We start from the raw sequence: 57,671 nt of genomic DNA, 5'->3' as shown, positions 1-57,671 counted from the left end.
AGCTTACTCTTAATTTGATTAAACATTTAAATTACGTGATCACTGAGTTGAATGCAATTTAGCTAAATTGTTACCCTATTACGAAGTATTGCCAATAAACCTAAAAGATTAACACAAAGGGTTGTTTAAACAGGTCGTGTGTTCTATATTCTCGCAATCGGATTTATAGACGTCTAAACATCCACAACAAGATTATCTCATACAGAGGAAGCGCAATGACAACTCACACCTTAACTTTACTTGATGGCGGCATGAGCCGAGAGCTCACCCGCATTGGCGCTCCCTTTCAACAGCCGGAGTGGTCTGCGCTTGCCATAATAGAGGCGCCTGAAAAAGTAACCCAAGCACACAATAGCTTTATTCAAAGTGGTGCCAATATTATTACCACAAATAGCTATGCGTTAGTACCTTTTCACATTGGTGAAGAGCGCTTTGCACAATCAGCCAAATCACTTGCTGCAACAGCTGGCCAAGCCGCAAAAGACGCTGTGATACAAAATAATATAGGAACTAAAATAGCAGCCAGTTTACCACCTATGTTTGGCTCTTATCGTCCAGATTTATACCAAGCAGATCAACTTAGTCGTATCGCAACGCCTTTAATCGAAGGTTTAGCGCCTTATGCTGATTTATGGCTAATAGAAACGCAAAGCCTTATTCAAGAAGCGCTAGATATAAACACGTTAATTAACCAGATCTGCAACAACCAAAAACCGGTATGGGTTGCTTTTACCCTTGAAGATGAACAACCAAGTAATCAAGCAACTCTGCGCTCAGGAGAATCTGTAAAAGATGCAGTAACTGCCATGCTAAATGCAAAGGTAACGGGCATTTTATTTAACTGCTGCCAACCAGAGGTTATTGAGCATGCTTTAACCGTAACCTTAGATGTTTTAAAAGACCTGCAGGCAGAGCACGTACAAATAGGTGCGTATGCGAATGCATTTGCACCACAAACTAAAGAAGCTACGGCTAACGAAGGTTTAGATGAAGTACGAGAAGATCTAACCCCTCTTTCATATCTAGAGTGGGCTAAAAAGTGGCATAAACAAGGCGCCACCCTAATTGGAGGTTGCTGTGGTATTGGACCTGAGCATATAGCCCAATTAAACCATCACTTTGCGCCTTTAAAAGGTTAGTAATTAACACAGTATAAGCAGTCAAATGAAAGAAAATAAAATTGGATTAGTAGCGCTAACCGCGCTGGTATTTAGCGCCATGGTGGGTGCGGGTATATTTAGTTTGCCACAAAATATGGCTGAAGTTGCGGGCGTAAATGCAGTGTTAGTTGGCTGGCTTATTACTGGTGTTGGTATTTTGCTACTTGCTGGATGTTTTTTGCAACTCTCTCGCGCTAAACCTGAACTTGATGGCGGTATTTATATTTATGCCCGAGAAGGTTTTGGCGAGCTTGCTGGATTTTTATCTGCATGGGGCTATTGGCTGTGTGCCACCATTGGTGTTGTTGGTTATTTAGTTGTGGCGTTTGCTGCTTTAGGTGCATTTATTGATACCCCAGAACGCACTCTATTTGGCGATGGTAATACTTTTGCAGCCTTTATCGGTGAATCTATTATTTTATGGGCTGTGCATTTCATTATTGTTAGAGGCATTAAGCAAGCCTCTTTTGTAAACCTACTTGGCACCATAGCTAAAGTGATACCCTTATTATTATTTATAGGCTTTGCTTACGCGTACTTTGACCCTGCAATATTTAAAGCAAATCAAAGTAATGTCAGCGTGAAAACTGATTTTATTGAACAAGTAAAAAACACTATGCTAATTACTTTATGGGTGTTTACTGGCATTGAAGGTGCGGCAGTCCTTTCCGCTCGAGCTAAAAACCGTAAAGACATAGGCCTTGCCACATTTATAGGCGTGATTGCTGCGCTAATTTTATATATAGCCATCACTATGTTGGCATTTGGGTTAATGAGTCAGGCCAATATTACTGAGCTTAGTAACCCTTCAATGGCAGGTATTATGGCAATGATAACAGGGACCAGTGGTAAAGTTATTATTAGCGCGGGACTTATTGTGTCTGTATTAGCCTCTTATTTAAGTTGGATTATTTATGCTGCAGAAGTACCTAACAGCGCAGCCAAATATGGCGCATTTCCTAACATATTTAAGCAACAAAATAGCAATGGGACATCTATTGCATCACTGACCTTAACCAGCCTAACTGTGCAACTTTGCTTAGTGCTTATTTTATTTACCGGTAAAAGCTATAACACTTTAGTTCTTGTTTCTACGTCCATGATATTAGTGCCTTACTTTTTAGTGGCCGCTTACATGGTAAAAGTAGCCTTTGCAAAAAAGCTTTCTGTTGCTATTAAGCTGATGGGCTTTGGTGCCAGTATTTATGGACTATGGCTAGTATATGCTGCGGGGCTAAACACGCTGCTGCTATCTGTTATTTTATACATTCCTGGCATCATGCTATTTATGTATAGCCGTAAACAATTTAAGTTAAATAAAAATCTTTAAAATCAGTGCATTAAAAACATTCACCCGAGTTCAAGTTAAGCCTTTTAATGCAATTTTAAATAAGTAGGCACTAAAAAAGCCGAGCATACAGGGTTATGCTCAGCTTAAGCCTAGGAAAATATAATCACTACTGTTTAGTAATAAGTAGGTTCATATTGTCCTTATCTGGGCCAATCACTTTAAACGTGTAATTACCTGATTCGGTAATACTCAGCGCTATATTGCCACCTATCACTTCAAGCAACATTATCTCGTTAATATTAACTATTGGTGCATCGCCTACCCCGCCGTAGTCCACAGTGTTCCAATCTTCAGAGGCTATTTTAAACTCATAATCACCGGCATCTAAATCAAGTGATGTACTATAAATAGCATTCCCTTGATAGATTAGGGGGTTGTCGGTACCCCAGCCATTTAAGCTGCCACGTAAGTAAACTTGAGTGTCTGCAAACATTTGCGCATTAAATACACTCAGCGTGGGTGCATTCAAATCACTGGCATCAAAAATGAACTGATATTCGCCCTCGGTTGCAACATCCATCGTCATATTAGCGCCTTTAACAGCTAATAACTTATCTTCGGCAACGGTTACGATTGCATCCGCTTCACCGGAACCATAATCAACGGTATCCCAATCTTCAGAAGCAATTTTAAATTCATAACTGCCTACACTGAGTATTTTAGTAAAGGTATAAACGCCTTTACCTTGATAGATTAACTCATCACTGGTGCCCCATTCATTTAAGCTGCCACGAACAAATACAGGCGTGCCAACGAATCGTTCTTCGTTATAAATTCTCAGCGTTGGATTGTCTTTATCGCTGGCATCAAACGAGAATACATAAGTTGCATCAATTGCGGCATTAAAGGTCATATTCGCGCCACTGCGCATTAAAGGCTCGGTTTGATTTTCCAACACTGCTTTATCAGCATCAGACAGCGCGCCAAAATCCACACTCGACCAATCTTCAGAGGCAATTTTAAATTCATAATCTCCCGCAGTTAAAGTAATAGCGATACGGTATTCACCATTGCCCATATACTCAAAGCTGTCAGCTGTGCCCCAATCATTTAAACTACCTCGCACATATACTGTGGTGCTGCCAAAAGGCACTACGTCTGGCGCGCCCACTGTTGCATTCGCACTTAAGCCTACACCTTGGTTCTCGCCTTGTGGTTTTACAAATACCGCGATTGTATAAGCTGGGACTGTAAATGTACCGTCGGTTTCACTGGCAGTAAAACTCACTCCAAACATACTGCTATCGGTGCTGTTTTTAAGTATTGGATGTAATTCAAACCCAGCAGCGGTTGGTACTGTATGTGAAAGCGCTTGCTCAGTTGCATTAATTACTACTACGAGCGCGTCAACTTGGTTATCTAAATCTGCAAAACCTTGACCGTCATCAATGCTCATTACAATCAAACCATGTTGCTGGTTTTTACCAACATTGTGAAAACCTACACGGTCAATAACATCTTGCTCTGTGGTTAATCTAAATAATGGGCTGCTACTACGAATAGCTAAAAACTCTTGGAACACATCCCCTGCGTAAGCGATATCTTGCGGCTGTGCAGCAGCTTGTGGATTACCTGAGACCTTAATGATTTCAGGCCATTTCTGTTGGTTTTTCTCAGTATTAGGTAAACCAATATTCCAATTATTATTTTCTTTCGTTAAATCTACCGCATTAAACCAATCCCCTGCATTGTAGCTATCACGATCCATTGATTTTGAGCGTAGTAAATCAGCCCCAAGTTGCATAAACGGGATACCTTGGCTTACTAATGGAATTGCTAATGCCATATTATGCGCACGCACTCGTTGCTCAATACTCATACTTGTTGCATGTTTATATTGCAGTTGATCCCATAAGGTTTCGTTATCGTGCTTTGATACGTAGTTAATGCTGTCAGCAGGGTCTAAAGCATAAGCCGTCGGCTGAGTATTCCAGCTAAAGCTATTACCTTTTGCCGAATTACCTTTAAAGTCTTTCAGGATATAGTTTTGTAAATTACCCGCCAGTGATAAACGCAGAGTATCTTGGTCTGCTAAATTACCATCGGTCGGGTTATTGCTAAACATAGCCCCACCGCGCACAGCTTCACGGATGCGGTCATTGAATGTGCCAACTTCAGAGCCTGCCATATCAGCTTGCTTAGCTTGAGTGAACAATCGGTTATTAGCGACTTCACCAAAATCCCAGCCTTCGCCATAAAAGTAGTTGTCAGGGTCAACAGCTTGCACCGCTTCACGCGCTGCTAAAATTGATGATTTAGGCATGTGCCCCATAACATCAAAGCGAAAGCTATCGTAGCCAAAGTCGCGAGCAAGTATGACTAGTGAATCGCTAACAAATTTATCCATCATTACATGTTCAGTCGCGGTGTTTTCACAACAGGTTGAACGCTCGATATCGCCCGTTACTTCGCTGTATCTGTGGTAATAACCCGGTACGAGTTTATCAAACACTGACTTTTCCCAAATGCCTGATGAGGTTGTGTGGTTGTATACCACATCAAGAACCACGCGAAGGCCGATCTCTTGAAGTGACTGTACCATGGCGCGTGTCTCTTTAACCCGGGCAACCCCTTCACTGCTTGATGCATACGAACCTTCTGGGGCAATAAAGTGATGCGGGTCGTAACCCCAGTTAAAACCGTCTAAATCACGCATCGCGCTGGCAAGTGCTTGAGCATCATCAGAACCCGGAAAGTAGCTTTGCATTAAATTAGCAATGATGCTGTTTTTATTTTCGATTTTACAAGCATCGGCGGCATCGTCTATTCGCTCACATAACTTACCTAGGGTGTCAATGATTTCAACGCGCTTATCCGCATCTTCTTCAATGGTGCCAATGTCTGTTACAGGGAGTAAGTGAAAATGCGTTAAACCTTTGTCAGCTAGTTGCTTAAGGTGCTGCATAGGGATGCTTTCAAGCTCAGTAAATGCTAAATATTTACCTTGGTTTGCTGCGCTTACTGACGTATCGCGAATACTAAAATCACGTACATGACCTTCATAGATAATGGCATCTTCCGGGTTGGTAATTGTTGGTACACTGCGCTCATCCCAGCCTTGTGGTTTGGTATCGTCATCATTTAAGTTGATCAACTGCGAATACAGGCCATTGCTTGATACATTCAGTGAGTAAGGATCGGTACTCCATAAACTTTCAATCGCTTGAGTAGTAGGGTGGTAAACATCAAACGCATAGCGGTAATAATGACGGTCGTATTTGCTGTCTAAACTCACTGACCAAATACCTGTATTGCTGTCTAACGTCATGGCAGTGCTATGTACTTGTGCTTTATCGGCGTCAAATACATTAAGCATCATATTGCTAGCGGTTGGTGCCCATACTGAAACATCAATTGCATTGTTATTATAATGCACGCCTAGCATGGCTTCATTTGCGTCGTTTTCACCTTGGGTGTAAAGTGCATCAAGGGCTTTGGCGGTTTGCACAAAACTTGCTTCAAGTAGCTTGCCTTCTGCATCGTAGCCCGCTACAACGAGCTGTTGTTTTATAAGTTGTTTTGCAGTAGCGGCATCCCAATTACCTTGATAGGCAGTCCAATCTGTTAAGTGCGGTACTTTCGCTGCTTGTGCATCGGTTAAACTCGTTGCCATTAATTCAACGGTTTCACCATTTAAGCCAGTATCAACATCAACAACCAAATCGGCAGCAGCTGATGAATGCAGCTTAATAATCTGCGTAAGCTCATTGCTTGGCTTATACAGCACAGTATTTAAATCAATCCAGTGTGCTGATGCACCGTCAATTGCAACCGGGCGTTCGCCAAGCGCTTCTACTGGGTATTCAAATACTGTTGGCTCACCATCAAAGGTAAAGTTCATACGTACAAAACGCTCGTCGTCCTGCATCAGTGGCATGGTTAAATCCACATCACCATGGGCTTTACCTGAACCTTCTGTGCCAATATGAATAATAAAATTAGCGCACTCGGTATAACCGTCTTTTAGCGCGACAATCCAATAAGCTCCATAGTTTGGATCGACACCATTATATTCATGGCCATTAGCCCAATCGGTGGCATCAAACGGCGGCGCGTAAGCATCACAGCCGTCGGTATTCCAAGAGTGTAAACGATAGCCTTCGTACCCTTCATTCTTATCACGTTTATAAAATAATACGGCTTCATTTTCCCCGGCGAATACCACTGGGTCTGGTAAGTCGGGGTTATAGCCACTGGTACAGCTTTCATTATTTGCATCTGGAAACAGCGGTGCGTCACAAGAGATAGGCTCAGGAGCAACACATTGAGTGCCTGCTGCATTAGGGACTTGCGGTACATCACAAGTCAATAAGGCTTGGCCTGCTTTTACATCGCTACTGCCTGAGCCTCCACAGCCAAACAGTAGTGTTAAGCTCACTGCTAATAGCAAATGAGTCAATTTAGTTATTTTATTCATTATTTATGCTCCAATTTGCTATTAGTGGCTATAGGTAAAACCTAAATAAACCTGACGACCAAAGTACTGGGTAGTACCGGTGATGTTTTCATTGCCAAAGTAACTTTGGGTTGGTTCATCAGTAAGATTATTAACCTGTAGCAACATGCCAAATGAGTCTGTAAATTGATAAGAGGTTTGAAAATCGACCACGGTCTCGGCATCAAAATTAACCACTTGCTCATTGATCGCCACTTGCTCTGAAACAAAGTCTGAGCGGTAACGCACATTAAGGCGGGTTTCAAAATTATCTAAGCTGTAAAATAAAGTGCCGTTTAACACGTTTTTAGACAAACCAGGTAAACCTTGTGTAACCGTTTCACCACCTAAGCTGGTGATAGATTCAACTTCGCTCTCGGTGTATGAATAGCTACCGTTAAACCCAAGGCCATCAAAAGGGGCGGGTAAAAACGAAAATACTTGCGTGTAGGCAAGTTCAATACCGCGAATATAACCGCCATTGGCGTTATTTACCGCCGTTGTGTAAGTGCCGTTAGTTGTGGCAACTTGCTCACCACTGACTGGATTTTCTATATAGTCAGGGACGTTAAAACCATTACCTTTAAAGTCAAACCCTTCAATGGCGATGGTATCGATAAACGAATCGATGTTTTTATAAAAACCTGCGATCACTAGCGCACCATCTGACTCATCAAAATAATGCTCGTAAGAGATATCGTATTGGTCGGCATAAAATGGTTTTAAGAATGGATTATTGGTACTTGAGCCGTTAATTTTGCCGCTGGTTTTATCAGCCTGCGCACTGGCGTCCCCCGCTAGGCGATTAATCGGTGGACGCGACATTACTTTAGCCGCCGCAAAGCGTAATTGCGTGTTATCCGTTAGCTGAAAGTTTAAATTAAGGGATGGCAGATAATCGGTATAAGTTGTGCCAAGTACATTAGGTAAATAATTTTGATTTATGATGCCGATACTGTCGGTAATGTTTTGTGCACCGAGTGATAAATCACCATTAACATTTTCTAAAATAGTGGCCGATTGGTCGGTATCAACACGGCGAATACCAATATTACCCAGTACCGGCATAGTACCAATTTCAGTATTAATATTAAGCATGACGTAGGCTGAAAGCACTTCCTCATATACTGAGCCACTTTGTAACATGGTCCATGAGTAGTTAGTGGTATAGCCTTGTGTATCAGGTATTTTATCACCATCAAGATCGACAACGCCATCTGCATTACCCCAAGTTTTAACTGGCTCTGGTGCGCCTTCAGGAAACCAAGCATTAAGCGCTTTGTCTAAATCAATCGCCAAATATGATGGGAAATAACTAAAGTCACCTTCCCAGTCAACAACATTTACCATGTCATTGGTTAAACGCAGTGGCGGCTCACTCACTGAAAAATCACCATCATTACCGTATTCAAACACTGAGCGGTTATTGCTGTATTCGCGATCTGAATAACGCGCGCCAAATTCAACAGAGCTAAACCAGCTGTTATTCAGCTCGTATTTAAAATCAAGGCGATAAGCGCTTACTTCATCTTCATTTTGATAAGGGTAAATACCGTATTTACTAACCATTACTCGGTCGATATCGCTAAATGCAGCCGCTTGATTAAAGCCTACATCAGGTAAATTTAAACCATTAAGTTGGTAGTTTATTGATACGTTTTTATCTAACACAGGTTCTTCGGCTGAGGCGTCTTCGGCAACCAACGCCCACAATAAGCCATTGCGAAAGTTACTTTTAGCCCGTGACAGCGACACATCAACATTAACGTTTAAACGTTCTGTCACTTGCCAATCGGCGTTAACACCGTAGCTATCTACTTCATCAAAGTCTTGGTTATCATCATTCACAATTTCAACGCGAGTGTAGCCTTTTGAAGTACGATTAACAGAGGCACCAACTACTGAATTTCCCTCTAGCTGAGCGTTTGTATAAGTGGCCGTTGGGCCACCTAATTTCACTCGTAACCCACGGGCAAATGACTCAGTATCAAAGCGTGATAAAAACACGTCCCCTTTTAATTTAAAATTATCCACCGGTGCCCATTCAATCGCCGCCATATAACCGTTACGAGTTTCTTCTCCACCTAAATGCTGAAGCTCAAAACCTTCGCTGATATACTCATTTTCAGGTTTAAGTTCGGGGCCATTAGTATCATTTGCAACACCATCAACGTCTTTATTATCGTTATAGGCAAGGCCAATAAACTGTGTTGCTACGCTGGGTTGAAATAACCGAGCATAACCAAGTGCGACACCTAAAGTATCGTCAAGATATTTACCTTGATAGGAAAAACTAATGCGGTCGCCAAACTCAGTGGCATCGTTCACCTCTGACGCTCGGTCGTTGTACATACCTCTGGCGTTAACCACAAACTTATGTTGCTGATCATTATCAAGCGGGCTAGCTGTTTGCAGTTCTACCGTACCTGCAACACCACCTTCGATAAGCGATGATTTTGGTGATTTATACACGGCTGCTGAGCTGATCAATTCAGACGGATATTGGTCAAACTCAATACTACGGCTGCCACTAGTTGATACCTGTTCACGGCCATTTAAAGTTGAAAATACAAATCCACCGGACATACCGCGAATGTTGATTTCTGCCGCTTGCCCGCCGGTTCGTACCGCTGAGATCCCCGGTAACCGAGTGAGCGCATCAGCCATAGATACATCAGGCAAAGCACCTAAGTCATCCGCCGATAACTGCTCAGATACCGTATCAGTAAAGCGTTTTTGATTAAGTGATTGGATTAAACTACGACTAAAGCCACGCACTTCAATGACTTCAAGATCTTCTTCTAGTTGTGGTTTTTTTACGGTACTTTGCGCGTCACTTTCAACCGCAGCTAATACACTGCTGGCTGCAAACATTGCGAGCATTAACGCACTTAGTTTGAATTTCCCCATGAGCTTTCTACCCTATTGATTTTATAATTGTGTGCTGTTTGTTTTGAAATTGTGGATAAAATAAAACCAATAAAGTGTAACTAAAAAGTAAAATAAGTGTGATGAATACGTATGCAGCAGTAAGGGCAATAGCTAGCAAGGTGAGGAACTTAGTTTAGAAGTGCTGCGATCATGTAGATAACGTAAAATAAATCGACTGACTAACGGAATAACTCAGTCATAAGCCACTATTACACAGGTGAATTAGAAATTGCTAAGAGCAACTTTAAGATAAATAGTAAGGATTGGTAAAATTTAATAAACTACACCATTAGCACCACCCTTATTGCTAGACCAATAAAAATCACCGCTAATATTTTATCAAACCATGGGGATGATTTAGTAAAAGCAAAGCGCTTCTTTGAAAGCTCTGTCAATGCTGCAACAATCAGATACCAGCCAGTATCAATAGTAAAAACCGTTAAGCACATAATCAAACCGATCTTAAAACTGAGATTGGCAGGATCTATAAACTGTGAAAACAGGGCTAAAAAGAATACCGCTAATTTAGGATTTAGAAACGCAATAGCAAAGCCGTCTTGCAAGGCTTGTTTTGCGCTGCCACTTTGCTGAGCCACTTTTAACTCACTATTACTTGGTTTGGCTAATAAGATTTTAACCCCTAAATATGCCAAGTACGCTGCACCTAAGTAAACTAACACTTGATACACAGTAGGAAATTGCAACATTAGTGCACCGAGGCCAAGTAACGATGCTGCAGCATAAAAACCGACGCCAACACCATGGCTCAGCGCTGCCAACATGCCATTCTTCATACTGCCATGAATGCTATGTTTTAACACCACAGCCAAACTTGGCCCAGGAGACATTGCACCCATCATACAAATGGCGACTAAGCTTAGCCACAGTGATAACGTCATTTATATTCCTTATAGTTCTTCATTTTCAATAAGTAAGATGTATGAATAAACTTGGCCGTATAATCCTGTAGAGGCGCTAACATTTATTACTTTCCAGCCATCTTGGTTTAATTGATAAATTCGCTCATTAAGTGCGTCAATATCAATACCGCCTCTAAAAAAGCCACGCTGCTTTTTAAACTCAATTATTTTCTGCATGGCTGTATCGCTTATAATTGATACTCAAAATCATAAATGTGTATACCGGCTTCGATGCGAATTGCCATTTTTCCGCTAAGGCCTGCAAGTTCATTACTACCAGAATCTGGCACCACGTTTAAAATTAATGAATCTTGGCCTTTATCCATAGTGCCAAAATGTTGCAGCACAAAGCTGCCTTGAAGACCTGCAAGTGTGCCAACTACTTGTTCAATTGCCACATAACCGGCACTGCCTTGAGTTGCGGTCATGGCACTGAGCATTTCGCCAGTGCTGGTTGCATCAAGCTCACCTGTAAACGTTTTATCAATCGACATACGACCCAGGTTTACGCCATCAATGCCCTTTGCATAACCTTCAATAGGATTGAGTTTAACGTTAAATTCGCCCGTTACTTTTTCAGTTGTCATGGTTAGTCCCTTAGTTAGTTATTGAAATTATGATTTAAGTAACCATATCTATACCCTATTCATCTAAAAGAATCCACTATGAGCAATAGTAAAACCGAGCAAAAAGACAAAGCTGCTTTTAGTAGTTTAATTCCTATTTTTCAGTTTATTAAGCCGTATAAATGGGTGGTTTTTGCAGCTCTTGCAGCATTACTTGTTACTGCCGGGGTTAATTTATCATTGGGCCAAGGAGTTAAATTTGTTATTGATCACGGCTTTATTGCGGGCTCTCAAGAACAATTAAAACAAGCTATAATCGTGCTAATTGGCTTGATCAGCTTATTAGCCATAGGAACATTCAGCCGTTTTTATTTAATGTCATGGATTGGTGAGCGCGTCAGTAATGATATTCGTAAAGCGGTATTTGATCGCATAGTCACCCTGCACCCGAGTTACTTTGAAGAAAACCGCAGTGGCGAATTAATGTCGCGCTTAACAACCGACACCACTTTGTTGCAATCAATCATTGGCTCGTCATTTTCAATGGCACTGCGCAGCGCTCTGATGCTAGTCGGTGGTTTAGCCATGTTGTTATTTACTAACTTAAAACTCACTTTAGTTGTAGTTGCCTGTGTGCCGCTGGTGTTAGTACCCATGATGATTTTTGGTAAAAAAGTACGCAAACTTGCCAGCTCCAGCCAAGATGCGATTGCCGATATCAGCACTTATGCGGGAGAAATAATTCAAAATATTAAAGTAGTGCAAAGCTATAGCCACGAACAACGCGAACAACACGCTTTTGCACTAGAGACCGAAAAAGCCTTTAACGTTGCGAAAAGCCGTATTAAACAGCGCTCATTTTTAATTGCTGCAGTAATATTTTTGACCTTTAGCGCAATTAGCGTGATGCTGTGGATAGGTGGTAGTGATGTACTGGCAGGCACAATGACTGGCGGTGAGTTAGGTGCATTTGTGTTTTACGCCATTATGGTAGCGATGTCGGTAGCAACCGTTGCTGAAGTATATGGCGAGCTACAACGTGCAGCGGGCGCTGCCGCGCGGTTACTTGAACTGCTCGCGGTTAAAAGTGAGATCACGAACCCTACAGCACCACAAGATCAGTTATTACATAACAACTCTAACGCTCCAGCCATTAGTCTTGATAAAGTAACCTTTAATTATCCATCGCGTCCTGATGTGAGCGCCTTAAAAACTATTTCATTAACGATTGAACAAGGCCAAACAGTAGCAATCGTTGGTCCGTCAGGTGCTGGTAAAACCACGTTATTTGAATTACTACAACGCTTTTATGACCCTGCCGGTGGCGACATTAAGTTTCATAATATTAATATCAAAGATCTATCCCTTAATACGCTCAGAAACAGCATGGGCATGGTGGCACAAAACCCGATTTTATTTAGCTCTGATGTGATGCATAACATTCGTTATGGCAACCCTGATGCAAGCGACGAACAAGTATATGCTGCAGCTAAACATGCTCACGCGGATGAATTTATTGCACAATTACCTAACGGCTACGAGAGCTTTTTAGGCGAGCAAGGGGTGCGCTTATCAGGCGGCCAAAAACAACGAATTGTATTAGCAAGAGCGATATTAAAAGACCCAGAAATACTGTTACTCGATGAAGCAACCAGCGCTTTAGATGCGCAAAGTGAGCATCATGTACAAGCTGCGCTTGAACATTTAATGCAAAACCGTACTACGCTTATCATTGCCCACCGCCTCGCCACAGTAAAACATGCTGATATGATAGTGGTAATGGAGCACGGAGAGATAATCGCAACAGGTACTCATCAACAATTGCTAGCGAGTAATCCACTTTATCAAAAATTATGTGAGCTGCAGTTTAATAGGGATTGAAGCGGTAAGCGGTAAGCGGTAAGCGGTAAATAATCTCAATCATTTGCTTAGGTAGCAAATGATTGAGATAAAACATTAACCTTTAGTATTTGGTACAATTTGAACTTCCACGCGGCGGTTTTGCGCGCGGCCGTTGGCGCTGTCATTGCTGGCAATTGGGCGAGTTTCGCCGTAACCACGTGTACTAATACGCCCAGCTAGAATTTGCTGATTCACTAAGTAACCTTTCACACTCTGCGCACGCTGTTGCGATAACGTCATGTTGTAGCTATCTTTACCTGTGCTATCGGTATGGCCTTCAATACTTAAATAAGTTTTTTCGTACTTATTCATCACTTTAGCAATAGCATCAAGGGTGTTATGAAAGCCAGATGAAATATACGATTGATCGGTGGCAAAAGTTATATTAGCTGGCATCACTAAACGTAAGTTATCGCCTTCACGCACAACTTCAACACCGGAGCCGGCTAACTCATCACGAAAAGCCGCTTCTTGTTTATCCATATAGTCACCAACCGCAGCGCCGGCTAGCGCGCCAATAGCGGCACCAATGAAGATACGTTTATCATCATGATCTCCGGTTGCCTTACCAAGTACTGCGCCTGTAGCTGCACCAATACCAGCTCCCATTCCTGTGTTGGTGGTCTCACAACCCGTTAATAATAATCCAACAATAGTCGCTGTTAGTAATGGTTTGGTTAAAGTCATGGTATTTCCTTGGTTATTAATTCTTTCATTAACAGCTAGTATGCAAACATTGTAATGAACGAAATATGAAGAAGATGTTAAAAGCTCAGCGCTTGCTCGTTAAGAGGAGGAAGTTCATAGGGAGCAATTAATGTATTTAGCTGACCAGTGGCAGCCATTGTTTTCATTAGCGCATCAACCTGCTGCGCTAATGGGGTTACTGAAAACTGTTTACTTAAAGCGAGATAACCATAGATTGTATCATTAAAACGATACTGCATTTTAACCAGTTTATTGGCTGGCTGATTCAGCACACTCATAGCATGATCCGCGGTATCTTCAACGGCAATAACTAAATCTGCACGCCCTTTCAATAATAGGTTAATAGCTGTGCTTTCTGTTAAAACAGCTATTTTAGTCAGTTCATCGTCTTCATCAAAACGTTTAAAATGTACGGCACCTCGCATAATCGCAATTTTTTTACCATATAAATCGTCATAGTTGTTGATTTGTAATTGGCTATCTTCGCGTGCATAAAATACAAATGACGAGGTTAAAACCATATAAGGTGGGGTTACAAATTGCATTACTTGCTGACGCATAGGTGTGAGGATCAAACCTCCCATCGCATTAACTTCGCCTTGCTCTAACATTCTTACACAGCGTGAAAATGGGCAACCAACCAGCTCTAACTTAAAAGGAAGTTGCTTTTTCATCTCCCGAAAAATATCAACAATCGCGCCTGATACTTCACCATTTTGATTAATTTGGCTATACGGTGGTGCATGATCCACGGCTAACGATATTTTTTGCACAGCCGCATTAGGTTCATTTGCAGCATAGGCATAGTTTATAAAGGCAAAAATTATAAAAATATAAACAATAAATCGCATAACTACTTAACTTTAACAAAGCCTTTTTTACATTGTAGACAGGTACAAAGATTAAAAACCATAAAATTGTCACGAAATTTTGTCATACTAAGCTGTTACGGCAATAAGAAACGAGAGAATTCATGTTACTAGCTATTTTTAAGCAGTTTTTTTTACTTGGTTGCATGAGCTTTGGCGGGCCAGCTGCACATTTAGGTTATTTTAAACGTCATTTTGTTGATAACTTGCAATGGCTCAATGCTCAACGTTATGCACAACTAATCAGTCTTAGTCAGGCTCTGCCTGGACCTGGGTCTAGCCAAGTGGGTTTTGCCATTGGTGTGGAGCGAGCAGGCGTATTAGGCGGTATTGCTGCTTTTGTTGGCTTTACCTTACCTTCCTTTTTGATCATGGCTTTATTAGCGATTAGCGCCCACCAATTTGATGCTATTTACTTTGCAATAGTTGCCGGTTTAAAACTATTTGCCGTAGTAATTGTGGCCGATGCTACGCTGAGTATGGCAAAAAGCTTTTGTACTAGCTGGGTACTCAAAGCGCTTGCTATGTTAAGTACCTTAGTGCTGATCTTATTACCGAGCCTGAGCAGTCAAATATTGGTTCTATTAGCAGCCGCTGCTATTGGCGCAATATGGCCATTGCTTAATCTAGCTCAAAGTAATCAAACAGCAACTAAGCAGCGCACAGTTAACTGGCCTGCATTCATTCTATTTGCACTATTATTGCTAGTGAGCTTTGTCCCACTAGGTTCTCAATTTGCAGATTTTGCACCCTTTTATCAAGCTGGGGCTATGGTTTTTGGCGGCGGTCATGTGGTATTGCCGATACTTCAAGCTGGCTTACCAAGTTTAAACACTGAGCAATTTTTATCAGCTTACGCCAGCGCACAAGCGGTGCCTGGGCCAATGTTCACCATTGCTAGTTATTTAGGCGCAGAGCTTAATAGCGAGCAGCCGCTTGTTGGTGCGGTGATTGCAACCTTACTGATTTTTACTCCTGGTTTTTTATTAATGTTAGCATTTCAAAAAAGCTGGCTGCAATTATCCGAACGCCCCCGCTTTGCCAGCTGTATTGCCGCGCTTAATGCCGCTGTGGTGGGTTTTTTAGCGGCTGCATTGTATTCACCAATTTGGACATCCGCAGTTCACAACATTTGGCATATTGTGATTGTTGTTGCAGCTTTTGCATGGCTAAGGTTAGCAAAGCCACCTATTTGGTGGCTATTAATCGTATTTGTTAGCCTTGGCCTACTTCAGTATTATTTGCCACTTTAATGGTAGGTTTAATAGCGGTTGGGGTGATTGCTGCAGGACTAAATTGCCCCGAGACACTTTGATAAGCGCGTAGGTCAAAAATAGGTAATACCGCAAGTAGATGATCCATGATCTCTGCTTGCAGATGCTCGTACGATATCCAGCGCTTATCTTCACTAAAACAATAAAACTCTATCGGTAAGCCATGATTTAACGGTTGTAACTCCCGCACCATTAATGTCAGTGACGTGTTTATTTTACTGTGCTGCTTTAAATATCCTTCAGCATAACGACGAAATAACCCTAAATTTGATACCGGATCAGGTAAGGTATTCATCTTAATATATTCTTTTAACGCGATAGTTTGAGAAATCGTTTTAGTCAGCTCGTCATCAGCTAAACGAATGCTATTCATATCTATATTGAGTGAGCGCTTGATCCGACGACCTCCAGATTCTTGCATACCACGCCAGTTTTTAAATGAGCCGGCCACCAGCATATAAGTGGGGATAGTGGTGATAGTGTTATCCCAGTTTCGTACTTTTACGGTATTTAACCCAAGGTCAATTACTTCGCCGTCAGCACCATAGTTATCTACTTGGATCCAATCACCATAGGTTACTAAACGATTTGCTGCAATTTGAATGCTGGCTACAAAGCCTAATATAGTGTCTTTGAATACTAACAAGGTCACCGCTGCAATTGCCCCGAAGCCTGAAAGAATATAGGTTGGCGATTTTTCCAGTACGATACTGACAATCAAAATCACACAAATCATAAAGGTAATAAGTTTTACTACTTGGATCAGCCCTTGAATCGGCACTTCGCGAGCAAACTCTAGTTGGTTATAAATGCCACCTGCAATACTTACTATGCTGCTGATGATAAAGCCAACATGAATAATTAATAAAGTTTGGCCAATCGTCTTCAGCACTTCAGCAGCAAATTCAGTAACTGGATAAACACTATCAAATGTTGCTAAGAATAATACACAGCACAACATCCCGGCAAAACGACGATTAAGTTTTGTCAGCATAGGCGCCAATAGCCCAATTCGCTCAGGAGAAAGTTTAGTCACCACCTTTTGAATACCTGGTAGCATTAAACGGCGGGTAAATAAATACACTACTAACAGCGAGAACACTCCAATTGCAGTGGCTGTAAGAGAACTGAATAATACTGTGTCAGGCATACCCTGAAACCAAGGCTGCACAAATTGCTGTAAATGAGTTGGAGTCGTCATGATAATTCTAATTCCTTGCTGCGGGAGGCTCAATAACAGTCATTTTAGCTATATTGATTGTTGCTTAACACTGTAACAAACCCAAAACCAATACAAGCTTAACAGTACTGATTTGGGCCGTTACCTATTAGCATTTGCGACTATGACTTAAGTTTTTACTCAAACTCGCTAAGCTGTTGTTCTTTCTCTTGCCATAAGCGATTTAATTCTGATTGAAAACGTACTCTAAATTCAGAATCTCCCGTGTAATCACCTATCAACTCTTGGCTTACCGGCATCACTTCTACATGAATATTAATTTGTTTTACTCGTCCACTGGCAAAATCCATAAAGGTAGGAATGCCCTCAGGATACTGAATAGTGACATTTACCACTTTAGAGATTTGCTCACCCATAGCTTGCATCACAAACGCCACCCCACCCGCTTTAGGTTTGAGTAAATGAGGAAACGGGCTATTTTGACGCGAATGTTTTTGCGCTGTAAAGCGAGTACCTTCAACGAAGTTAACCACACTCACCGGCATTTCTTTGAACTTTTCACAGGCTTTACGGGTTGTTTCTAAATCTTTACCACGTAATTTAGGATTCTTTTTTAATTGGCTTTTGCTGGTACGAGTCATAAAAGGGAAGTCGAGCGCCCACCAACATAGCCCCAGAACAGGAACGTATATCAATTCTTTTTTCAAAAAGAAGTTTAAAAATGGAATTTTACGATTAAACACACGCTGTAAAACTAAAATGTCCACCCAGCTCTGATGATTGGCAATCACTAAGTACCAGTCTTTTAGTTTGAGCTCTTCAAGGCCGGTAACACTTAGCTTGGTTGGTGTTAATAACTTTTGATTTAACGTATTAAACGTAACCCAAATAGAGGCGCATTGCTTAGCTGTCCAACTCATTAACTTTTGTAACGGTTTGATAGGGATAAGTTTAATTAGGCCACAAATAAAAATGGGAACAAACCAAATTAGTGTATTTATGGTGTAAAAGAAAATACTAAAAACACAACGGATCCAAGACATTACTACTTAATTCCTTTCATTAAAACTGTTCGGCAATTTAGAATGCAATACAAGAGTATCGCAATTAATCTTCAAAATATGTATACCCTTCAAGGCCCGCATTTAGCTCAGCTAAATACTGCTGCTTAATAGAGTCACTAATGTCGAGTTGCTGTACTGTGGTAGCAAAGTTATCCGAGAAAATATCGCTATCATAATCAACAAACTTTAATACATCCTTAACGCTATCACCCTTGATCGCATTGGTTAGTTGATAACCTTGTTCGGTGAGCTCTACATGGACTGAATCAGTATCACCAAATAAGTTATGTAGATCACCTAAAATCTCCTGGTAAGCTCCCACCATAAACATCGCAATGTGGTATTGTTGCCCAGGTACATATTGTGGAATAGGTAAGCTTGTTTCGATCCCTGCTCCCTCAACATATTCACGAATTTGCCCATCTGAGTCACAGGTAATATCTTGAATGATAGCGCGTTGCGTTAACGGCTTATCAAGGTTTTCAATCGGCATTACCGGGAATAATTGCTGGATCCCCCAGACATCAGGCAATGACTGAAACAATGAAAAATTCACAAATAATTTGTCGGCTAATTTTTCGTTTAAATCATCCAGTACTTCACGGTGAGCACGCGCATTGCTTAATGACGCTCGCACGCGATGCAAAATAGTAAAATACAGCTGCTCTATTTTCGCCCACTCCAACATACTTACTAAACCATGTACGTATTGGTCGTGCGCTTCACTAAATAAGTGCATTGCATCATGATAAATTTCTAATGCCATACGCGGGTTTAAACGCTGTAAACATTGCCACATTTCATCTAACACTAACGCACTATTTGGCTCAGGTGCACTAGGGTTGCTGTGATTTGGTGCTTGCTCAACATCAATCACATCGGTGATCAACACTGCGTGGTGAGCAGTTAACGCACGGCCTGATTCAGTAATAATAGCCGGATGCGCTAAGTCATGCTGTTCGCACACTTCAGCAAACGCATTCACCACATTACGAGCATATTCCTCTACTGTGTAGTTCATTGAACAGGCACTGCGCGAGCCAGAACCTTCGTAATCAACGCCTAAACCACCACCTACATCAACGGTATTTAATGGCACACCTAGCTGGCTTAATTCTGCAAAGTGGCGTGAACATTCACGTAAAGCACGATGAATATCGCGAATATTGGCAATTTGTGAGCCTATATGAAAATGCACCATTTGCATTAAATGCAACTTATTGTGTTTTTTGAGTACTTCAACGGCCGTTAATACTTGCCCAGCTGTTAAGCCAAATTTACCTTTTTCGCCACCGGTATTTTGCCACTTCCCTTTACCCACTGAGTTTAAACGGATGCGAATACCAATGGCAGGCTCGATGCCTAGATCTTCAATCTCGGCTAATAACGTTGTTAACTCAGATAGCTTTTCAACTACGATTTTAACTTTATGGCCCATCGCTTGGCCAATACATGCTAAACGTAAAAACTCACTGTCTTTGTATCCATTACAAACAATAGTGATCGGTTGTTTTGCCACACCTAAAATCGCCATTAACTCAGGTTTTGAACCGGCTTCTAAACCGACTAAGCCGCTCGGGTGCGCCAATAACTTACTTACTACTGAACGCTGCTGATTTACTTTGATCGGATATACGCAAGTATATTGACCTTGGTAGGCACGGGCATTGCGCGCGCTACTAAATGCGCTGGTCATAGTATCTACACGATTTTGCAAGATATCGGTAAAGCGTACTAATACTGGTAACGTTAAACCCTGCTTTTTAAATTGTTCCGTTAACTCGGTTAATGAAATAGCGGCTTTCGTTTGATCGCCATCTGGGAAAGCAACCAGCTCACCTTGGCTATTAATATCAAAGTAACCATCGCTCCAATGAGCAACGTTATATGTAGAGCGTGCTGTATCTAAACCCCAAGTCATGGCAAATTCTTCTATAGTTAACAAGTTTCGCGGAATCACGCATTTTAGTACGTCATAACTCTCTACGCTAACAAAAAATGACCTTTAAGCCAAAGCTAAGATAAAATATATTCGCTATACTGATAAAATTTCATTGAGCAAAACGCCAAGCACTGGCAGAATTGCCCCTTTTTCATACTCAACTCAAAAGTGTAACTAGCGACATGGCAAATTTAGATCAAAGTAAATGGTTTACAGAAATCAGTGAACGTGACGGCAGTGCGTTTTCTATGCGCATCAACAAAAAGCTAGAAGAACAGCAATCGCCTTTTCAAAAAGTCGAAATGTACGAGACAACAGACTTCGGTAATCTAATGATTATTGACGGTTGTACTATGGTAACTAGCCGTGAAAACTTTTTTTACCATGAAATGATCAGCCACCCTGCACTACTTGCACACCCAAACCCAAAAAATGTAGTTATTATTGGTGGTGGTGACTGCGGCACTTTACGTGAGGTACTCAAGCACCCGGGCGTTGAGTCTGTTACACAAATCGATATCGATGAAGTAGTGACGCAAATGTCACTTAAATACTTCCCTGAGTTATGTGAAGCAAACCAAGATCCTCGCGCTACAGTAATGTTTGACGACGGTATTAAATACATGCGTGAAGCTGCAGCAGAATCAATCGATATCGTGATTGTTGATGGCACTGATCCAGTCGGTCCAGGTGAAGGTTTGTTTAACCATGCCTTTTACACGAGCTGTTTAAATGCACTACGCCCTGGCGGCATTATGGTACAACAAAGTGAATCACCGCTTATGCATATGCCATTACTGGTTGAAATGCGCGATGCGATGACTGATGTAGGCTTTAACGACTTACAAACACTGCCATTCCCACAACCTATTTACCCAAGTGGCTTATGGTCAGTAACACTTGCTCGTAAAGATGAAGCATTCGCTGGTTTTAGAGAAGACGCAGCAGCAGAGCTTGCGCAAACTACAGAGTATTACAATAATGGTATTCACCATGGCGCATTAGCAACACCAAACTTTATGAAGCGCGCTTTCGGAAAAAAGTAAACGTTATACCAATCGTTTTAAGTTACTGACCATTTATAGCGACAGAAAAATACAGTGGTAACAAGGCAGAGATTTTGACATGTAGTTGTTCTCGGCAATTGCTCCTGCATTGCTCTACCTCTTGCATCCATGCAGTCGTACATGAAAAATTACTAACGCAGTTAGCGCTTTATTTAGCGCGCTAGAATGGTTAAATATTTAAGTCGATTGGTATTAGATACTAACAACGCAAAAAAGGGTTCTATCGAACCCTTTTTTATTGCCTACAGCAAACAATTAAACTTTAAAGCGCTGCAATAGGCGGTTTAATTCATCGGTTAATTGATTCATTCTTACCGCGACTTCTTCGGTTGAACGTGCCAGCTCGCCACCTTGCATGGTTTGCTCGTTCAATGACGATAAATTATGACTTATTTCTTCCGCTACTGCGGTTTGCTCATCGGTAGCTTGGGCTGTTTGCATAGCCATATCATTCACTTTTACTGATGACTCTTGCATCGCATTAAGCACATCATTGGTTTGCGTAAACGAGGCTACGGCTTCATCTGCAAAGCGTTTGCCACCATTAATTGCCGTTAAAGACTGCTCGACACTATTGGCAAACTGCTCAACCATTTTTTGAATATCGTTGGTACTTTCTTGAGTGCGCGTTGCCAAGGTGCGTACTTCATCGGCAACCACCGCAAACCCCCGCCCTTGTTCGCCAGCTCGCGCCGCTTCGATAGCAGCATTAAGCGCAAGTAAATTAGTTTGCTCCGCAATCGCGCGGATCACCTCTAGCACTTTAGCTATATTATCAGAGCTTTGTTGCAGTTCGGTTGATTTGTTACTGGCATGTTCCATATTTTCAGATAGCGCGACTATTTTATCACTCGAATTAGCCACAGCCGTTAAACCTTGCTTAGCCAGGTGCTGTGAGTTATCGGCTTCTTTTGATGACTGCTGCGCCACATTAGCTACTTCGCGACTAGCAACACTCATTTGATGAACCGCACTGACAATTGATTCAGATGCTTGGCTGAGTTTTTGAGTGATCTGATTATTTTGATTTGCGAACTGGCTTAAATCAGTTCCTAAATGGTTAAGCTCATTAGATTGGCCTAAAATATCACGGATCAATTGCTGCAAATTATCTAAAAAGCGATTAAATGCCGTTGCCAGCTCGGCAAATTCATCTTGGCTTTTTACCACAATACGCTCTGTTAAATTACCATCACCAGAGGCAATATCATTAATTCTCGCAGTCACGTAATGCATTTGCTTCGTTAACTGACGTGGGATCATATAACTGAACCAAGCTGAAATGGCTAACAGCACCACCACCATAGTCAGTAAAAACAGTTTCGTTGTGGTTATCTTCTCTAGCAGCTTTTGTTTTTCTTGTTTAGACGTCAACTCAGCTTGTTCACCTGCTTTATCTAAAATATCGCGCAGCGCTGCAAACTCAGTATTGGCCTGCTGATTTTTTTGCTTGTTTTGTGGGTCATTGATATACGCGTTTGATGCTGATAACCATTTTTTAAAGGCACTATCAAAGCCAGTAAACTGCGCCGTTACTTGCGGGTAGGCTGATAAAAAATGTAAATATTGATTAAAACGATCGGTCACTTGCTGTGCGTTTTCTTGATGATCTTGCAACTCTTCGGCATTACCTATCTTATTGGTTACTAAGTGCAATTCAGCTACTTTGGCTTGATAGAGATCACGGTCACCATTAACCACTACTGAAATAGCATTTAGAAATCGCTCAGATTGCGCTTCTAATGCATCTTTTTGTAAGTTAATTAAGTGGGTATAGCCTGCTATCAGTACTATTATCGCAATCCCAAGTAACACAATTGGCAGCGAGCTCTTGATTCGAATACTCTGTAAGTTCATTTTTCACCTTTGCATAAAATACAACATCAGCCACAACTTAATATAGTTCAAACTATCTGAATTACCATTAAAAGCGCCACTGAACATTTAAGCTAATTTGTTGCTGTGATAGGTTTTTGGGATTATTCATCGCCATGCGATTATCTGCTTGGCTATGTAATGCTGAGCCCTCAATCCCTAGTTGCCACTGCGGCGTTAATTGATAGCGCCAGGTCGCGGTTATACCTTCACCTTCACTGGCATTAGGATCAAATTGCCAGTCGTCATGATCGGTTACCTCAAAATAATCATAACGCATTGAAATACGATGCTTGGCCATTTTATGACTTACTAATATAAAGTGACTATAGAAGCTATTATTTACACCGCGTTTAGCACCCATAGCGGTAGTGCCCGACATCATTTGCGCAATTAAGCGCGTATTCGCAGTAAATTTATATAGCCACGCGACGCTGCTAAAACGAGTATCCCATGCATATTGCCCAGTACTTCTATTTAGTGCTGCAGGGTCGCCATTATTATCGTAATAATAAAAACGAAATTGTGATTTTTTTAAATAATCCCAGTGAATTCCTGCATAATAACCAAAGCGCCCATCAACCTCCTCAAAGGGCAAGACCTGATTTGCCTGATACTGAAGTTCGGTGCTATTAAATGAAGCGATTGGCGCAAACGCAATACTTTCATTAAAGGTCGTTTGGCGGTCATGCACTGCAAAGCCACGCCAAGCTAATAATGTGCCTGCAGGATCATTACCTTTAAATGTAGCGCCAACCAATGCAAAGCTATGGGTACTGTTAAAGCTGCGCCCTGGCCGCTTGATAGTGGCCTCAACCCCAACGGTACGTACCTCTTCACCTATCCATGAATTTATTGCTGAGTTAGTGTAATTATATGGTGAAAGCCAGCCCATATCTGGATTTTCTAATGATAATAACGGGTAAAAACCACCTACCCGCAGATGCCATTTATAGTTACTCGCTGTTAGCGGCTTATATTGCAAATATGCTTGGCTAAAACCTAAAGTCGGCTGCGGATCTTGATAAGCATTAATAACCCCATGTGCTGACCAAGCGGTGGTTAAATCAGTCCTAAAATCAACGACTCCCTGAGAAAGCACAATGCCATCATTGTCACTATCGTATCGGTATAGCCCTACGCTACCTTGTTGCCAACTTACGTATTGATCACCCTGAACTGCACTTAGTTGCACTAAGCCCTTTACTTGTGCAAAAGCATTGCACGTTAATGTTAGCCCCACTACACCTAGGTAAAAGCAAGCTTTATTCATAGTCGTCAAATTCATCAACACCCACCGCAACACGAGAAATAATCGCCTGTTTTATTTGATAAACAACCGGCGCACTAGTTAGTGCAATGGCTTTGCTTTCAGTTTTGCTGATGTCACTAAATTCGGAGTGCCAAATATTGAGTGTAAAATCTCCGGCCTCAAGCGCCAGCTCAATTTGTCCTTTATCATTGGTCATTGCGTAATACGGACTATCAACCACCACAATATACCCCAACATCCAATCATGAATATTACAGCCTAATTCAACTACGCCCGTTTGCTCAAAACTGATCGGATCCTGTGGTTGCTCTCGGTATAGCTTTAGCTCAAACGATTTAGCTTTGGAAAACGAATACACGTGGTGCATGATTGAATCTGCATTTGGAAACTCAACTTGAGCATTTTGCGGTACCACCAACACATGGGGAATAAACTGCCGGTCTTTTTGAGTCATTATAAAGGGTGTAGTTGGCGCGGGGAATTCAACACTTTTATCCGCAGGCGTTAACCAGACGACGGCATTAGCGAGCGGTTTTTGCTGTTGATCATTAATGGTGATAATACCAGCGTAACTATTAAAAACCATTAAACACAATGAAAGAATGAAGGTCTGCTTTAACATTTTAATATCTTCTTATTTAACTTCATTCATTATAAACCAATTAGATTAATCTTTTGTTAATTATATTCTGTTAAAAATATCTCGTTAATTATTTTTCAATATTTAACCTAAGCTAACTAATGAGCTGAATACGTATGCAGTCATCTCGTAATCTAGGCCCTTGCGCTTTATGCTAAATGCTTCAATTAGGTTACACCTCAAGGAACAGCTATGCGATTACCTTTGCTACTTCTGCTTGGACTTTCAAGTGCTTGTTTTGCTAAAGACGCGACGATTCAATCCCCGAACGGAAATATAACAATAACCATTTCGGATCAGCAAGCTACACCAAGTTATAAAATCAGCTTTAACGGCAAAGATGTTATTGAAAATTCAGCTCTTGGCTTCGAATTTAAACAACAAGCCGCCTTTGCTGAAGGTTTTACAATCACCGACGTTAACAACTCCCAACATAACAGCCAATGGCAGCAACCTTGGGGTGAACGCCAAACTATTATAGATAAACATAATGAGCTCGCGGTTACGTTTAAAAAGCCAGCGCCACAAGGCGGCACTTACACGGTTCGTTTTCGAGCTTTTAATGATGGCGTCGGTTTTCGTTACGAAGTACCTAAACAAGCTGGATTTGAAAATATTGAAATCACTAAGGAGCTAACCGAATTTGCAATTAGTGGTGCGGATAAAGCCACCGCATGGTGGATCCCAGCTCGTGGTTGGAACCGTTATGAATATGTTTATAACACCACTCCACTGCAACAAGCTGCTCTTGCGCATACTCCATTTACCTTTAAAAACGCTGATGGCGTCCATGTGAGCATTCACGAAGCTGCATTAGTTGATTATGCAGGGATGGTGCTCAATCAACGTCGCCCAGGGACTTTACAAGCCGACTTAACGCCTTGGTCTGATGGTGTTGCGGTTAAAAAACATGGCGCATTTAATACTCCGTGGCGCACAATTCAAATTGGTGACAAAGCCGTTGATTTGATCAACTCAGATATTATTTTAAACCTCAACGAACCAAATAAACTCGGTGATGTATCGTGGGTTAAACCAGGTAAATATGTCGGTATTTGGTGGGGCATGCATATCAATGAGAACACTTGGGGCAGCGGTGAAAAGCACGGTGCGACCACCAAAGAAACCAAGCGCTACATGGATTTTGCAGCTAAATACGGTTTTGATGGGGTACTTGTCGAGGGCTGGAATATTGGCTGGGATGGCGACTGGTTCTTCAATGGTGATGTTTTTAGTTTTACCAAACCTTACCCTGACTTTGATATTGCAGAGCTAACTCGCTATGGCAAAGAAAAAGGCGTACAGCTGATTGGCCACCACGAAACGTCTGGCAACGTAACCAACTACCGCAACCAGATGGAAGACGCCTACGCACTGTACGAAAAATCTAACGTTAGCCAAGTAAAAACAGGTTACGTAGCAGATGGCGGCAACATCAAACGCATTGATGAAAACGGCATTGCTCGCCATGAGTGGCACGATGGCCAATTTATGGTTAATGAATACCTACACAGCGTGCAACTGGCTGCAAAACATAAAATCAGTATTAACACCCATGAACCGATAAAAGACACAGGTCTGCGCCGTACTTATCCGAACTGGATAGCCCGCGAAGGTGCTCGCGGCCAAGAGTTTAATGCATGGGGCACACCGCCAAATCCACCAGAGCATATTCCAATGCTCGCCTTTACCCGTATGTTAGCTGGGCCAATGGACTTTACACCCGGCATTTTTGATATGAGTTTTAATGGATTAGGTGGTGATACAAATCGTCCACAAACCACACTTGCGAAACAACTCGCGTTATATGTCGTAATGTATAGTCCAATCCAAATGGCCGCTGATCTTCCGCGTAACTATTTAGCCAAACCGGACGCATTTAAATTTATTCAAGACGTACCAACAGATTGGCAACAAAGTATCGCACTAGCGGGTGAGGTTGGCGATTACGTGGTGTTTGCTCGCAAAGAGCGTAAGCGTGATAACTACTCTGGTAACGACTGGTTTTTAGGAGCAGTAACCGATGAGCAAGCTCGCAGCATAGAGATAAAACTCGACTTCTTAGAGCAAGGTAAAAAGTTTGAGGCACAAATTTATCGTGATGGTAATAATGCGCAGTGGAAAAACAACCCATACGATTTAAAAATCGAAAAGCGCATAGTCACAGCTGCTGATAAGTTAACGCTTAAACTTGCCACCAGCGGCGGCACAGCAATTAGATTTAAAGCTTTATAATAGCGCGAAGTCGATAGTGAAAATAGGAGGCGCGAGTTTCTCTCGCGTCTTCTTTTTGATAAACAATCGGCAAATAAAGAACCTCCAATTCATAATGTTAACGTATGAGTTAGCCCTTAAAATAATTGTTCAATGCTACAGTTCATGACCTCATTAAACTGTTGGCATCATCATTACTGCAACCAAAAGCAACTATGCTTATATTGATGGCGCTGTTGTATCACCCCCTGAAAATACCTAACACATCCTATAAATAGCACGTGAAATACCGTGTAATAGTTTTATTTCCATTATTGCTCTACTTTTACAGATTAAAAAGTTAGTTAATTAGTAACAGTAGGAATACCAAGCATGGCTGTGAGGCATATATTTAATAATTTTGAAAAATTACGCAGCACTAATAAACAACTAAATGGCAGTCAGCTCAATAATAGTGAACTTGCTTAAAAGGACTTTTAGAGCTAATACCTCTAGAGCCGCTTCAATACTATAAGGAATATAATAATGGCTAAGAAACCCAAAAATCTCAGTATTAAAACGCTAGCAACTGCTAACAATGTGCCATGTTGGTCAAATGACAAAGATGTTGAACTAGCCTGCCAGCGGTTAACTGAAATGTTTGTTGGCCTTGGTCAAGTGCCGCGTATAGAAAAAGGTCAACAGCCAGCACAACGAGCTGTATTTAGAAAGCAACATGGCATCGCTTACGGCCACTTTATTATCAATCCAGATATAGACCCACAATTTAAAATTGGCATTTTTGCAGGCAAAGAATACGAATGTGCAGTGCGCTTTTCAAGTGATACGTTACCATCATCACCAGATTTACACAGCACATTAGGATTGGCAGTGAAGCTCTTTGGAGTAGATGGGCCAAAGCTAATTGGCGAAGGTGATACCGCAGATTTTATTTTTCAAAATATGGATCGGTTTTTCACCAAAAATGCGCAACAGATGTGCCAATTCACCACTGCAGGCGTGATCGATAAAAACTATGATGCCTATTTAAATAATCCAAAACACATACAAACAGCCAATATTTTACAGGCTATGCAAAAAGTTGAAGCAAGCTGTTTAAGCGCTAATTATTGGGCAATATTACCGTTCAAATTAGGCGAACAACAGATTGTAAAATATCGCTTAGTGCCTGAAGGCAGTGAACTTGGCGCACCAAGTATCGATAATAATTACCTCGCTTTAGATTTGCAGCGACGTTTACGTCAAGGCAGTGCAACATTTCGCTTTGAAGTACAATTAAGAACAAACCCAAAAACAATGCCACTTGATGATGCACAAGCCGTATGGAGCTGTGAAGAAAGCCCATACGTATGTATTGCGCGGCTGCATTTAGCACAACAAAATATTACCGCGATTGGTCAAGCTGAGCTTGGTAATAACTTAGCGTTTAATATTTGGCGTACTTTAGCCGCCCATGAGCCTCTAGGTAGCATTGCATTGGCTCGAAAGTCAGCCTATGCGGCCAGTGCTCATGCCCGACATACAGCCAACGGTCAGCAGCTACAAGAGCCTAAACAGTTAAGTGAATTTAAGCCACAGCAAGATCAAGATACTGACTCTGAGTGTATTGTTTATGCCGGTATTTATCCGCCTATTGGTGTAATGCGCGTGGGTAATAGTAAAAAAGGCTACTTTATTGGCCCGCAACAACCGCAGCCCATAGCTCATACTGATGAATACAGTTACCGAGATAAAACAGGTGCATTAAAGCGCCAAGCAGCTGAGTTTAGAATTTACGGTTTTAATGCCGCTGGTAAAGCGATAAAAGAACTAACCCTCGATAATGCAGACATTACTTGGCATGCTGAATTAGCAAATCAAAAAGCCTGCTGGTACGAATTTCAAATTGCTTTAGATATTCCAGAAGCTGCAGATGCGCCGCCATCGTTACTGCGTAATAACAATGTAGCCGATCGTAGCAAGCTGTTAATCAAAGGGGGCAAACACAGTATAAGCGGCAAAAACGTAAAATCTAAGCATGAGTTTATTGGCCAATTTATGGATCAGGATGTGTATTTAGGAGAAATGCGCAGTGATCAATACGGTCGCTTACTCATGCTCGGTGGTCATGGCGTGTCACGCAACGTAAACGGCGATATAGCCATTACCTTTGCAAATAATGAAGGCTGGTATGATGACACCTCAGATGGCCCAATTACAGCAGAGGTTGTATATCAGGGGATATCGCTAAGAGTAGAACCCGCTTGGGTTATTTGCGCGCCACCGGATTATGCACCGATGCAAAAATCAGTACGCACCATGTGGGATTTAATGCGCGATGTTGCTGTAGATGCTGGTATGCTGGCAAGACCACAGCGACCTTCCTTTAGTAACGACATTCAACCCATATTTGACCGAATGACGGATTTACAATGGGTTAATGACGGATTTGCTGGCGCATTTGGCTGGGGGGGTCAGTTTAATTACACCACCAATGAATGGCTAGAAAAGCTTAGCGATCCCTCTCCTGCCTATCAGGAATTACGCCGTACACTGTCTAATAACTTTCGTCGTTTTGATGTTCCCGGTGCGCAAGCTCCACAACTATGGCCTTGGCTGTATGGCGACGCGATTAGCATTCCTCCCACGGGCTCAGTGCGCCAGCATGCAACGCTATCAAATTTGCAGTTGAGCTTTTTAGAGCAATGGGTGAAAGGTGATTTTATTAATGATTACACTCCTCAATCAGCTTGTCCGGCACATGCAAATGTAACCGCGTTAGATGATTATCCAATTGCTGAGCAGCCAGAACTACTTACTCGCGGCGCGATGGAGTTTTGCCTTGCTGATGCATTTCACCCGGGCTGTGAAATGACTTGGCCAATGCGAACTGCAGGCATGTATATGTCGGCATTTCGACTCAAACACGCCCAAGCGGACTTACAAAGTGACCGTTACTATTATGGTCCTGTGATGAATAGCGACGTTTATACCCTCGCGCAAGGACCTTTATTTGGTGGTCAAGTAGCAGGCGGGATAACACGCTGGATGGCTATTCCTTGGCAAACTGATACCGCGAGCTGTAGAGATGGCTACAGCTCTGAGTACGATCCATTTTTACCGACATTTTGGCCTGCTCGAGTGCCAAATCAAATAATGAATCAGTTCCGCTATCAACAAGTGCTTGATACCTCATTACCTGACAGTACTCGTCAACAGGCTTTTGCTTATCGTACTGATTGGCTTGATGATTTACCTCTGCACGGTAATCCTGCCACATATACAAACCAAATCAATAGTATGATAGACAACTTTGCTGAACTTGCGATTGTACAACCGCATATCGGCGTAATAGGCGATGCACAATTTCCTAGCGCAATGCAGGTTGGTATATTGCCCAACAATCCACAAAATGAGGCACAAGTTAACTTAGCGAGTAAAGCGATACAGCATACAAAAGCGACTCTCTCGGCTGAACATGCTTCACATCGTAGTCAAACCAACTTAGGTGTTACCGAAAAAGCGAGCCGTTTTCATCGCAACAAAGGACGCTAAAGCAATGCTGCAAGAGACCGAATTACAAACGGATGTTGTGATCATTGGTGCAGGTGTGGCAGGCTGTATCGCCGCACTTGCTTTATGTGATTCATATCAAGTTACTTTGATTGATAAGTCTGAGATGCCCGAAGAGCGAATTGGTGAATGCTTAGCACCTGCCGCACGGCGTATTTTACAACAGTTAGATTTGTTAACTGAATTTGAAAACCAACTGATGGCCAACGTACTTACCCCACAGCATTTACACAATGCAGGATTGCAAATAAGTTGGGGCCAATCAACACCCTATGTTACTGATAATCTCAGTAACCCGGATGGTTTGGGTTGGCGCTTGGATCGTCAAGTATTTGAGAGCTTTTTACGCGAAAAAGCGCTGCAACGGGGTGTCCGCTGTATTTGGCCTGCCAAATTAGCACACAGCGAATACCAAGGGCAACGCTGGCAAATAACACTAACACAGTTACAACAAGAGCAAACAATCAACATTGCGAGTCAATTCGTAATTGATGCCACTGGCCGAGAGGCTCATTTTGCAAAAAAATACACCGCTCGCAAACAACATGACCGTCTAATATCTTGCTGGGCAACCGTGGCTAATACTATTGAAAATCAACTAGGCAGCATTTGTGCCACGCAAAACGGCTGGTGGTACAGTGCACCATTACCAAACCAACGTCGTGTTTTAGCATTTCAAACGGATCCGGATTTGCTGACCAAAGGCTTACAACGTGATACAAAGTTATTTACTCAACATGCGCAATGTTATGCCAATCAAGCGAAGATTCTCGATGTATGCCAACAGCCAATAACACTGCACGGTATCGTCAGCGCGAACTCCACTCGCTTAGAGTGTTTTGCAGGCCAACAATGGGCCGCTTTAGGTGATGCAGCACTGAGCTTTGACCCAATCTCATCACAAGGAATTTTTAATGCGATGGCAAGTGCCATGCAACTTGCCGATCTGATGAAAAAACTCGAGATAGTCAATAAAATAGAACACGATAGCCAGCTACAATTTAAAAAACTATACCAGCAACAAATAGAACAGATTTGGCATCGTTATTTAGATCACAAACGCTATTTTTACGCTCAAGAGCAACGCTGGTCAAACAGTCCTTTTTGGCAGCGCAGACAGCAGCCGAGTAGTATAAAAGTATATACGGCTAACTCACTTTGACTGGTAAATAAACCTCAGCATTTAAACCGCCTTCAGGGCGATTAACCAGTTTTACTTTACCACCATGCATATCAACTATGCGCTTAATGATCGCAAGCCCTAACCCACTACCTTCACTGCCTCGCGCAGCATCGCCTTGTTTAAAAGGTTCAAATACCGTTTCAAGTTCACTTTCAGGAATACCTGGGCCATGATCTTTTACAATCACCATAGCGTATTTTTTATCACGACTTAGCGCAGTTTCAACATCAATATCACCATCCGAATAACGAATCGCATTTTCAATCATGTTGGTAATAACTCGCTTGATTGCCACCATACTTAAAGGAATGCTACTAATACTAGGATTTTCGCTAAAAGTGATAGTGCGTTGATGTTTTTGTTCTGAATGCACCACTTCTGACACTATCGCGTTGAGATCTTCAAGCGCTAACTCCTCACGTTTGTGATGACGCAAATACTCAATAAACTGATCAATAATGGCATTCATGTCTTCAATATCGTAGATGATCCCTTCACGCAGATAATCTTCTTCATCCGACATCATTTCGGTAGCAAGGCGAATGCGCGTCAGCGGCGTACGTAAATCATGAGACACCCCAGCCATAAGTAGACGGCGATCGTTCTCAAGCGCTGCTATACCACGTGACATTTGATTAAATGCGCGGGTTACTTCGATGACTTCAGTTGAGCCGTGTTCCTCTAATTTTGTAGAAAAATCTCCAACCCCTACTTTTACCGCCGCTTGTTGTAGCGCTTTTAAAGGTCGATTCAAATGACGTGCGAACAGCCAACCACCGAGTACACTTAAAAAGCCGATACTAGATAAATAAAAGGTTAGAAATTCGAGATTATTTTCTTTAAAACCAGTTAGCGGTACTTTAACCCAGTAACCCGGTGCTTGCGGCGCTTCTACCCAATAAACAAGCGGATCTGTTTGGCTAATACGCACTCGGGCTGAACCATTTAGTTGCTCTGACATACTACGCGACAACATTGAATATTCACGAGTTTGCGCCAAACCTTCGCTCATCGCTTGGCGCTGGGTCATGACTTCGATACCGGTTATTTCAAAAAACTTTTCAGACACCTCATCACTTATTTCAACGCCATCTTCCCAGTCTATAAACACAGTTTTGATTTGTTTTGCGAGAATAAGGTTAACTTGCTCAATAGTAGGCTTAACTACGTAAAGGCTAACCGTGATGTAAGACACTACTTGGTTGATCAACAATAGTGCCGCAACTAAAAACACCGTTTGTCCAAATGCACTTTTGGGAAACATACTCATTATGGCTATTTTTCACCATCTGGAACAAATACGTAACCTAAGCCCCATACAGTTTGAATATAACGTGGATTAGCGGCATCGACTTCGATCATGCGACGCAAACGTGAGACTTGTACATCGATACTACGCTCTAATGCACTGTAATCTCGACCACGCGCTAAGTTCATTAACTTATCACGACTAAGCGGCTCTCGTGGATGTGTAACAAGCGCTTTCAATACCGCAAACTCACCACTGGTCAACGACATGGTTTTGTCGCCTTGGCTCATTTCACGGGTGGCTAAATTAAGCGAAAACTCACCAAACGAAATATGATTTTCTTCTGCTGACGGTGCACCTGGCACTTCTTTTGAACGACGACGCAAAATGGCTTTAATACGCGCTAATAATTCACGCGGGTTAAATGGTTTCGGGATGTAATCATCAGCACCAAGCTCTAAACCGATAATACGATCAACCTCATCACCTTTGGCAGTTAACATGACAATTGGAATTTCATTTTCTTTTTGGCGTAACCGCTGACAGATAGATAAGCCATCTTCACCGGGTAACATTAAATCAAGTACCATCAAGTGAAAGTTTTCACGCTCTAACAGCCGATCCATTTGTTCTGAATTAGCAGCTGTACGCACAATAAATCCTTGTTCTACCAAGTAGCGCTCTAACAAGCTGCGTAAGCGCATATCATCATCAACGACTAATACTTTTGTGGTTTCATGTCCCATCACTTTCATTCTTATTTTTCTGTACTGTTATGATTAATATAAATGAAAAACATGATAATAAAAAACTAATTAGGTCACTAGATTGTTACTGAACATTTCAAGCCCACAAAAATGCTGGCGAGAACAAAAATCAGCTCGACAAGCCAACAAGATTTTTATACCTTGCCTAGGTGTTTCTCAAGGTAATAATTTAAACGTGAAAACTAATTTAATCACCCGCGAAGGGTATTTACAGCTGCAACAAGAACACGACCACTTATGGAATGTTAAACGCCCTGAAGTCACAAAAATAGTGAGCTGGGCTGCTAGCCTTGGTGACCGTTCAGAAAATGCTGATTACCAGTACAATAAACGTTTGTTAAGACAAATAGATCGTCGCGTGCGGTATTTACGCAAACGCATGCCAGATCTAAAAATAATTGATTACTCGCCGCAGCAAGCTGGTAAAGTGTTTTTTGGTGCATGGGTCGAAATAGAAAATGAACAAGGTGAAGTGCTGAAGTTTCGCATTGTTGGCCCTGATGAGATTTATGACCGCAAAGATTATATCTCGATTGATTCGCCGATGGCGCGCGCATTATTGAAAAAACAAGTGGATGATGAGTTTTATGTTACAACTCCGCAGGGCAAAAAAGAGTGGTACGTTAACAGTATCAGTTACTCTGGGGCTTCATAAATCCTCAGTAAAACGATAGATCCTCGCTTCTCATTATTCAGATAAGGTTAATTATTGATTGTCTAAAGTGAATTTGTAGACTATAAATAAAAGTACTCAAGTAAAGCATTTCGCGCTTGAGTTGAATATTAGAAGGTAGTAGTTATGTCAAACGTAATACATCGCATAGTAAGTAATGCCGTGTTATTTACACTCTTAATGAGTGTGAGTTTGACTGTAATTGCTCAAGGTCTTGACGACCACGACCATTTATCCCCAACCGCAAACTATGTTGCTTGTGACATTCCTGACCAAGCTAATCTTGACGTTGACTTAGACACACACGTTGACGGGATCTCTATCAGGGTGCTTCAACCACTCCCTGAAAACATTTTATCACTTTATGTGAGTACCACTTTCGTACAACCTTTTAGCTATGCGTATCAGCGTGGACCACCGGCTTATTTTATTTAATTTATCGCTTAAAAACTTGATTAAATTTAATAACATAATTGGTGATTACTATGGCTAACTTTAAAGAACTTCGTACTCAAGACATTTCTAAAGGCGTTTTATCTCACACTTACCGTGACACTCAGCCGTTAATTGATTTAACGTCTCCGGCTTTGAAAATGGTCAATAATTTTACTCAAAAAGACCCGCTACGTGCTCATTTTGAAACCAGCATTGTTGATGCATTAAAACAGATCACTAGCCAACATACAGACTTTATTTTAGTAGTAGATGACAAAGAAAAATTACTTGGTATAGCATCTAGTGCGGATCTACAAAGCTCAAAAATTATGATTTTAGCACAGCGCTTAAATGTACCTCGCAACGAAGTTAACTTACTTCATGTAATGACACCACTTAGCCACTTAACTGGCGTAAGTATGCAAAGCTTAAGCTATGCTTGTATTGGTGATGCACTACAAACAATGGAACAAAACGGTATTATGTTTTTACTGGTTACTACCGCACATAATGAAATTTGTGGTTTAATTTCAGCTCGAGAAATTGCTAAAACATTACAAATTCCGTTACATATCACCCCTATCGCGCACAGTTTTAGTGAAGTAATGCAACATATTGAACACCCTCATTAAGCACTGATACATGTTTAATTGAACCACCTCTTTAAAAGGCCTTAAAGTATATAAATAGCATACTTTAAGGCCTTTTTATTAAGCCCTGCTGTGATATTATTCAAGCAATTAATTACGCCAAAACTATCGTTCTGGTCTTCAAATTGTTTAATAAGGTTTTTGCATGAGCAATATCTCTGCACGTTTAGCCACTGAGCTGAATGCTCAAGAGCAACAAGTTATAGCTGCTACAAAATTACTCGATGAAGGTTCAACAGTGCCTTTTATTGCCCGCTATCGTAAAGAAGTAACGGGTGGTTTAGACGATACCCAATTACGATTGTTAGAGCAGCGTTTATCGTATTTAAGAGAGCTGGAAGAACGTAGAGCCTTCATTCTTTCGACGATTAAAGCGCAAGATAAACTCACCACCAGCTTAGCTGCCGATATTAATAATGCGGACAGCAAGACTGAACTTGAAGATTTATATTTACCTTACAAAGCTAAGCGCCGCACTAAGGGGCAAATTGCTATTGAAGCTGGTCTTGAGCCGTTAGCGAATGCTTTATTTAATGATGCTTCTTTAGATCCTGAGCAACAAGCCGCTGGCTACCTAAATGCAGAAGCCGGCTTTGCTGATGAAAAAGCAGTTCTGGATGGCGCTAAATTTATTTTAATGGAACGCTTTGCTGAAGATGCCAAGCTGCTCGCCAAATTTCGTAGTCACATCAGTCAGCACGGTCAAATCGAAGCAAGCTTAATCAAAGGCCAAGAACAAGCTGGCGCTAAATACCGCGATTATTTTGAGCATCAAGAAGCGCTTAAAAAAGTGCCTTCGCACCGCGCTTTAGCTATGTTGCGCGCGCGCAACGAGGGTATTCTACAGTTAACAATCAACCCTGAGCCAAGTTCAGAAAACCCGGCCCATATGTGTGCCGTGATGATTGCCGATCATTACCGCCTTGATATTAACAACCAAGTAGCCAGCCCTTGGTTACTCACTGTCGTGCAGTGGGCCTGGAAAATTAAGCTAGGCTTACATTTAGAAAACGAATTTTTAGCAGCCATGCGTGAAAAAGCCGAAACAGGCGCTATCGATGTGTTCGCTAAAAACTTAAAAGACTTACTTATGGCTGCCCCTGCTGGGCCTCGCATAACATTGGGCCTAGATCCTGGTCTGCGCACTGGCTGTAAAATTGCCGTTGTTGATAGCACTGGTAAGTTATTAGCCACACAAACTATCTTCCCACATGCACCACAAAATCATTGGGATAAGTCAGTACGAACGCTAGAGCAGTTATGCCGCCAACATAAAGTCGAACTAATCGCTATTGGTAACGGCACCGCTTCACGCGAATCAGACAAACTGGTTGCTGAATTAATCAAAGCAAATAGCGAGCTAAAACTCAATAAAATTATGGTCAGTGAAGCTGGCGCATCGGTGTATTCAGCATCAGAATTTGCTGCTAATGAGTTTCCTGATTTAGATGTGTCGTTACGTGGTGCGGTTTCAATTGCGCGTCGCTTACAAGATCCACTGGCTGAACTTGTGAAAGTGGAGCCTAAGTCAATTGGTGTAGGTCAATATCAGCACGATGTATCACAAAGCCAACTAGGGCAAACTCTGACTTCTGTTGTTGAAGATTGTGTGAACTCGGTAGGTGTAGATTTAAATATGGCCTCAGTGCCATTGCTTGCGCGTGTTTCAGGGTTAAATAAAACCTTAGCGCAAAATATTGTTAATTATCGCGATGCTAACGGTTCATTCACTAAACGCTCAGAGCTAAAGAAAGTAGAGCGTTTAGGGCCAAAAGCATTTGAACAAGCCGCCGGTTTCTTAAAAATTAGTAATGGCAGCGACCCACTTGATAAATCATCAGTTCACCCGGAAGCTTACCCTATCGTTAAACGCATTTGTGAACAAAATAGTCTCGATGTAAATAACCTAATTGGTAACTCAGAGCTGCTGAATAAGTTAGTTGCCAATGACTACATTGATGATAAATTTGGCTTACCAACGGTTACCGACATCATCAGTGAACTTGATAAACCTGGACGCGACCCTCGTCCTGATTTTAAAACAGCAGAGTTTAAAGCAGGTGTTGAAAAAATCAGTGACTTAAAGCCAGGGATGATTTTAGAAGGCGTGGTTTCAAACGTAGCTAACTTTGGTGCTTTTGTTGATGTGGGTGTGCACCAAGATGGTTTAGTACATATTTCAGCGATCACTAATAAGTTTATCTCTGATCCGCGTGAAGTAGTTAAAGCAGGTGATATTGTAAAAGTAAAAGTAGTGGAAGTTGACGCTGCCCGTAAACGTATTAGTTTTACCATGCGTTTAGACGATGACATTGATACCAGCAATAAACCTGCTCCATCAGTCAGTCAAAAGCCGCAAGCCAATAATCGTAACAATGCTCAGCAACCTCGCGCTGCAAAACCAACACGCGATACCGGTAATACAATGATGGGTAATGCATTTGCAGACGCCTTCGCAAATGCAAAAGTGAAAAAATAACGCTTAAGCAAAAACGCCACAAACTCAGTTTGTGGCGTTTGCAATTCTGCTATTTAAATCCGATTTAAAAATAATAACGAAATGCTGCTGCTGCGATGTCAGCGTATTCATCGGTGTAACTGTAGGAAGCAGCAAACGTTATTTTTTCAGTGACTGCGTAATTTATACCCGCTTTTAACAGGAGGTTATTTTCACTTTCAGCATCATGTAAACGTACATAACCAGCACCTACGCCATGTAAACGTTCATAACCAACGCCTGCATTTACTTCAAATTGTTCGCTCAATAAATGTCGAATTTGTGCAGTTACTTCAAAGGAGTCAGCTGTTTCTGAACCTTCATAGTATGTTTTTGAAACATCAAAAACATTACCATCAGATTCAAGTCTATGTACAAATGTTTCCTCAGTCTTAACCTTACTTTTCCCATACTTCAGGGCATAGTCAACAGAAGTTTCTCTTGAAAAATGTTGAATGTATCCAAAGCCAACATTATAACGAGTTAAACTCATATCCGTTGTTTCATAGTAAGAATCTGTCATATTAGATGTATAAGTGCCATCTGGTAGAGGAGCAAATGATGTAAATGTAGTAGTGCTAGAATAGTCAACACGACTTTGAGAATACGAGCCTGTCACGAACCAACTTTCAAAAATTTGTTTGCTAAGATTAATAACGTACCCATCGTAGCCAGAATACATTGGGCTGTCAGGGTCCGTTTTATCATTGCTTTTAATGTCAGTTTTTGTATAGCCAACTTCAACATAATCGTAGCTTAAAAGTGATGCTTGGTTTGCTGCGGCGGTGATTGAGAAAAGTGATAAAGCCCCTGCTAATACTGCATATTTCATTTAATTGTCTTCCATACTAAAGTCGCCACAAAATCTATTTGCGGCGATTTTAATTTTTTATTTCAAGATTAAAAGTAAAAGCGTAACGTCACTGCAATGTCTGCGTACTCATCAACGTAACGGTATGAAGCACCTAAAATTGCTTTTTCAGTCAAGGTATAATTAAAACCCGCTTTTAAAACAACGTTATTGTCACTTTCTTCATCATGTAAACGCTCGTAGCCAAGTCCCGCGTTGACTTCAAATTTATCCGTGACTAAATGCCTAACTTGCACATTAGCAGAGAGGATATCAGCACTATCTGAGTCCGAGTAACCTGATTCTGACGATGAGAATACTTGGCCATTAAACCTTTCTTCGACGAGGTTTATGAAGTCAGTGCTGTACTTCAGTCTACCTAGATTGATACTGTAATCTAAATTGGTAACTGCAGATAAACGTTGAATATAACCCGCACTGAGCTCTAATCTAGTAAATTCAGCGTCTAGCTTTCCTTCAGTGTATAACTGTGACGTTCCGACATACTCACCGTTTTGAAAGATATCACGATAATCCTCAGAGACACTATTTGACAGATCATCTGATGTGCTTGCATATAAACCGGTTAGATACCAATTACTACTTACTTGCTTGCTAAGCTTAACTGCATAGCCATCAAAGCTAAGTTCATCCAAGCCATCTACGTCCATTTTTGCATAGCCAACTTCGACATAGTCATAACTTAAGCCAGCCGTTTCATTCGCCACCGCTGTTATTGAAAAAAGTGATAAAGCACCTGCGATTACTGCATATTTCATTTAATTGTCTTCCATACTAAAAATCGTAGGGAAAATAGCAGTTACAGTAATGTTTCACAATTAAGTGCATACATCTTTAGGTAAATAAATGTGAATAACCACACTTAAAAAATGATTTATTTGGATTTAAATTGAGGAAACACATATTACGAGAGAGCAACTATATGGTTGCAGAAAAGCCAGACTGTCCATAAGGCGAGGTGGCGGCTTGATAAAACTGCGCAATGCGACCTGCACGCTGCTCAACTTCAATATCGCGCTTAGCCGTTGCGGTTTCTGATTCAGCAGTAGCTGCAACTTTCTCATCCTTTGTTAATTCGTTATCTACTTTGAACGATACTGATTGCGTACTGCTTTCATCATCACTGTCTATATTACTAAGCTCTGCTTGCGCTGCAGCGAGCTTTTGAGTGGCATCAGCAGCAATCGAACGATCAGCACCAGAAGGCTCTGCCGGCGCTAAAGCTGCAGCACGTACCGTTTGCATTTTCTCTATTGTAGCTCGCGGGTCACCTGCTATTTCAGCAACGTCAATTTGTACTTCGCCACCAACAGCGTAATTGGTACCATCAGGTCCGCGTTGGTACTCATAACTTGGCGAACCTGCGTGTTGACCACCAACTGATGAGTGAGCTTGCTCATGAATACGTACTTCAATATCACGCGCTTTTAACTCTTTAATTTGCTCAGCGTCTTGTTGCTCTTGCTGAGCTACTTGCTCTTTTTGCTTTGCTTCTTTCTCTGTATCTTGTTGTTGCTGTTCATTTTGCTCTGGGTTTTGCTCTGCATCTCCCTGCTGACGCTCTTGAATTACTTTTTCGTCGGCAAGTTTACCCTTGGCATCATAAGTGCCGGTATCAGTTGTACCGGGTTGTTTAGTTTTTTCATTATCACCAAGCGCTTTGTTTTCAGCATTAGTCGGTTTTGTAGCTGCAGGTGGCGGGATAACTTCCCGAAGTTGGTTGTCACGCCGAGCGGTTTCCGTATAAACATTTGCGGTGTTTATATTAATATTTGGAAATGGCGTGACAATGTTCATGGCAAATTAAACACGAATATCAATCAAAGTCCCCAGCACTTCGTCTGCGGTTTGAATTGATTGCGTATTGGCTTTGGCATTAAACTCTTCGACCTTTAAATTGACCAAGGCTTCATCAATACGTGGTGGTTGTGACACAGGAGCGGTTACCGCTTCTTCCGGACGAGCAGCTTGCAGCTGGCGCTGTTGGGCAAGCTGGGCGTCGTCTTGTTGCTCAATGCTGGCGCGATTTATTTCTGCGCTGGCTTTCTCTATACCCTGACTGGCACGATTAAAACCTTCAACACCGTTATTAAACACAGATCCGATTGGCATATAACACCTCCACCAATGATATATTGGTTAATTATCGCTCATAAAACAGTCAAAATAAAGCTTTACTGCAGAGTTTTTCAAACCACCGTAAAGTTACTTTTCAAAGCATTGATTTGACGGCAGATAAAAACTCTTTTTTATGGGATATAAAAGGTGCGTGTGACGCCTTATCGATCACTTCATACTCAAAATCGTGTTTTAAAACTTTCATTTTGGTTACTGCGCGATACGGTACCAATGCATCTAAACGGCCAAATACAGCACGGATCGGCACTGGACAACAGGCAAAAGCATCGCGTAAATCATCTTGCTGTAAAATATCCAAACCAGCAGTTAATGCGCACTCTTGTGGAGCCGGAAATTCATTGAGTAACTGTTTAAGTTGTTTAATATCATCTCGGGCATTTTCACTGCCCATCGCCTGTATTGCCAAAAAGCGATCGATGGTTTTCTCACGATGAGTGACTAACTGCTCTTTAAATGCAGCTAATACATTTGCTTTAATTCCTGGCCAATCATCGCCTTCAGCAAACAATGGAGTTGCAGCAACTAATATCACTTTCGCGACTTTTTCAGGCCAGTGCTTTGCAATATAAAGAGCAAATAAACCACCTAAAGACCAGCCCATTAAGGTAGTGTTTGGCTGTAATTGATTGCTTAATTGTAATGCAGCGGCATGCAAAGTATACGGCTTTGGCGATGCTTGATTATTACCGTAACCGGGTAAATCAACACTGCGTACTGTATCGTTATGCATAAATTGAAGCTCCGGCAAGATCAACTGCCATACGCCTTGATTCATCCCCCAACCATGTAATAACACCAGCTCATTTTGCATTTTTTATAACCTTGCTCCAAACTTAGCGCTCATAATAGCGTTTGAGGGAATGAATGCAATGACTGCTTTTCATCAATGTTTTCAACAGCTGGGCGATTGGTTTTTTCCTTCTTTTTGTGTGCAATGCCAAAGTATTATCCGTACCAAACATAGTTTATGCGAACATTGTTTAGCTGATTTGCCGCTATTAGATATAACCACACATGCTAATTTACTGTATCGCCCAGATGTGGTTGAGTTATTTCCTGATTGCCAATTCGATTACCTGTTCGCTTGCGCGTGGTATCGTCCCCCTTTCGATGGTTGGCTCACGCAACTTAAATTTAGTAACCAAATTCATTATAAAAACGCATTGTCGTTAATTATTAGCCAGCAACTGACTGTTAGTAAAAAAAATAGCGAAATATGGCCAGATTTATTTATTATTTTACCTCTACATCAGCAGCGTTTTTTAAAGCGAGGCTTTAACCAAGTATCACAATGCTGGTTGCCATGTTTAGTAAATGAAAATATTGATTCTCAGAGTTTACAGCGTACAAAGAAAACCCAAGCACAGTCATCACTTAGCAAAGCTAAACGAGTAAAAAACTTACATGGCGCATTTATATGTAATACCGATATGAGCGGAAAAACAATTGCTATCATTGATGATGTGATGACCACAGGAGCAACTCTTAATGCTGCTACCGTCGCCCTTAAAAAGGCTGGTGCTAAGCAAGTTTGGGCATTTGTAACCTGCTTAACAACATTAGGTCATTAATACTTAAGCTAATTAATTAATCGGCATTCGCTCTAAATGTGTGACCAAAAAACAATGCATTGCTCAATAAACGACTGGTGCCGTACCAATAGCCCCTAAATACCGGATCATCTGTCATACCAATCACACTGCCACGACCATACGAATGTGCCACTAAACCAGCCGCTCCCGCTACTTGCTCAACATTCACATCATCGGTAAAGCCAGCTAGTAATGGCTTTTGCGTATACTGCAACACATTTACAAATGGTGCAGCTGACATTTCAAGTAACCAAGTACTATTTTTAAATACTGGTAAGGTGTCACGCTGTAATGAAAAAGTAAGTGGGTGCGTTAAATCGGCTTTAGTATTAAATATCGCTCCAGCAATACGTTGACGCCCAGCTAGATGATCTTTATCACCATAGTTTAAGCCATCCGTTTTGAAGGCGCTGGCAACATCTCGGCGTGATAAATAACTGGTTTTTAATAGTTGTTGATCGACTAAAAACTTAGCCCCACCTTTGTGGCCCCAAATAACTCCACCTTTACGTACCCAAGTTTTAATTGCTATTTTGTCAGCATCTGAAAGCTTATTGTAATTTCCATGAGCCAAAACAATGTGACTGTAATCACTAAGTTCAAGATCACCAAAACGTTCCATTTCCACAATGGTAGGTGCCACACCAACAAAGCGATCTAAGTAATACCACACTTCACCTACTTCATATTGACTAGTCCCTTGGCCACCAACGAGTAATACTTTCGGCGCTTTAACTACCGCTAACGTCCGCGAGCCTAAATCGACACCCTTTGCCGTTAAGCCAGAAGTAATAGGCGTAATCGCAATACCAAACTCATTTTGTGCACTATTTAATAACGACACCCATTGCGGATTTTTTTGAATCCCAGCAGGAATAATAATACTACCCGCAGCAAATTCCTGTGTACTTGCAAGCGATTTAGCTGATAACGAGCTGAGCGCCACACGAGCTTGCACACCTTGCTGTAATAATTTATTAAGCATTTTCGGAGCTAAATAGTTATCCCATTTAAAGCCAAACGCATACTGTGCATCTAACTCAGCAAATTGTGGTTTTTCAGGCTGTTGCCATGCATTTTTACTAACGTCTAAGCCCCAGCCACTTTTGATTGCTGCAAACTCCAAGTTAAAAGCGTGGGCTAACGTCCAACCGGATACATCATAAAAAGTGTTATCAACAAAACGCTTTTGCTCACTAAAAATGGCTTTAACTAAGCGATATTGCGGCTGGGCTAATGGCACAAAATAACTTTTCGCAGAAAAATTCTTACCATCCGCTTTTACTGCTTTATTAAGTGGATAAGCTTTGATCTGATGCTGTTTCAGTAAATCTAAAAAAAGTGCGCTACGTGTTGTATCTGCACCGCCTTGTACTACATAACCTTTATAATCTTCATCATTAGCAAGCTCTATAGCATTATTGTAAAAACTAGCTTGGTAATCGAGTAATGCTTGGCGATTATCTATCGCAGCCTGAAATGTAGATAGGCTCGTAAGCAGCTGGTTTTTAATCGTAAATGCAAAACTCAGCGGTCCATTTATGGTTTCTTGCAGATGACCACGAGAACTTGCTTGCTCAAATAAAATACCCACACCACCATTTACATCTGGATAAGTTGAACCTTTGCCATAGTAAAAATCATCAAAGCTTTCTTCGGTAAAATATAACGCGTTGTGTTCATCCAATGTTTTGGCATGATAGTTACCTATTGCCTTCGTGAGACTGACATTTTCATCAGGGGTGATCGGATGCTTACGTGATGGAATACCTGGCTGAAAGAAAAACGTGCTATTGGGACCCATTTCATGGAAATCAGTAAGAATATTGGGTTTCCAGTAATGAAACTTAGCAATACGAGCACGTGATTCAGGGTGTTGTAGCAGCAACCAATCACGATTTAAATCAAACCAGTAATGGTTAGTACGGCTACTTGGCCAGCTTTCAATATGCTCCCGAGTTTGTGGATCAGACGATAAGTTCATACCGCGATTACTATTCGCCCAATTCGCAAAGCGTGCTAAACCATCGGGGTTTAATGAAGGATCGAGTAAAATAACCGTGTTATTTAATAGCGTATCAATTTCTTTACCTTGCGCCGCAGCTAAATAATAAGCCACTAGCAAGGCTGAATTACTACCAGAAGATTCATTGCCATGAACGCTATAACCCATCCAAACGACCGCTGGCTGATCGGTTTCTTTGGCTTTTTCTGGATCGGCTAAACGAGCCAAGTGCGCCTTACGTGTTTGCTCCACATTCGCCAACTTATCAGCTGCGGTGATAGTTAGCATAACGAGCGGGCGCTGCTCATGGGTACGACCAATGACTTCAAAATTAATACGGTCACTTTTTTGTGCCAATATTTCCATATAACGAACGAGTTGATCATGACGTACGTGCCACTGCCCGACTTCATAGCCTAAAACCTGCTCTGGAGTGGGAATAGTTGGATCAAATTTCACATCATCATTGAAATAATATGAAAGCGGTTGTGCTAAACAAGAAAAGCTTAGCAATAGTGTAAAGATTGTTATTATCAAACGCATAGAAAACACTCAGTAAATGATCAATGTTTGCACGCTACCATTGCTTAAAATAGATGCCAAATTTTTACGCTCAACACTGGCGACAACGCGATGAGCGGAGTATGATAACCAGTATCCGAGTAATTTAGTCAAGTATAGTTGTTTTATGATTTCTATTTCCGAAACCGCACAATCGCATTTTGCAAAATTATTAGCTGACCAAGCTGAAAAAACAAATATTCGCGTATTTGTTGTTAACCCTGGCACATCACAAGCGGAATGTGGTGTATCTTACTGCCCTGAAGATGCAGTAGAAGCCACCGATATTCGTCTTCCTTTTAACGGCTTTGATGCTGTAGTTGACACAGAAAGCGCGCCATTTTTAGAAGAAGCTGAAATCGATTTCGTTACCGATAAAATGGGCACCCAGTTAACACTTAAAGCCCCCAATGCTAAAGCCCGTAAAATCGGTGATGATGCAGGACTTAACGAACGTATTCAACACATGTTAGAAACAGAGGTTAACCCTCAGCTTGCTAACCATGGCGGCCAAGTAAGCCTTGTAGAAGTAACTGCTGAAGGTATTGCTGTTCTTCAATTTGGCGGTGGCTGTAATGGTTGTTCTATGATCGATGTCACACTAAAAGAAGGCATTGAAAAAGAAATGATTGCTAAGTTCGATGAAATCACCGGTGTTGCTGATATTACTGATCACAAAGCTGGCGATCATTCTTACTATTAATAGTAGGCAGTCATGCTAAAGCCGCTGATATATCGCTTAGGTTCAGAGCCTAAGCTCAGTTTAAAGCGCTTTTTACGCGGCTTAGCACTGTTTGTGCTAGCCGTGATATTAATCACCCTCGGCTATTATAGCCACTACAGCTTACAAATCATCGGCTTAGTAATTTTAGCCATCGCACTATTCTTCGCCGCTTGGGGCTACTTAGGTATCTTTGCTAATCGCTTTTCGCAGGTATTAGACAGAAAAGATTCCCGTCCAGAAGAAGATCCTGATCTTTGGAAATAGCCAAAGCTCTAGGTTCTATCAAAATACTGCCATGAAAAAGCACTCATCAACAATACCTATTTAATTTGTCGTACTTTATTTCAGTTGTTGCGGGAGCCTGAGTTTATGAAGAACGAACCGACGACCTTCGGGTTATGAGTAGCCCAATTTTCGCACTCACTGAATTTTAGACATAAAAAAACACTCATTTTAAGAGTGTCGATTCATTATTACTTGATTTCAGTGGTTGCGGGAGCCGGATTTAAATAGATGGCCTTTGCTGGCTAATGTAGAGCTGAGACCGACGAGCTATTTATTTCACTGAGTTTCAGGCATAAAAAAACACGCTTTAGGCGTGTCTGTTTAATATTTTAAATTGTAATTTCAGTTGGTTGCGGGAGCCGGATTTGAACCGACGACCTTCGGGTTATGAGCCCGACGAGCTACCAGGCTGCTCCATCCCGCGCCTGAAATATTAAGTGTTATTTTACTTCTTACTTAATTAAAGAAGTCAGCCAACTCACTAAAGAATTGGTTGCGGGAGCCGGATTTGAACCGACGACCTTCGGGTTATGAGCCCGACGAGCTACCAGGCTGCTCCATCCCGCGCCTGTATATTTTAAGTCTATCGACTAGTGATTTTTAACTCTCACCAAGAGTTTACAGTAACCGCTTCTTTAAAAGAATTGGTTGCGGGAGCTGTGAAAGGTGAAGAGTGAACCGACGACCTTTTAAAACTTCCAATGCACCAAATCATTTAAGAAAATTGGTTGCGGGAGCCGGATTTGAACCGACGACCTTCGGGTTATGAGCCCGACGAGCTACCAGGCTGCTCCATCCCGCGCCTGTAATTTCTTTTTCAACGGTTTCGCGTTATTTGCGAGCCTGTTTCGAAGAGAGCGCTATAGTATAGGAATCATATTATAATGCAACAGTTAAACTGCTTAAAGCTGTTCAACCGAACAAAAAGCAAACAAACAGAGTAATTAAAGCGCTCTTTGGTGTGGACTGATCATTTTTTGCCACTCCCAATCAGGGTGACCCATCACTATAAAGTCAGGGTTCTCTGTACTCTCACGCTGATTGTAGGTTAATGGATTAAATTCAGCATCAGTAATACAGCCACCTGCTTCTTCAACAATTATTTGCGATGCTCCCGTATCCCACTCACCTGTTGGCCCTATCCGTAAAAAACAGTCAGCTTTACCCTCAGCAACAATACATGCTTTTAAAGAGCATGAACCTACAGCAACTGTTGTAAACTGCGCGTTCAAGTATTGACTAACAGCTTCAATTTTTTGACGACGACTAACAGCCAAAGTTAAGTTATCTGGAGTGGCAACATTGATCTGCTGCTCTACGCCATCAACACGCTTAAATGCACCATTTTGATAACTGGCAAAATAAGTTGTCTCTTTCGCTGGCCAATAAATCACCCCAAGCACTGGGCGATTGTTTTCAATCAAAGCGATATTTACCGCAAAGTCGCCGCTTTCTAAAATAAACTCACCGGTACCGTCCATTGGATCGAGTAACCAATAGCGCTGCCAATCTTGCCTATCTGCTAAAGCAGGGATTGGTGTTTCTTCTGACATAATAGGAATATCTGGCGCTAGTGCTTTTAATCCAGCAACTAACACATCGTTAGCGGCTAAATCGGCTTTAGTGACAGGTGTGTGATCTGACTTTTCTTGCTGGCCAATATCATCTTTCTTGTAAATAGCCATAATCGCAGCACCAGCGCTTTGCGCAAGCTCAATACATGGCTCAAGTAATTCAATCATTCGCAGCTCCTGATTCTAAATGCTTAGTTAATAATAGCAAAGCTGCAACGCTTCGTGCTTCGGTGAAGTCTGATTGTTGTAATAATGACTGCCAATCGGTTAATGGCCACTTAACAACCACTAATGGTTCTGGCTCGTCCCCAACTAAAGTTTGCGGATAAAGTTGTTGCGCAAACAATATGTGCATAGTCGCATTAAAGTAACTGGGTGCCATTGAAACCACTTTAAGTGGCTGAAGTTGCTCAGCACCAAAGCCAACTTCTTCTTTTAATTCTCGGTTTGCTGCTTGTTCTGGTGTTTCACCAGGATCAATTAAGCCTTTTGGGAAGCCTAGTTGATAATCATTAGTGCCAGCACAATATTCTCGTACTAACAGTAATTCATTATCAGCTGTTAATGGCACTATCATTACAGCCCCTCGGCCACCGCCGCGGATCCGTTCGTATTGACGCTGTTCGTCATTTGAAAATTTTAATTCAAGTGATTCCACCGTAAATAATCGGCTTTTAGCAACAACTTCGGTGCGAAGAATTTGTGGTGGTGTTGGGTGCTTTTTCTGTGTCATTGGCATTAATTTGCTATCATGGCAGTTAGTTCAATAATAAACCCTATAAGATGAAATTCCTATGTTAAATTGGTCAAAAATCGATACTGTGCTGCTAGATATGGATGGCACTTTGCTCGATCTCCATTTTGATAATCACTTTTGGCTGACAGTGATCCCTGAGCAACTCGCTATCGCAAAGAATATTAGTTTGGCACAAGCCCAAGCGGATATATTAAAACGCTATCAAGCCGTTAGCGGTCAAATCCAATGGTATTGCTTAGATTACTGGGAACAACAACTTAATTTACCTATTATGGAGCTAAAATATCAGCATCAGCACCTCATTAAAATGCGTGAGGATGTACCAGCATTTTTAACATCGTTGCGAAAAGCGGGTAAAGAGTTGATTTTACTTACCAACGCACACCCGGAAAGTGTCATGCTCAAGTTTGAAAAAACCAATATTGATAACTATTTAGATGGTGTGGTGTCGACTCATCAATATGGTGTGAGTAAAGAGCAGCAAAGCTTATGGCAGCAAGTACAACTCGATTTAGGTTTTGATAAGCAGCGTACGCTGTTCGTTGACGACAGTTTAGCGGTACTAAACGCCGCAAAAGAATATGGTATTGGCCATTTATTGGCGGTTGCAAACCCAGATAGTAAACAACCGCACAATGAAATCAGTGACTATTTGAGCGTCACTGATTTTCGTGACATGCTGCCTTAATTTTTAGGGTAGCGAGCCTCTAAGCCTTGATATACAAGCTTTGCAAAATCAGCATGTTCCGTATTCAGGCTTTTAACGACCTCAACTAAATGCTCGTTATCTTCTTTGCCATGCCATTCTTTAATGTAGCTACCATCTTTATAACCATGATCTTGGCGGAAAAAATTAAGCGTATTTTTACCTACATAGCCTCGATATAAATCATCAATATCCATACCTATTTGCGCCATACATCCAGCGAAGGCTGCGGCATTAAAGGTTTTCTCAGCGACGGCTGACGCGGCGAGAATTTCTAACGTTTGTTTGAAATCATCAGCTTGTTGCGGTGCACTTAACTGTTGTTCCAACTGCTTAGCAAGCTCTAAATAACTGGTCTCACCATCAATTCGTAACGATAAACCGAAGTGAAAAATATCAACCAATTCTAAAATAACTTGCTCGGTATCTGGAGTTTGCTTTTTCCACCATTTCCAACCGTAATGATCAAGCATTTCAGCGCATTCAACCCAAATAGCGCGATACCATTCAAAGCCTTGGCTAAACCATTGATCATGAACTTTGGTGTTCATGGCATTTTGCATTTCTAGCATCACCACTAGTTTGTTTAAATTGGCAGACATATCTCTTCCAGTTACTATTTTAATTGCCGTAATAATACAGATAAATACTCTTCGATGAAATCGATTCTACGTACTGATTGTGGTTAATACGCAGAGGTCGCTAACACAAATATTGCCAATATAGCTAAGGGCATTTCATTACGCGGCACCCGAGGATATTTTGCTAACTGAAAATTGACGGCTACCTACCTGTAGTAAATTCTTGCCATGAATTAATCAGATCAACAAAATCTTCAAAACCACAGCCACTACTTAAACCATTTTCCTCGAGCATAAGCTCATCATCTTGATAAGCAAATAAATCTTCAGAGTCTTGGTGCAAGGCATGGGCTTCAAAAATGGCTTCATCTTTATTTAAGATCAAATCAATTTCTTGGCCCTGTAGCGTTAACGGCTCAAAACTACTTGATACTGAGGCTATTAAAGCTTGTACCATAGCAATTTTGTCTTTGCCGATCTCTTCATTTAACCAACGGCCAATAACCGCATGTTCACTGCTAATTTTAATCCGCAGGCCACTTATTGGATCGCGTATAAATTGGTATTCCATAACTTTACCTAAATACAACTAATGATCGGGATTATACCCTAGTCAGTGCTGAATAAATAAAGCCAGTGACAAAAATAGCGCTAAAAAGCGCTATTCTTTGAAGTGATACAGCTACCGATAAGATCTAAACCGCGCGGCATCAATGATTGCCCAAATATAGACGATCGGCAGTAATATAAAACCAATCGCAACATAAATAAGCGCGCCACTAATAACCCACGCTAGGAAGAAACCAATTGCCGCCATGATCCGGCCTTGAACTAACTGCCCTAAACCTGGGAAAAATATATTACAAATCGCTGCGATAACATTACCGCCTGAACCTTGCTCTGCCATGTTAACCTCAATTATTAATTTAATTTTATTCTTATCTACTTACATTCTTCATGCCAATTATTTAGTTATTAAAAATCAATATGTTAAAATCAACGGTAATACGAAGAACTAGCTAAAATCGTGATTTTTACTAAATATAAGTCAAATTGGCGATATCACTTCACACCATTGATCTAGCTTAGCTAAAAAATGACTATAAATGAATCATTAAGTTTTTAAAGCCTTTAGACTATGTATTAAATTAACTGGTTATAAAAACAGTATTTTATTTAGCCTAACAAAAACACCTGTTATACTGCTTTTAATATTGATTGAAAAGGCGTGATGATGGACGTTTCAGAATTACTCGACGGTTTAAATGATAAACAACGGGATGCAGTTGCAGCCCCACTCCAAAATATGCTGGTGCTTGCTGGCGCAGGCTCTGGGAAAACTCGAGTACTCGTTCATCGTATCGCATGGTTAATGCAGGTTGAGCAAGCCTCCGCTTATAGTATTTTTGCAGTAACCTTTACCAATAAAGCAGCTAAAGAAATGCGCACGCGCGTTGAACAGGCCCTTCAGGCACCAGTAGGTGGTATGTGGATTGGTACTTTCCATGGCTTATCACACCGTATTTTGCGCGCCCACCATCGCGAAGCAAACTTACCAGAAGCGTTTCAAATTTTAGACTCTGATGATCAACTTAGAATGATCAAACGCTTATTAAAAGCCATGAATATTGATGACAAAAAATGGCCTGCAAAACAGTTTGGCTGGTATATCAGCGCCAAGAAAGATGAAGGTCTGCGCCCCAAAGATATCCAAGCTTACGACATCAACGAACAAATGATGCTTAAAGTTTACACCGCTTATCAAGAAGCATGTGATCGAGCAGGATTAGTTGATTTTGCCGAAATCTTATTACGTAGTTTTGAAGTACTAAAAAATAATCCAACCTTACTACGTCACTACCAGCAACGTTTTGCCCATATGCTAGTAGACGAGTTTCAAGATACCAACACCATTCAATATGCATGGCTTAAATTATTAGCCGGCGATACCAACAGCATCATGATCGTAGGTGATGATGACCAAAGTATTTACGGTTGGCGTGGTGCTAAAATTGAAAACATTAAGCGCTTTTTGACCGATTTTAAAGCCGAAACTATTCGCCTTGAACAAAACTATCGCTCTACTGCCACGATTCTAAAAGCGTCTAATGCACTTATTCAAAATAACTCAGACCGAATGGGTAAAAGCCTCTGGACTGATGGCAATGATGGTGAACCTATTTCTGTTTATGCCGCTTTTAACGAATTAGACGAAGCGCGCTTTGTAAGCAGCAAATTACGCAGCTGGTTAAACGCTGGTAATGCCCTACAAGATGCGGCGATTTTATATCGTAGTAACGCGCAATCGCGGGTACTTGAAGAAGCGATGTTACAAGAAGGCTTGAAGTACCGAATTTACGGCGGTATGCGCTTCTTTGAACGTCAGGAAATTAAAGATGCACTGGCATATTTACGGCTCGTAGGTAATCGTCAGGATGATGCTGCATTTGAGCGAGTGATTAACACTCCTGCTCGTGGCATTGGCGATAAAACCTTAAGCCATATTCGCGATTGTGCGCGTAGCGAATCATTACCATTATGGTACGCCGCCAAAGCCATCGTAGAACAACAACATTTATCAGGACGTGCGGCGACGGTTGTTACTAAGTTTGTTGAACTGGTAGAACATATTGAAGATAAAATTGGTGATCTCACTTTAGAAGAGCAAGCGAAATACGCTATTCAAACATCTGGTTTAATGGCGATGTATCAAGCAGAAAAAGGCGAAAAGGGCCGCGCTCGGGTAGAAAACTTAGAAGAGCTGATCAGCGCCTGTGGCCAATACGAACTCCCGGAAGATGAAGAGTTTAGCTCACCACTGCAAGGATTCTTGGCTTATACCTCACTGGAATCAGGTGATGGCCAAGCTGAAGAACATGAAGATGCAGTGCAAATGATGACGTTGCACTCAGCGAAAGGCTTAGAGTTTCCACTCGTATTTATGGTTGGTGTTGAAGAAGGCATGTTCCCATCTCAACAAAGTAATGAAGAATCAGGTCGGTTAGAAGAAGAGCGTCGTCTTTGTTATGTCGGGATGACTCGTGCGATGGAAAAACTCTATATTAGCCATGCCGAGAGCCGCCGTCTTTATGGTCAAGAAAAGTACCACAGTCCATCACGCTTTTTACGTGAAATGCCTGAAGATTGTATTGAAGAAATTCGTATTAAAACTCAAGTATCGCGACCACCCGCAGCAGGACGATTTAGCTCATCAGTTAGTCATGCCGTATTTGAAGAAAGTGGCTTTAGCTTAGGACAACACGTATTACATGCAAAATTTGGTATGGGAACGGTTATTAATTACGAAGGCAGTGGCGCTCAATCTCGCGTACAAGTGAATTTTGATGACTTTGGTAGTAAGTGGTTAGTAACTGTTTATGCACGACTACAAGCCATTTAACTCGTTAATAAGTAATATCCTACCGCAAATTGCCTATGCTAAACATAGGCAATTGCTACTCATTACTGGCGAACAAAACTGGTGTTATCAACAGGCTAATGAGTTACTCAAGCAACTTTGCCATCCGCTTGTTAAGGTATTATCAACTAGTGGCGAACTCACTGACAGTAGCTGGCCTGAACATACTCATCAAATTCTTGGCCAAGAATTTCAGCATGTTATTTATGACGGTTTTAGTGGCTTAGTGCCAGACAAATTTGCCGCTCTTAGTGGCACTGTTCAGGCTGGCGGTTTATTTATTGTATTGTTGCCAGAACTTGATGATTTACACTATTGGTGTGACCCAGCACTGACCGCCTTTCAATCATTTGCTCAACAACAACAGCAGAGTTATTTTAACCAACGCTTGGCACGCTTACTCCAGAGTAATTTGTATCTGCACCTCAGCCAACAATCAGGCTGGCAAACGTTACCAGAAACAAGCCAGCTAGCAGGTAAAATAAACCTAACTGAACAGCAATTTTGCATCGAGCAAATCATTAGAACTGCCAACGGTAGAGCCAATCGCCCTTTATTGATCAGCGCCGATCGTGGCCGTGGAAAATCGGCGGCTTTAGGGCTTGCTGCTGCAACACTTAACGATAAAAAAATACTCATTTGTGCACAGCAGTTTAACGCCCTACACAGCTGTTTTAAACACTTTGCCGCAGCACGAGGATTAAGCTATCAAACTCGGGATAAACAACTCGCCAACTTGCATTATATCGCACCCGATCAATTACTAAATGAACTACCTGACTGTGATGTATTGCTGGTTGATGAAGCTGCTGCGATCCCAGTACCATTATTAATTAAAATGCTCACGCATTATCCCCGCATTATATTTGCCAGCACTATGGTAGGTTATGAAGGGAATGGCCGCGGGTATACTTTAAAATTCAAACGTTACCTAGAGCAACATTATAAAAATATGCATAGTGTTACTCTAGAGCAACCAATTCGCTTCGCAGCGAATGATCCGCTAGAACAGCATATTTGTAATTTGTTAGCACTTGATGCCGATTATCAAGATATTACACTAGACCCCAGCGCTCTGCTCTATTCTGAACTGACTCCCCAACACCTTGCTGAAAATGAAGCACTACTGCGTCAAGTCATTGGGCTATTAGCATTAGCGCATTATCAAACTAGCGTGAATGACTTGCGCCACTTACTCGACGCGACAGAGCAACGCATCTTTGTATGTCAGCAACAAGGCGTTATTATTGCAGTATGCCTAATTGCGATTGAAGGCGGTTTAACCGCAGACTTGAGTCAACAGGTTGTTAGTGGTCAACGTCGCCCACAGGGGCATTTGATGGCGCAAACATTAGCACAGTTAAGTGCTAATGCTGACGTACTAACAAGGTTGTGTGCTCGTGTTGTGCGCATTGCTGTAGCTCCATCACAGCATAGTAAATGTATTGGCTCACAACTTATTGCTCATTGTGAACGGCAACTAGCATCGAGCTGTGACTGGTTTGGAGCCAGCTTTGGCGCTAATGCGAGCCTACTCAAGTTTTGGCAAATGGCGGGGTTTAGTTTAGTTAAACTAGGCTTTATGCAAGATAAAGCGACTGCAGAACATGCAGCTCTTGTGGCTAAAAGTTTAACTGATCGCAGCTCGCTAATTAAAAATCTGAAAACTGATTTTCAATCAGACTTTGCATTGCAACTACTTGATCATTTCAATCAGTTAGATCAACAATTAGTCGAACAAGTACTGCGTGACTGTGCTCAACATAACGCTGATAACATCCAAGATACACGTCTAGCTGCATTACTAACAACAGATTACCAAATTTTTACCATCAAACCTTTATTATGGCGGACACTTTGGTGCACACCAAGCAGCTTATCTAATTGCGATGAAAATACCAAATGTCTTTTTATTAGACTAATATTACAAAACTGGTCATCACAAAAGGCACAAATAGTTTTACAGATCCGTGGTAAAAAATCACTCGATAAACTATTCAAACAGGCTGTTACTAATTGGTATGAACAATACTTACTTAAAAAATTACCTTAGCGTTCTTTTCTTCTTTTTATTTTCACATAGCAATTTCGCCTATGCCGAGAACAAGCCAGCGATAAAATTAGGCATGTCTACCGCGTTAACAGGACCTGCCAAACAAATTGGTGAACAACTTTACCTAGGTAGTAATATCTATTTTAACAAGCTAAATAAAAACGGAGGTATCAATGGAGCACACGTAGAATTAATAGTCGCCGACGATGGCTATGAACCAAAACGCGCAGTAAGTAATACTCGTCACTTTATTTATCGAGACAAAGTAGATGCGCTATTCGGTGCAATGGGAACTCCAACAAGCTTTGCTGTTTTACCAATCCTTGAACAACTGCAAATTCCATATTTAATGCCTTACAGCGGCGCTAAATTTTTGCATTATCAGCCAACAATTAATGTATTCAACATAAGAGCTAGCTACGATGATGAAGCTGACGAGCAAATAAAATACCTAGTCGAAGAAAACAATCACACACGTATTGGGTTTTTAATTCAAGCAGATGAATTTGGTCTTGTAGTAGAATCTGGATTGCGAGAATCGCTCGCCAAACATAATCTAAAGCCAGTTAAAGTCGCGCGCTATCAACGAAACAGTAATGAGATAATGAGCGCCTTAGAAATACTAAAAGCCAGTGGTGCTACTGCCATTTGCTTAGTAGGCACATACAAACCATTATCTGAATTTATAAATAGTGCCCATGAACAACAGTTTATGCCTGACTACACCAGCATATCTTTTGCCTCAAGCAATGACTTATTTGCTCGCCTAAAATACTCCAGTAAACTTATGGCGACCGAAGTAGTCCCTAACCCTAATAAATGTAACGCCTATTGGTGCACTGAATTCTTAAAAGATATGGCTGCAGCGCAAATTAACACACCTAATCGTCTGCACTTTGAAGGCTATCTCAATGCAATGGTGTTTAGCGCCGCAGCACAACGCTGCCCGCAACCACTGCAACATAATTGTTTAATGCAGCGCCTAAATATTATTTTTAGTGAAGATAAACAAATAAACGCGTTATTCGTCAATAAAACTGATAAGAATAAGCATACTGTCTATCGCTCTGTGTTTTAACAAAATAGCTGCGCTTTCTAAATAATGTTCTATTATTAAGCTATATATTTAGGAGGTGAGGACACTATGGACTTAATTAATTTTAGAGTAGGCCAGAAAACAATTTCATTAAAAATTCTCGACATACTTTTAACTGAACGCTTTGAAGATAATTTAACCTCATTACCTAACGACAATAAAAGTTTTATTGGTGTTAAAGACTATATGGAAACCCCCACTCCAATATTTGATCTAGGTATTATTCTCAACAAACAATCAACACAAGAAACCAATCAATCATTAGTCGAATTATTTAGCGAGTGGCAACAAAAGCAACAAGAATGGTTTACTGCACTAGAGAATAGTATCAAACATAATCAGCCGTTTAATCATAATACCGACGTTCAGCAGTCAAATTTTGCAAAATGGTACAGTCATTTCAAAACTGAAAATGAAGATCTCAAAGCAATTATAGAACGCTTTAAAACCCCTCATAGTCGGCTATATACAAAAGCGAATAAATTAATCGAGTTGGTAAAACAAAACAACGAAAAACAAGCGCTAGTTGAACTGAGCATAGAGCGTAACAGCAACTACATGCAACTCATCAGATTGTTTGAATCTGCCAAAGAACAGATCTTGCTCGATCATAAACCCATTATCATCTTCACCACAAAAGATGGCAGAACCCCTCACATAGGTTTACTCGTTGATAAAGTCGAAGATAATATCAGCTACAAAAAAGAAAATATCAAACCGTTAGATAAGCTCACAGATGTCGGTTTTGATATTGATTCGCAAACTAAGAATATGATGCGTGGCCTTATTAAGCTGGAAAATAAACACAGCGTACTCATAGATCCGAGTGCGATTTTCAGACCACAGCACTTAATGCACCAACAGGCAGAAGAAACCGAAGAGTATGGATTGTTTTAATGAGATAAAACGTAAAAAAGCCCGGCTCTTTCGAT

46 protein-coding genes and 3 tRNA genes are annotated in these 57,671 nt (G+C 41.4%); 20 read left to right on the top strand and 29 right to left on the bottom strand.

What is annotated here, in order from left to right; translation table 11 throughout:
• The first annotated feature begins 215 nt into the window (after nucleotides 1-215).
• Together FW757_RS17985 and FW757_RS17980 are read left to right on the top strand one after the other, a co-directional pair.
• On the top strand, nucleotides 216-1,139 hold the full coding sequence (locus FW757_RS17985) for a homocysteine S-methyltransferase family protein (protein WP_446441538.1): 924 nt from the start codon (nucleotides 216-218) through the stop codon (nucleotides 1,137-1,139).
• A 25-nt stretch (nucleotides 1,140-1,164) separates the two neighbouring features.
• Entirely contained in the window at nucleotides 1,165-2,490 is a 1,326-nt protein-coding gene (locus tag FW757_RS17980) for a basic amino acid/polyamine antiporter (protein WP_446441537.1), read from the top strand.
• Between the two features lie 127 nt (nucleotides 2,491-2,617).
• Here the strand turns inward: FW757_RS17980 and FW757_RS17975 are convergent, their stop codons facing one another.
• The 5 genes from FW757_RS17975 to FW757_RS17955 all read right to left on the bottom strand — a co-directional run bounded on the left by FW757_RS17975 (nucleotide 2,618) and on the right by FW757_RS17955 (nucleotide 11,384).
• On the bottom strand, nucleotides 2,618-6,928 hold the full coding sequence (locus FW757_RS17975) for an alpha-1,6-glucosidase domain-containing protein (protein ID WP_446441536.1): 4,311 nt from the start codon (nucleotides 6,926-6,928) through the stop codon (nucleotides 2,618-2,620).
• Nucleotides 6,929-6,949: 21 nt separating this feature from the next.
• Nucleotides 6,950-9,856, bottom strand: a complete 2,907-nt coding sequence (locus FW757_RS17970) for a TonB-dependent receptor (protein WP_446441535.1) — start codon at nucleotides 9,854-9,856, stop codon at nucleotides 6,950-6,952.
• Between the two features lie 302 nt (nucleotides 9,857-10,158).
• Entirely contained in the window at nucleotides 10,159-10,776 is a 618-nt protein-coding gene (locus FW757_RS17965) for a LysE family translocator (protein WP_182768041.1), read from the bottom strand.
• A 9-nt stretch (nucleotides 10,777-10,785) separates the two neighbouring features.
• A complete protein-coding gene (locus tag FW757_RS17960; RefSeq protein ID WP_182768042.1) occupies nucleotides 10,786-10,974 on the bottom strand; it encodes a hypothetical protein in 189 nt (62 codons plus the stop codon).
• 11 nt (nucleotides 10,975-10,985) lie between these two features.
• On the bottom strand, nucleotides 10,986-11,384 hold the full coding sequence (locus FW757_RS17955; RefSeq protein ID WP_145241975.1) for a DUF3224 domain-containing protein: 399 nt from the start codon (nucleotides 11,382-11,384) through the stop codon (nucleotides 10,986-10,988).
• 78 nt (nucleotides 11,385-11,462) lie between these two features.
• On the opposite strand from FW757_RS17955, the gene FW757_RS17950 reads away from it, so the two are divergent.
• A complete protein-coding gene (locus tag FW757_RS17950; RefSeq protein ID WP_182735715.1) occupies nucleotides 11,463-13,244 on the top strand; it encodes an ABC transporter transmembrane domain-containing protein in 1,782 nt (593 codons plus the stop codon).
• 75 nt (nucleotides 13,245-13,319) lie between these two features.
• Here the strand turns inward: FW757_RS17950 and FW757_RS17945 are convergent, their stop codons facing one another.
• Together FW757_RS17945 and FW757_RS17940 are read right to left on the bottom strand one after the other, a co-directional pair.
• Entirely contained in the window at nucleotides 13,320-13,952 is a 633-nt protein-coding gene (locus FW757_RS17945) for an OmpA family protein (RefSeq protein ID WP_149983073.1), read from the bottom strand.
• Nucleotides 13,953-14,029: 77 nt separating this feature from the next.
• A complete protein-coding gene (locus tag FW757_RS17940) occupies nucleotides 14,030-14,824 on the bottom strand; it encodes a substrate-binding periplasmic protein (RefSeq protein WP_182830562.1) in 795 nt (264 codons plus the stop codon).
• A gap of 122 nt (nucleotides 14,825-14,946) precedes the next feature.
• On the opposite strand from FW757_RS17940, the gene chrA reads away from it, so the two are divergent.
• The gene (chrA, locus tag FW757_RS17935; protein ID WP_182719104.1) at nucleotides 14,947-16,095 is read left to right on the top strand and encodes a chromate efflux transporter; all 1,149 of its coding nucleotides are present in this window, start codon (nucleotides 14,947-14,949) and stop codon (nucleotides 16,093-16,095) included.
• On the opposite strand, the gene FW757_RS17930 is transcribed toward chrA, so the two are convergent.
• From FW757_RS17930 to speA, 3 genes are all read right to left on the bottom strand, one after another.
• The gene (locus FW757_RS17930; protein ID WP_145241985.1) at nucleotides 16,058-17,317 is read right to left on the bottom strand and encodes a mechanosensitive ion channel family protein; all 1,260 of its coding nucleotides are present in this window, start codon (nucleotides 17,315-17,317) and stop codon (nucleotides 16,058-16,060) included. The two genes, chrA and FW757_RS17930, sit on opposite strands and share 38 nt — an antisense overlap.
• A gap of 155 nt (nucleotides 17,318-17,472) precedes the next feature.
• Nucleotides 17,473-18,339 carry an acyltransferase gene (locus FW757_RS17925; protein WP_446441534.1) on the bottom strand — a complete coding sequence of 289 codons (867 nt, stop codon included), beginning with the start codon at nucleotides 18,337-18,339 and terminating at the stop codon, nucleotides 17,473-17,475.
• A gap of 64 nt (nucleotides 18,340-18,403) precedes the next feature.
• On the bottom strand, nucleotides 18,404-20,281 hold the full coding sequence (gene speA / locus FW757_RS17920; RefSeq protein WP_145241988.1) for a biosynthetic arginine decarboxylase: 1,878 nt from the start codon (nucleotides 20,279-20,281) through the stop codon (nucleotides 18,404-18,406).
• Nucleotides 20,282-20,484: 203 nt separating this feature from the next.
• Here speA and speE point away from each other — a divergent pair, with 203 nt between their 5' ends.
• Nucleotides 20,485-21,348 carry a polyamine aminopropyltransferase gene (gene speE, locus FW757_RS17915; protein ID WP_446441533.1) on the top strand — a complete coding sequence of 288 codons (864 nt, stop codon included), beginning with the start codon at nucleotides 20,485-20,487 and terminating at the stop codon, nucleotides 21,346-21,348.
• A 276-nt stretch (nucleotides 21,349-21,624) separates the two neighbouring features.
• Here speE and FW757_RS17910 read toward each other — a convergent pair whose 3' ends face one another.
• The 3 genes from FW757_RS17910 to FW757_RS17900 form a co-directional block, all read right to left on the bottom strand.
• A complete protein-coding gene (locus tag FW757_RS17910) occupies nucleotides 21,625-23,226 on the bottom strand; it encodes a methyl-accepting chemotaxis protein (protein ID WP_182719101.1) in 1,602 nt (533 codons plus the stop codon).
• 67 nt (nucleotides 23,227-23,293) lie between these two features.
• Nucleotides 23,294-24,517, bottom strand: a complete 1,224-nt coding sequence (locus FW757_RS17905) for a hypothetical protein (RefSeq protein ID WP_182719107.1) — start codon at nucleotides 24,515-24,517, stop codon at nucleotides 23,294-23,296.
• Entirely contained in the window at nucleotides 24,510-25,139 is a 630-nt protein-coding gene (locus FW757_RS17900) for a methylamine utilization protein (RefSeq protein ID WP_182719100.1), read from the bottom strand. Before FW757_RS17900 ends, FW757_RS17905 begins: the two co-directional genes overlap by 8 nt.
• A 210-nt stretch (nucleotides 25,140-25,349) precedes the next feature.
• On the opposite strand from FW757_RS17900, the gene FW757_RS17895 reads away from it, so the two are divergent.
• From FW757_RS17895 to FW757_RS17885, 3 genes are all read left to right on the top strand, one after another.
• Nucleotides 25,350-27,392, top strand: a complete 2,043-nt coding sequence (locus FW757_RS17895; protein ID WP_182719099.1) for a glycoside hydrolase family 97 protein — start codon at nucleotides 25,350-25,352, stop codon at nucleotides 27,390-27,392.
• 504 nt (nucleotides 27,393-27,896) lie between these two features.
• Nucleotides 27,897-30,905, top strand: coding sequence for a LodA/GoxA family CTQ-dependent oxidase (locus tag FW757_RS17890; protein WP_446441532.1), 3,009 nt, complete (start codon nucleotides 27,897-27,899; stop codon nucleotides 30,903-30,905).
• Nucleotides 30,906-30,909: 4 nt separating this feature from the next.
• Nucleotides 30,910-32,085: a tryptophan 7-halogenase gene (locus FW757_RS17885; RefSeq protein WP_182762146.1), complete on the top strand. Its 1,176-nt coding sequence runs from the start codon at nucleotides 30,910-30,912 to the stop codon at nucleotides 32,083-32,085.
• On the opposite strand, the gene envZ is transcribed toward FW757_RS17885, so the two are convergent.
• Both envZ and ompR read right to left on the bottom strand, forming a co-directional pair.
• Entirely contained in the window at nucleotides 32,072-33,376 is a 1,305-nt protein-coding gene (gene envZ / locus FW757_RS17880; RefSeq protein ID WP_182794648.1) for a two-component system sensor histidine kinase EnvZ, read from the bottom strand. The two genes, FW757_RS17885 and envZ, sit on opposite strands and share 14 nt — an antisense overlap.
• A gap of 5 nt (nucleotides 33,377-33,381) precedes the next feature.
• Complete coding sequence (ompR, locus tag FW757_RS17875; protein WP_145242004.1) at nucleotides 33,382-34,101, bottom strand: osmolarity response regulator transcription factor OmpR; 720 nt, start codon at nucleotides 34,099-34,101, stop codon at nucleotides 33,382-33,384.
• Between the two features lie 196 nt (nucleotides 34,102-34,297).
• On the opposite strand from ompR, the gene greB reads away from it, so the two are divergent.
• From greB to FW757_RS17855, 4 genes are all read left to right on the top strand, one after another.
• Nucleotides 34,298-34,777 carry a transcription elongation factor GreB gene (gene greB / locus FW757_RS17870; protein WP_182719096.1) on the top strand — a complete coding sequence of 160 codons (480 nt, stop codon included), beginning with the start codon at nucleotides 34,298-34,300 and terminating at the stop codon, nucleotides 34,775-34,777.
• A 144-nt stretch (nucleotides 34,778-34,921) separates the two neighbouring features.
• Entirely contained in the window at nucleotides 34,922-35,230 is a 309-nt protein-coding gene (locus tag FW757_RS17865; RefSeq protein ID WP_182794649.1) for a hypothetical protein, read from the top strand.
• 50 nt (nucleotides 35,231-35,280) lie between these two features.
• Nucleotides 35,281-35,862: a CBS domain-containing protein gene (locus tag FW757_RS17860; protein ID WP_145242533.1), complete on the top strand. Its 582-nt coding sequence runs from the start codon at nucleotides 35,281-35,283 to the stop codon at nucleotides 35,860-35,862.
• 163 nt (nucleotides 35,863-36,025) lie between these two features.
• Nucleotides 36,026-38,359: a Tex family protein gene (locus tag FW757_RS17855; RefSeq protein WP_182794650.1), complete on the top strand. Its 2,334-nt coding sequence runs from the start codon at nucleotides 36,026-36,028 to the stop codon at nucleotides 38,357-38,359.
• A 64-nt stretch (nucleotides 38,360-38,423) separates the two neighbouring features.
• Here FW757_RS17855 and FW757_RS17850 read toward each other — a convergent pair whose 3' ends face one another.
• From FW757_RS17850 to bioH, 5 genes are all read right to left on the bottom strand, one after another.
• On the bottom strand, nucleotides 38,424-39,209 hold the full coding sequence (locus FW757_RS17850; RefSeq protein WP_182740428.1) for an outer membrane beta-barrel protein: 786 nt from the start codon (nucleotides 39,207-39,209) through the stop codon (nucleotides 38,424-38,426).
• Nucleotides 39,210-39,277: 68 nt separating this feature from the next.
• A complete protein-coding gene (locus tag FW757_RS17845) occupies nucleotides 39,278-40,006 on the bottom strand; it encodes a hypothetical protein (protein ID WP_182719094.1) in 729 nt (242 codons plus the stop codon).
• Nucleotides 40,007-40,166: 160 nt separating this feature from the next.
• On the bottom strand, nucleotides 40,167-41,045 hold the full coding sequence (locus tag FW757_RS17840; RefSeq protein ID WP_182740427.1) for a putative metalloprotease CJM1_0395 family protein: 879 nt from the start codon (nucleotides 41,043-41,045) through the stop codon (nucleotides 40,167-40,169).
• Between the two features lie 6 nt (nucleotides 41,046-41,051).
• Nucleotides 41,052-41,360, bottom strand: a complete 309-nt coding sequence (locus tag FW757_RS17835; RefSeq protein WP_145242541.1) for a hypothetical protein — start codon at nucleotides 41,358-41,360, stop codon at nucleotides 41,052-41,054.
• 100 nt (nucleotides 41,361-41,460) lie between these two features.
• The gene (gene bioH / locus FW757_RS17830) at nucleotides 41,461-42,198 is read right to left on the bottom strand and encodes a pimeloyl-ACP methyl ester esterase BioH (RefSeq protein ID WP_182719091.1); all 738 of its coding nucleotides are present in this window, start codon (nucleotides 42,196-42,198) and stop codon (nucleotides 41,461-41,463) included.
• 58 nt (nucleotides 42,199-42,256) lie between these two features.
• Between bioH and FW757_RS17825 the strand changes: the two genes are divergently transcribed.
• Nucleotides 42,257-42,958 (top strand): ComF family protein, encoded by a 702-nt coding sequence (locus FW757_RS17825; RefSeq protein ID WP_446441531.1) that lies wholly within the window; start codon nucleotides 42,257-42,259, stop codon nucleotides 42,956-42,958.
• A 16-nt stretch (nucleotides 42,959-42,974) separates the two neighbouring features.
• On the opposite strand, the gene FW757_RS17820 is transcribed toward FW757_RS17825, so the two are convergent.
• Entirely contained in the window at nucleotides 42,975-45,527 is a 2,553-nt protein-coding gene (locus tag FW757_RS17820) for a M14 metallopeptidase family protein (protein WP_182794654.1), read from the bottom strand.
• Nucleotides 45,528-45,672: 145 nt separating this feature from the next.
• Here FW757_RS17820 and nfuA point away from each other — a divergent pair, with 145 nt between their 5' ends.
• Entirely contained in the window at nucleotides 45,673-46,248 is a 576-nt protein-coding gene (nfuA, locus tag FW757_RS17815) for a Fe-S biogenesis protein NfuA (protein ID WP_145242549.1), read from the top strand.
• 12 nt (nucleotides 46,249-46,260) lie between these two features.
• The gene (locus tag FW757_RS17810) at nucleotides 46,261-46,533 is read left to right on the top strand and encodes a hypothetical protein (protein WP_145242551.1); all 273 of its coding nucleotides are present in this window, start codon (nucleotides 46,261-46,263) and stop codon (nucleotides 46,531-46,533) included.
• Nucleotides 46,534-46,901: 368 nt separating this feature from the next.
• On the opposite strand, the gene FW757_RS17805 is transcribed toward FW757_RS17810, so the two are convergent.
• The 5 genes from FW757_RS17805 to nudE all read right to left on the bottom strand — a co-directional run bounded on the left by FW757_RS17805 (nucleotide 46,902) and on the right by nudE (nucleotide 48,861).
• A tRNA-Met gene (locus FW757_RS17805) sits at nucleotides 46,902-46,978 on the bottom strand.
• 66 nt (nucleotides 46,979-47,044) lie between these two features.
• Nucleotides 47,045-47,121 (bottom strand) — tRNA-Met (locus tag FW757_RS17800).
• A 158-nt stretch (nucleotides 47,122-47,279) separates the two neighbouring features.
• Nucleotides 47,280-47,356 (bottom strand) — tRNA-Met (locus FW757_RS17795).
• Nucleotides 47,357-47,498: 142 nt separating this feature from the next.
• On the bottom strand, nucleotides 47,499-48,296 hold the full coding sequence (gene cysQ / locus FW757_RS17790; protein ID WP_145242561.1) for a 3'(2'),5'-bisphosphate nucleotidase CysQ: 798 nt from the start codon (nucleotides 48,294-48,296) through the stop codon (nucleotides 47,499-47,501).
• Entirely contained in the window at nucleotides 48,289-48,861 is a 573-nt protein-coding gene (nudE, locus tag FW757_RS17785) for an ADP compounds hydrolase NudE (RefSeq protein ID WP_179959231.1), read from the bottom strand. The genes cysQ and nudE overlap by 8 nt, the downstream gene beginning before the upstream one ends.
• A gap of 61 nt (nucleotides 48,862-48,922) precedes the next feature.
• On the opposite strand from nudE, the gene yrfG reads away from it, so the two are divergent.
• Nucleotides 48,923-49,573 carry a GMP/IMP nucleotidase gene (gene yrfG / locus FW757_RS17780; protein ID WP_145242565.1) on the top strand — a complete coding sequence of 217 codons (651 nt, stop codon included), beginning with the start codon at nucleotides 48,923-48,925 and terminating at the stop codon, nucleotides 49,571-49,573.
• Here yrfG and FW757_RS17775 read toward each other — a convergent pair.
• From FW757_RS17775 to FW757_RS17765, 3 genes are all read right to left on the bottom strand, one after another.
• Nucleotides 49,570-50,193 carry a dUTP diphosphatase gene (locus tag FW757_RS17775; protein ID WP_149983053.1) on the bottom strand — a complete coding sequence of 208 codons (624 nt, stop codon included), beginning with the start codon at nucleotides 50,191-50,193 and terminating at the stop codon, nucleotides 49,570-49,572. The genes yrfG and FW757_RS17775 overlap by 4 nt on opposite strands.
• A gap of 181 nt (nucleotides 50,194-50,374) precedes the next feature.
• A complete protein-coding gene (locus tag FW757_RS17770) occupies nucleotides 50,375-50,743 on the bottom strand; it encodes a YacL family protein (protein ID WP_145242569.1) in 369 nt (122 codons plus the stop codon).
• 111 nt (nucleotides 50,744-50,854) lie between these two features.
• Nucleotides 50,855-51,079, bottom strand: coding sequence for a hypothetical protein (locus FW757_RS17765; RefSeq protein ID WP_145242571.1), 225 nt, complete (start codon nucleotides 51,077-51,079; stop codon nucleotides 50,855-50,857).
• 327 nt (nucleotides 51,080-51,406) lie between these two features.
• Between FW757_RS17765 and uvrD the strand changes: the two genes are divergently transcribed.
• From uvrD to FW757_RS17745, 4 genes are all read left to right on the top strand, one after another.
• Nucleotides 51,407-53,572 (top strand): DNA helicase II, encoded by a 2,166-nt coding sequence (uvrD, locus tag FW757_RS17760; RefSeq protein WP_145242582.1) that lies wholly within the window; start codon nucleotides 51,407-51,409, stop codon nucleotides 53,570-53,572.
• A complete protein-coding gene (locus FW757_RS17755; protein ID WP_182740426.1) occupies nucleotides 53,550-55,643 on the top strand; it encodes a GNAT family N-acetyltransferase in 2,094 nt (697 codons plus the stop codon). The genes uvrD and FW757_RS17755 overlap by 23 nt, the downstream gene beginning before the upstream one ends.
• A 73-nt stretch (nucleotides 55,644-55,716) precedes the next feature.
• Nucleotides 55,717-56,721, top strand: coding sequence for an ABC transporter substrate-binding protein (locus tag FW757_RS17750; RefSeq protein WP_446441530.1), 1,005 nt, complete (start codon nucleotides 55,717-55,719; stop codon nucleotides 56,719-56,721).
• A 66-nt stretch (nucleotides 56,722-56,787) separates the two neighbouring features.
• Nucleotides 56,788-57,636 (top strand): chemotaxis protein, encoded by an 849-nt coding sequence (locus FW757_RS17745; RefSeq protein WP_404699850.1) that lies wholly within the window; start codon nucleotides 56,788-56,790, stop codon nucleotides 57,634-57,636.
• Nucleotides 57,637-57,671 lie beyond the last annotated feature (35 nt).

This window comes from Pseudoalteromonas sp. 1181_04 (assembly GCF_052850545.1).
This window is presented reverse-complemented; position numbering and strand designations above follow the sequence as displayed.

Excerpts from the sequence above, each read along its gene's own strand:
- FW757_RS17985 (WP_446441538.1), top strand. The coding sequence starts at position 216 with ATGACAACTCACACCTTAACTTTACTTGATGGCGGCATGAGCCGAGAG.
- FW757_RS17980 (WP_446441537.1), top strand. The coding sequence starts at position 1,165 with ATGAAAGAAAATAAAATTGGATTAGTAGCGCTAACCGCGCTGGTATTT.
- FW757_RS17975 (WP_446441536.1), bottom strand. The coding sequence starts at position 6,928 with ATGAATAAAATAACTAAATTGACTCATTTGCTATTAGCAGTGAGCTTA.
- FW757_RS17970 (WP_446441535.1), bottom strand. The coding sequence starts at position 9,856 with ATGGGGAAATTCAAACTAAGTGCGTTAATGCTCGCAATGTTTGCAGCC.
- FW757_RS17965 (WP_182768041.1), bottom strand. The coding sequence starts at position 10,776 with ATGACGTTATCACTGTGGCTAAGCTTAGTCGCCATTTGTATGATGGGT.
- FW757_RS17960 (WP_182768042.1), bottom strand. The coding sequence starts at position 10,974 with ATGCAGAAAATAATTGAGTTTAAAAAGCAGCGTGGCTTTTTTAGAGGC.
- FW757_RS17955 (WP_145241975.1), bottom strand. The coding sequence starts at position 11,384 with ATGACAACTGAAAAAGTAACGGGCGAATTTAACGTTAAACTCAATCCT.
- FW757_RS17950 (WP_182735715.1), top strand. The coding sequence starts at position 11,463 with ATGAGCAATAGTAAAACCGAGCAAAAAGACAAAGCTGCTTTTAGTAGT.
- FW757_RS17945 (WP_149983073.1), bottom strand. The coding sequence starts at position 13,952 with ATGACTTTAACCAAACCATTACTAACAGCGACTATTGTTGGATTATTA.
- FW757_RS17940 (WP_182830562.1), bottom strand. The coding sequence starts at position 14,824 with ATGCGATTTATTGTTTATATTTTTATAATTTTTGCCTTTATAAACTAT.
- chrA (WP_182719104.1), top strand. The coding sequence starts at position 14,947 with ATGTTACTAGCTATTTTTAAGCAGTTTTTTTTACTTGGTTGCATGAGC.
- FW757_RS17930 (WP_145241985.1), bottom strand. The coding sequence starts at position 17,317 with ATGACGACTCCAACTCATTTACAGCAATTTGTGCAGCCTTGGTTTCAG.
- FW757_RS17925 (WP_446441534.1), bottom strand. The coding sequence starts at position 18,339 with ATGTCTTGGATCCGTTGTGTTTTTAGTATTTTCTTTTACACCATAAAT.
- speA (WP_145241988.1), bottom strand. The coding sequence starts at position 20,281 with ATGACTTGGGGTTTAGATACAGCACGCTCTACATATAACGTTGCTCAT.
- speE (WP_446441533.1), top strand. The coding sequence starts at position 20,485 with ATGGCAAATTTAGATCAAAGTAAATGGTTTACAGAAATCAGTGAACGT.
- FW757_RS17910 (WP_182719101.1), bottom strand. The coding sequence starts at position 23,226 with ATGAACTTACAGAGTATTCGAATCAAGAGCTCGCTGCCAATTGTGTTA.
- FW757_RS17905 (WP_182719107.1), bottom strand. The coding sequence starts at position 24,517 with ATGAATAAAGCTTGCTTTTACCTAGGTGTAGTGGGGCTAACATTAACG.
- FW757_RS17900 (WP_182719100.1), bottom strand. The coding sequence starts at position 25,139 with ATGTTAAAGCAGACCTTCATTCTTTCATTGTGTTTAATGGTTTTTAAT.
- FW757_RS17895 (WP_182719099.1), top strand. The coding sequence starts at position 25,350 with ATGCGATTACCTTTGCTACTTCTGCTTGGACTTTCAAGTGCTTGTTTT.
- FW757_RS17890 (WP_446441532.1), top strand. The coding sequence starts at position 27,897 with ATGGCTAAGAAACCCAAAAATCTCAGTATTAAAACGCTAGCAACTGCT.
- FW757_RS17885 (WP_182762146.1), top strand. The coding sequence starts at position 30,910 with ATGCTGCAAGAGACCGAATTACAAACGGATGTTGTGATCATTGGTGCA.
- envZ (WP_182794648.1), bottom strand. The coding sequence starts at position 33,376 with ATGAGTATGTTTCCCAAAAGTGCATTTGGACAAACGGTGTTTTTAGTT.
- ompR (WP_145242004.1), bottom strand. The coding sequence starts at position 34,101 with ATGGGACATGAAACCACAAAAGTATTAGTCGTTGATGATGATATGCGC.
- FW757_RS17865 (WP_182794649.1), top strand. The coding sequence starts at position 34,922 with ATGTCAAACGTAATACATCGCATAGTAAGTAATGCCGTGTTATTTACA.
- FW757_RS17860 (WP_145242533.1), top strand. The coding sequence starts at position 35,281 with ATGGCTAACTTTAAAGAACTTCGTACTCAAGACATTTCTAAAGGCGTT.
- FW757_RS17855 (WP_182794650.1), top strand. The coding sequence starts at position 36,026 with ATGAGCAATATCTCTGCACGTTTAGCCACTGAGCTGAATGCTCAAGAG.
- FW757_RS17850 (WP_182740428.1), bottom strand. The coding sequence starts at position 39,209 with ATGAAATATGCAGTATTAGCAGGGGCTTTATCACTTTTCTCAATCACC.
- FW757_RS17845 (WP_182719094.1), bottom strand. The coding sequence starts at position 40,006 with ATGAAATATGCAGTAATCGCAGGTGCTTTATCACTTTTTTCAATAACA.
- FW757_RS17840 (WP_182740427.1), bottom strand. The coding sequence starts at position 41,045 with ATGAACATTGTCACGCCATTTCCAAATATTAATATAAACACCGCAAAT.
- FW757_RS17835 (WP_145242541.1), bottom strand. The coding sequence starts at position 41,360 with ATGCCAATCGGATCTGTGTTTAATAACGGTGTTGAAGGTTTTAATCGT.
- bioH (WP_182719091.1), bottom strand. The coding sequence starts at position 42,198 with ATGCAAAATGAGCTGGTGTTATTACATGGTTGGGGGATGAATCAAGGC.
- FW757_RS17825 (WP_446441531.1), top strand. The coding sequence starts at position 42,257 with ATGACTGCTTTTCATCAATGTTTTCAACAGCTGGGCGATTGGTTTTTT.
- FW757_RS17820 (WP_182794654.1), bottom strand. The coding sequence starts at position 45,527 with ATGCGTTTGATAATAACAATCTTTACACTATTGCTAAGCTTTTCTTGT.
- nfuA (WP_145242549.1), top strand. The coding sequence starts at position 45,673 with ATGATTTCTATTTCCGAAACCGCACAATCGCATTTTGCAAAATTATTA.
- FW757_RS17810 (WP_145242551.1), top strand. The coding sequence starts at position 46,261 with ATGCTAAAGCCGCTGATATATCGCTTAGGTTCAGAGCCTAAGCTCAGT.
- cysQ (WP_145242561.1), bottom strand. The coding sequence starts at position 48,296 with ATGATTGAATTACTTGAGCCATGTATTGAGCTTGCGCAAAGCGCTGGT.
- nudE (WP_179959231.1), bottom strand. The coding sequence starts at position 48,861 with ATGACACAGAAAAAGCACCCAACACCACCACAAATTCTTCGCACCGAA.
- yrfG (WP_145242565.1), top strand. The coding sequence starts at position 48,923 with ATGTTAAATTGGTCAAAAATCGATACTGTGCTGCTAGATATGGATGGC.
- FW757_RS17775 (WP_149983053.1), bottom strand. The coding sequence starts at position 50,193 with ATGTCTGCCAATTTAAACAAACTAGTGGTGATGCTAGAAATGCAAAAT.
- FW757_RS17770 (WP_145242569.1), bottom strand. The coding sequence starts at position 50,743 with ATGGAATACCAATTTATACGCGATCCAATAAGTGGCCTGCGGATTAAA.
- FW757_RS17765 (WP_145242571.1), bottom strand. The coding sequence starts at position 51,079 with ATGGCAGAGCAAGGTTCAGGCGGTAATGTTATCGCAGCGATTTGTAAT.
- uvrD (WP_145242582.1), top strand. The coding sequence starts at position 51,407 with ATGGACGTTTCAGAATTACTCGACGGTTTAAATGATAAACAACGGGAT.
- FW757_RS17755 (WP_182740426.1), top strand. The coding sequence starts at position 53,550 with ATGCACGACTACAAGCCATTTAACTCGTTAATAAGTAATATCCTACCG.
- FW757_RS17750 (WP_446441530.1), top strand. The coding sequence starts at position 55,717 with ATGTCTACCGCGTTAACAGGACCTGCCAAACAAATTGGTGAACAACTT.
- FW757_RS17745 (WP_404699850.1), top strand. The coding sequence starts at position 56,788 with ATGGACTTAATTAATTTTAGAGTAGGCCAGAAAACAATTTCATTAAAA.